The organism is Pseudoalteromonas sp. SG43-7 (assembly GCF_014164295.1).
In the GTDB taxonomy this organism is placed as follows: domain Bacteria; phylum Pseudomonadota; class Gammaproteobacteria; order Enterobacterales; family Alteromonadaceae; genus Pseudoalteromonas; species Pseudoalteromonas rhizosphaerae.
Genome location: NZ_JACJEY010000019.1, coordinates 1 through 57,671 on the forward strand (window position 1 = coordinate 1; position 57,671 = coordinate 57,671).

General features: G+C 40.4%; 39 protein-coding genes and 3 pseudogenes (1 of these 42 running past the window's edge). 20 read left to right on the plus strand and 22 right to left on the minus strand.

Annotation, left to right across the window (positions count from 1 at the left end; genetic code table 11):
- The 7 genes and pseudogenes from H5200_RS10545 to H5200_RS10575 all read left to right on the plus strand — a co-directional run.
- A pseudogene (locus H5200_RS10545) lies at positions 1–125 on the plus strand (DUF1543 domain-containing protein); the annotation flags it as partial.
- A 135-nt stretch (positions 126–260) separates the two neighbouring features.
- Entirely contained in the window at positions 261–1,661 is a 1,401-nt protein-coding gene (locus tag H5200_RS10550; RefSeq protein WP_182761461.1) for a TolC family protein, read from the plus strand.
- 2 nt (positions 1,662–1,663) lie between these two features.
- Positions 1,664–2,965, plus strand: coding sequence for an efflux RND transporter periplasmic adaptor subunit (locus H5200_RS10555; protein WP_182761462.1), 1,302 nt, complete (start codon positions 1,664–1,666; stop codon positions 2,963–2,965).
- Positions 2,962–6,045: an efflux RND transporter permease subunit gene (locus H5200_RS10560; RefSeq protein ID WP_182761463.1), complete on the plus strand. Its 3,084-nt coding sequence runs from the start codon at positions 2,962–2,964 to the stop codon at positions 6,043–6,045. The genes H5200_RS10555 and H5200_RS10560 overlap by 4 nt, the downstream gene beginning before the upstream one ends.
- Positions 6,046–6,159: 114 nt before the next feature.
- Positions 6,160–7,512 (plus strand): magnesium transporter, encoded by a 1,353-nt coding sequence (locus tag H5200_RS10565; protein WP_182732439.1) that lies wholly within the window; start codon positions 6,160–6,162, stop codon positions 7,510–7,512.
- Between the two features lie 173 nt (positions 7,513–7,685).
- Positions 7,686–7,823, plus strand: a complete 138-nt coding sequence (locus H5200_RS10570) for a hypothetical protein (RefSeq protein WP_169020715.1) — start codon at positions 7,686–7,688, stop codon at positions 7,821–7,823.
- A gap of 237 nt (positions 7,824–8,060) precedes the next feature.
- Complete coding sequence (locus H5200_RS10575; protein WP_182761464.1) at positions 8,061–8,978, plus strand: tetratricopeptide repeat protein; 918 nt, start codon at positions 8,061–8,063, stop codon at positions 8,976–8,978.
- Between the two features lie 65 nt (positions 8,979–9,043).
- Here H5200_RS10575 and H5200_RS10580 read toward each other — a convergent pair whose 3' ends face one another.
- From H5200_RS10580 to H5200_RS10595, 4 genes are all read right to left on the minus strand, one after another.
- Positions 9,044–11,566: a TonB-dependent siderophore receptor gene (locus H5200_RS10580; protein WP_182717024.1), complete on the minus strand. Its 2,523-nt coding sequence runs from the start codon at positions 11,564–11,566 to the stop codon at positions 9,044–9,046.
- A 225-nt stretch (positions 11,567–11,791) separates the two neighbouring features.
- Positions 11,792–12,727, minus strand: coding sequence for a sensor domain-containing diguanylate cyclase (locus tag H5200_RS10585; RefSeq protein ID WP_310737046.1), 936 nt, complete (start codon positions 12,725–12,727; stop codon positions 11,792–11,794).
- A gap of 236 nt (positions 12,728–12,963) precedes the next feature.
- Positions 12,964–13,359 carry a DP-EP family protein gene (locus H5200_RS10590; protein ID WP_182761466.1) on the minus strand — a complete coding sequence of 132 codons (396 nt, stop codon included), beginning with the start codon at positions 13,357–13,359 and terminating at the stop codon, positions 12,964–12,966.
- 19 nt (positions 13,360–13,378) lie between these two features.
- A complete protein-coding gene (locus H5200_RS10595) occupies positions 13,379–16,627 on the minus strand; it encodes a winged helix-turn-helix domain-containing protein (RefSeq protein WP_182761467.1) in 3,249 nt (1,082 codons plus the stop codon).
- 232 nt (positions 16,628–16,859) lie between these two features.
- Here H5200_RS10595 and H5200_RS10600 point away from each other — a divergent pair, with 232 nt between their 5' ends.
- Entirely contained in the window at positions 16,860–17,294 is a 435-nt protein-coding gene (locus H5200_RS10600; protein ID WP_182761468.1) for a hypothetical protein, read from the plus strand.
- Positions 17,291–17,488 (plus strand): helix-turn-helix transcriptional regulator, encoded by a 198-nt coding sequence (locus H5200_RS10605; RefSeq protein WP_182761469.1) that lies wholly within the window; start codon positions 17,291–17,293, stop codon positions 17,486–17,488. Before H5200_RS10600 ends, H5200_RS10605 begins: the two co-directional genes overlap by 4 nt.
- A gap of 44 nt (positions 17,489–17,532) precedes the next feature.
- On the opposite strand, the gene H5200_RS10610 is transcribed toward H5200_RS10605, so the two are convergent.
- The gene (locus H5200_RS10610; protein WP_182761470.1) at positions 17,533–18,735 is read right to left on the minus strand and encodes an MFS transporter; all 1,203 of its coding nucleotides are present in this window, start codon (positions 18,733–18,735) and stop codon (positions 17,533–17,535) included.
- A gap of 447 nt (positions 18,736–19,182) precedes the next feature.
- On the opposite strand from H5200_RS10610, the gene H5200_RS10615 reads away from it, so the two are divergent.
- The gene (locus tag H5200_RS10615) at positions 19,183–21,333 is read left to right on the plus strand and encodes a TonB-dependent receptor (protein ID WP_182761471.1); all 2,151 of its coding nucleotides are present in this window, start codon (positions 19,183–19,185) and stop codon (positions 21,331–21,333) included.
- A 42-nt stretch (positions 21,334–21,375) separates the two neighbouring features.
- Here H5200_RS10615 and H5200_RS10620 read toward each other — a convergent pair whose 3' ends face one another.
- Positions 21,376–22,254, minus strand: coding sequence for a LysR family transcriptional regulator (locus H5200_RS10620; protein WP_182717031.1), 879 nt, complete (start codon positions 22,252–22,254; stop codon positions 21,376–21,378).
- 111 nt (positions 22,255–22,365) lie between these two features.
- Between H5200_RS10620 and H5200_RS10625 the strand changes: the two genes are divergently transcribed.
- Entirely contained in the window at positions 22,366–23,334 is a 969-nt protein-coding gene (locus tag H5200_RS10625; RefSeq protein WP_182761472.1) for a TDT family transporter, read from the plus strand.
- A gap of 64 nt (positions 23,335–23,398) precedes the next feature.
- On the opposite strand, the gene H5200_RS10630 is transcribed toward H5200_RS10625, so the two are convergent.
- The 3 genes from H5200_RS10630 to H5200_RS10640 all read right to left on the minus strand — a co-directional run bounded on the left by H5200_RS10630 (position 23,399) and on the right by H5200_RS10640 (position 26,513).
- Positions 23,399–24,214: a GyrI-like domain-containing protein gene (locus H5200_RS10630; protein ID WP_220497016.1), complete on the minus strand. Its 816-nt coding sequence runs from the start codon at positions 24,212–24,214 to the stop codon at positions 23,399–23,401.
- Between the two features lie 430 nt (positions 24,215–24,644).
- Positions 24,645–26,045, minus strand: a complete 1,401-nt coding sequence (locus tag H5200_RS10635; protein ID WP_182761473.1) for a pre-peptidase C-terminal domain-containing protein — start codon at positions 26,043–26,045, stop codon at positions 24,645–24,647.
- 297 nt (positions 26,046–26,342) lie between these two features.
- Positions 26,343–26,513, minus strand: a complete 171-nt coding sequence (locus H5200_RS10640) for a DUF2986 domain-containing protein (RefSeq protein WP_182761474.1) — start codon at positions 26,511–26,513, stop codon at positions 26,343–26,345.
- 471 nt (positions 26,514–26,984) lie between these two features.
- On the opposite strand from H5200_RS10640, the pseudogene H5200_RS24360 reads away from it, so the two are divergent.
- From H5200_RS24360 to H5200_RS10670, 6 genes and pseudogenes are all read left to right on the plus strand, one after another.
- A pseudogene (locus H5200_RS24360) lies at positions 26,985–28,214 on the plus strand (methyl-accepting chemotaxis protein); the annotation flags it as partial.
- 144 nt (positions 28,215–28,358) lie between these two features.
- Complete coding sequence (locus H5200_RS10650; RefSeq protein ID WP_182739393.1) at positions 28,359–29,849, plus strand: dipeptidase; 1,491 nt, start codon at positions 28,359–28,361, stop codon at positions 29,847–29,849.
- 217 nt (positions 29,850–30,066) lie between these two features.
- Positions 30,067–30,690, plus strand: a complete 624-nt coding sequence (locus H5200_RS10655) for a YqiJ family protein (protein WP_257325469.1) — start codon at positions 30,067–30,069, stop codon at positions 30,688–30,690.
- Positions 30,691–30,752: 62 nt separating this feature from the next.
- Complete coding sequence (locus H5200_RS10660; protein ID WP_149980859.1) at positions 30,753–32,855, plus strand: flotillin family protein; 2,103 nt, start codon at positions 30,753–30,755, stop codon at positions 32,853–32,855.
- A gap of 81 nt (positions 32,856–32,936) precedes the next feature.
- On the plus strand, positions 32,937–38,258 hold the full coding sequence (locus H5200_RS10665) for a DNA repair ATPase (protein ID WP_182761475.1): 5,322 nt from the start codon (positions 32,937–32,939) through the stop codon (positions 38,256–38,258).
- Positions 38,259–38,286: 28 nt separating this feature from the next.
- Positions 38,287–38,550, plus strand: coding sequence for a biotin/lipoyl-containing protein (locus H5200_RS10670; protein ID WP_149980857.1), 264 nt, complete (start codon positions 38,287–38,289; stop codon positions 38,548–38,550).
- An 80-nt stretch (positions 38,551–38,630) separates the two neighbouring features.
- On the opposite strand, the gene H5200_RS10675 is transcribed toward H5200_RS10670, so the two are convergent.
- The 6 genes and pseudogenes from H5200_RS10675 to H5200_RS10700 form a co-directional block, all read right to left on the minus strand.
- Positions 38,631–39,773 carry a N(5)-(carboxyethyl)ornithine synthase gene (locus tag H5200_RS10675; protein ID WP_182761476.1) on the minus strand — a complete coding sequence of 381 codons (1,143 nt, stop codon included), beginning with the start codon at positions 39,771–39,773 and terminating at the stop codon, positions 38,631–38,633.
- A 377-nt stretch (positions 39,774–40,150) separates the two neighbouring features.
- Positions 40,151–40,705: a zf-TFIIB domain-containing protein gene (locus H5200_RS10680; RefSeq protein WP_182761477.1), complete on the minus strand. Its 555-nt coding sequence runs from the start codon at positions 40,703–40,705 to the stop codon at positions 40,151–40,153.
- A 103-nt stretch (positions 40,706–40,808) separates the two neighbouring features.
- On the minus strand, positions 40,809–40,961 hold the full coding sequence (locus H5200_RS10685) for a DUF2256 domain-containing protein (protein WP_182731067.1): 153 nt from the start codon (positions 40,959–40,961) through the stop codon (positions 40,809–40,811).
- A pseudogene (locus H5200_RS10690) lies at positions 40,951–42,466 on the minus strand (deoxyribodipyrimidine photo-lyase/cryptochrome family protein). The gene H5200_RS10685 and the pseudogene H5200_RS10690 overlap by 11 nt, the downstream one beginning before the upstream one ends.
- Positions 42,467–42,635: 169 nt before the next feature.
- Positions 42,636–43,601 (minus strand): carbohydrate kinase, encoded by a 966-nt coding sequence (locus tag H5200_RS10695; RefSeq protein WP_182761478.1) that lies wholly within the window; start codon positions 43,599–43,601, stop codon positions 42,636–42,638.
- Between the two features lie 335 nt (positions 43,602–43,936).
- Complete coding sequence (locus tag H5200_RS10700; protein WP_220497017.1) at positions 43,937–45,094, minus strand: ROK family transcriptional regulator; 1,158 nt, start codon at positions 45,092–45,094, stop codon at positions 43,937–43,939.
- 287 nt (positions 45,095–45,381) lie between these two features.
- On the opposite strand from H5200_RS10700, the gene fucP reads away from it, so the two are divergent.
- The gene (gene fucP / locus H5200_RS10705) at positions 45,382–46,686 is read left to right on the plus strand and encodes an L-fucose:H+ symporter permease (RefSeq protein WP_182761479.1); all 1,305 of its coding nucleotides are present in this window, start codon (positions 45,382–45,384) and stop codon (positions 46,684–46,686) included.
- Positions 46,687–46,767: 81 nt separating this feature from the next.
- On the opposite strand, the gene H5200_RS10710 is transcribed toward fucP, so the two are convergent.
- Entirely contained in the window at positions 46,768–48,081 is a 1,314-nt protein-coding gene (locus H5200_RS10710) for a DASH family cryptochrome (protein WP_182761480.1), read from the minus strand.
- Positions 48,082–48,173: 92 nt separating this feature from the next.
- On the opposite strand from H5200_RS10710, the gene H5200_RS10715 reads away from it, so the two are divergent.
- Positions 48,174–48,788 carry a flavin reductase family protein gene (locus H5200_RS10715; protein ID WP_182761489.1) on the plus strand — a complete coding sequence of 205 codons (615 nt, stop codon included), beginning with the start codon at positions 48,174–48,176 and terminating at the stop codon, positions 48,786–48,788.
- A gap of 103 nt (positions 48,789–48,891) precedes the next feature.
- Here the strand turns inward: H5200_RS10715 and H5200_RS10720 are convergent, their stop codons facing one another.
- Together H5200_RS10720 and H5200_RS10725 are read right to left on the minus strand one after the other, a co-directional pair.
- Entirely contained in the window at positions 48,892–49,320 is a 429-nt protein-coding gene (locus H5200_RS10720) for an OsmC family protein (RefSeq protein WP_182717042.1), read from the minus strand.
- A 219-nt stretch (positions 49,321–49,539) separates the two neighbouring features.
- On the minus strand, positions 49,540–50,139 hold the full coding sequence (locus tag H5200_RS10725) for an FMN-dependent NADH-azoreductase (protein ID WP_182717043.1): 600 nt from the start codon (positions 50,137–50,139) through the stop codon (positions 49,540–49,542).
- A 361-nt stretch (positions 50,140–50,500) separates the two neighbouring features.
- On the opposite strand from H5200_RS10725, the gene H5200_RS10730 reads away from it, so the two are divergent.
- Complete coding sequence (locus H5200_RS10730) at positions 50,501–51,004, plus strand: DUF6622 family protein (RefSeq protein WP_182761481.1); 504 nt, start codon at positions 50,501–50,503, stop codon at positions 51,002–51,004.
- 44 nt (positions 51,005–51,048) lie between these two features.
- On the opposite strand, the gene yghU is transcribed toward H5200_RS10730, so the two are convergent.
- The 4 genes from yghU to H5200_RS10750 all read right to left on the minus strand — a co-directional run.
- Complete coding sequence (gene yghU, locus H5200_RS10735) at positions 51,049–51,888, minus strand: glutathione-dependent disulfide-bond oxidoreductase (protein ID WP_149980847.1); 840 nt, start codon at positions 51,886–51,888, stop codon at positions 51,049–51,051.
- A 512-nt stretch (positions 51,889–52,400) separates the two neighbouring features.
- Positions 52,401–55,694 (minus strand): ligand-binding sensor domain-containing diguanylate cyclase, encoded by a 3,294-nt coding sequence (locus H5200_RS10740; protein ID WP_259399201.1) that lies wholly within the window; start codon positions 55,692–55,694, stop codon positions 52,401–52,403.
- A gap of 790 nt (positions 55,695–56,484) precedes the next feature.
- Positions 56,485–57,081, minus strand: coding sequence for a rhomboid family intramembrane serine protease (locus tag H5200_RS10745; protein WP_145237407.1), 597 nt, complete (start codon positions 57,079–57,081; stop codon positions 56,485–56,487).
- A gap of 104 nt (positions 57,082–57,185) precedes the next feature.
- Positions 57,186–57,671, minus strand: the 3' portion of a protein-coding gene (locus H5200_RS10750) for a type 1 glutamine amidotransferase domain-containing protein (protein WP_149980845.1). Its footprint extends 198 nt past the window's final position; only the last 486 of its 684 coding nucleotides appear in the window; its start codon lies off the right edge, out of view; it ends in the stop codon at positions 57,186–57,188.

Below are 57,671 nucleotides of genomic sequence, written 5' to 3' on the forward strand. Positions count from 1 at the left end.
AGCAGTTATACTTTGTAAATTTAGGAGCGTATCGTGCTGATAGCTTAGCTGAGCAGCATGACTTTGCGTTATATGTAGCAAGTAGTAGCGACGAAGCTAAACAAAGAGCAAAAGAGGATTTACTAAACCTTTAATCCCACAAAACCTGCGCTTCACCGCTGTTTCCTTTAAGCATGTGTAATGTTATGTAAAGTCAGTTGAGCTATTGCTGCACTGGTGCTTGAATTACACTCATAAATAGCAGTAATTCAGGTTTTTATATGATTTGGCAACTTAAGCCGAGTTTAGTGGCGGTGAGTGTGTTGCTGCTCAGTGCATGCAGCAATCAGCTCAATCCTACTGAACGTGCGCAAGATATCGCAAATACCCCAGAGCTTTGGCAACAAGCGACTACGTCTGCATTAAAGGTTGAAGATAATTGGCTGCAGCAGCTAGAAAACCCACAAGTTTTTTTTCTAGTTGAACAGGCATTAGCAAATAACCAGCAAATTTTGCAGTCCGGTTATGATGTTGCTATTAAACAGCAGCAGCTAATTGCCACAGGCGCCGCGTTGTGGCCGAGCTTGGATTTATCTTCGCGGACGAATCGCAGCAAAGATAATCGCCCAGTTAGTTACAATAATGCCAGTTCGGCAAATTTAACCCTCAGCTACGAAATTGATCTATGGGGTAAGTTATCTGATGCGCAGCGTCAAGCTAACCTTGAATTTTTAGCAGAGCAAGCCAATTTTGAGCAAAGTAAACAGCGCTTAGTAGGCGATGTAGTCAGCGGCTGGTTTAATGTCATCAGTGCGCAAAAGCTATTGGCACTGTATCAACAGCGTGAAAAAAACGCTGAGCAAAATTTGGCAATTATTGAATCGGGTTATCGCCAAGGTTTAAATGCTGCGTTAGATGTGTATTTAACGCGTAATGAACTAAATACTGAACGCTCGCGAATTGCCGGGCAAAAAGCGACATTAAATCAAGCTATTCGAACACTTGAACGGCTAACTGGAGATTATCCCAAAGGCGCCTTAACTGTCGAGGCCGAGCTCCCATTATTAGATAAGCCTATTCCATTAGGTTTACCGTCAGAATTGATCACCCGTAAACCAAGTTTAATGGCCAGTTGGTATCAACTGTTAAGTACCGATGCTAATTTGGCCTATGCCCATAAACAACGTTTTCCCAGCTTAGATTTATCAGCAACGTTAGGTGATAGCACAGACCGAGTAAGCGACTTGTTTTCTCCGTCAAGCCTGGCATGGTCGTTGGTTGGTAGCATTTCTATGCCACTGTTTGATGCCGGTAGGCTAAAAGCAAACGAGGAAGCTGCACGATTAGCAGTACTTAGCCAAGAGCAAAACTATTTAGCGAGTTTGTATGATGCTTTTAACGATGTTGAACAAGCTATTTCGCAAGAGCAATCATTGCAGCAACGCTACCAGGCTACGCTTAAAGCGCAAGAAAATGCTATTGCAGCAGAGCAATTATCATTTGAGCAATATCAAAGTGGTTTAGTCACTTACACCACCGTATTAGATGCACAAGACCGCTCTTTTGATGCACAAAGCTCTGTCATCGAAATTAAAAACCAACTTATTATTAACCGTATAAATCTTCATATTGCCCTTGGTGGCGATTTTTCACAGCCAACCAACGCATCAACAGAGCAATAACTATGAACTTAAAAACCAGAAAAATATTGATCCCAGCCGTAGTGATTGCAGCAACCGCAGCAATCGTTATGTTTATTCAAGGTAACCCGCCGCAAGCTAATCGTTTTGCAGCGCCACCTAAAGCACAAATTAGTGTGGCAGTGCAGTTACTAACACCGCAATCATACCAAGTGATGATTGATAGTTTTGGCACCGTAAAACCACGCACGCAAAGTGGCTTAGTTGCTCAAGCATCGGGGCAAATCATTGCGGTTAGTGAGCAGTTTCGCGAAGGGGGCTTTTTTGAAAAAGGGGATGTGTTACTGCAACTTGATGATAGGGATCACCGCGCTGAAGTAAAAGCCGCACAAGCAAACTTATTAACTGCGCAACAGGGCTTACAAGAAGAGCAAGCGCGTGGACGTCAAGCTTTGGTTGACTGGCAGCGTTTAGGTAATGGTGCACAAGCGAGTAACTTAGTGTTGCGCGAACCACAATTAGCTGCAGCGCAAGCACAAGTGTTGTCAGCTCAAGCGCAACTTGAAAAAGCTGAACTTGATTTAGAGCGTACTAAAATTACAGCTCCTTATGCCGGTCGTGTACTCAGTCGCAGTGTTGATCTAGGCCAAGTAGTGTCTAATAATACTCAGCTTGCAACGATTTATGCCATTGATAGTGTGGAAATTCGTCTGCCAATCAAAAATAAAGATTTGCCATTTATAAACTTACCAGAGCAATATCGTGATGGGAAAAAAAATGCACTCGGATCTGCGGTGCATTTCACTTCAGACTTAGTCGGCAAGCAAAGTTGGCTTGGGCAAATTTCGCGTACCGAAGGAGCTATTGATGAAAGCGCCCAACAACTGTACGTGGTGGCACAAATTAATGATCCATACAAAGCAACGGCGCAAAACCAATATCCAATTAAGATAGGGCAATATATTAAAGCGCAGATCAGCGGCAAACAGGTAAACGATGTATTGGTTATTCCTAACAGCACCATTTATCAAGGCAGCTATGTGTATGTTGTTGAGCAAGGCGTACTTAAGCGTAAAGAGATTCGCTTAGCATGGCAAAACGCGACGCAAGGAATTATTGCCAGTGGTTTAACGGCTGGTGAACAGTTGGTACTCACACCGCTTGGTCAGGTGAGCTCAGGTACGCGAGTTAAAGTAATGGGTGAACCTGCAACCTCGACAGAACCTGTGAAAAAACAGCGCCCAAGTCGTGAGCAGCTCGAAGAGATGGCTAAAAAACAAGGTATTACTGTTGAGCAGTTAGTTGAAAAACGCCGTGCAGCAAGATCGCAAGGAGATAAACCATGATAGCTTGGTTTACCAAAAATCATGTTGCAGCTAATTTATTGCTGATCAGCATTGTATTTGCGGGTTTATTTAGTTTAACCACGCAAATACCGCTTGAAGTATTTCCTTCATTTGAAACCGATCGCATTAGCGTTAGCGTATCATTACGTGGCTCAACACCTGAAGATGTGGAGCAAGGGGTGACCATCCGTATTGAAGAATCAGTGCAAGATTTAGAAGGGATCAAACAGATCTCAAGTCGCTCCTCTGAAGGCTCCGCCTCGGTTAGTATTGAAGTTGAAAGTGGCTATGATCCGCGAGAGTTATTAGCTGATATAAAAAGCCGGGTCGATGCGATCAATACCTTTCCTGTTGATGCCGAAAAGCCCGTTGTAGCCCTTGCAGAGCGCAAGCGTGAAGTCATCGCGGTCACCGTTGCTAGTGATTATGGTGAAAAAGAAACCCGTGAATACGCCGAACAAGTTCGAGACCAATTACTGCGTTTACCAAGTGTTACGCAGGTTGAGTTAAGTGGCGTGCGCGATTACGAGTTAGCCATTGAAGTCAGCCAAGATACGTTACGCCAATATAGTTTAAGTTTAAGTGATATTTCGCGGGCCATTAGCAATTCTAGCTCTGACATCTCCGCAGGGAATTTAAAAACCGAAGGCGGCGACGTACTCATTCGCTCTAAAGGGCAAGCTTATCGCAAAGACGAATTTGCCCAAGTAGTGGTAAAGCATCAAAGCGATGGCACTATTATTCGTTTAGGCGATATTGCTAAAATCAGCGATGACTTTGAAGAAACGCCAGTGCGTACCCGCTTTAACGGTAAGCAAGCTGCGTTTATTGACGTATACCGAATTGGCCCGCAAAGCGCTATTACTGTGGCAGATGAAGTAAAAGAGTTCATTGAAAACCAGCAAACAAATCTGCCGATGGGGTTTGAGCTGAGTTACTGGGATGATGATTCAGAACTGGTTAAAAGTCGTATTGCCACGCTTACCACTAATGCCTTACAAGGCGGCATTTTAGTGTTGGCTTTACTGACGTTATTTTTACGACCGGCCATCGCATTCTGGGTGTTCATTGGTATTCCAGTATCGTTTATGGGCGCTTTTTTAGCCATGCCATTGTTTGGTGTAACACTGAACATTATGAGTTTATTTGGTTTTATTTTAGTTCTGGGAATTGTTGTTGATGATGCCATTGTTACTGGTGAAAATGTTTATACCCATTTAAAAACGGCGGAATCAGGTGAACAAGCGGCTATTCGCGGTACTCAAGAAGTGGCAACGCCGGTAACGTTTGGCGTATTAACGACAGTTGCGGCCTTTTTACCTTTGGCGTTTATTGAAGGTGGCCGTGGCGCGTTATTTGCGCAAATTCCAGTGGTGGTGATCCCCGTGCTATTATTCTCGTTAATTGAGTCTAAGTTCGTGTTACCCGCGCATTTAAAATACATAAAATTACGTCATCAAAAAGGCGAGCCCTCAAAATTTGATAAGTTCCAACAACGTTTTGCCGATGGTTTTGAGCATGCAATCTTAAAATACTATCAGCCCATTTTAAACCTCGCTTTACGCCATAAACTTGCAACGGTGAGTTTGTTTGTTGGTATTTTCTTGATCATTTTAACTATGATCACCAGTGGCTGGACTAAGTTTATTTTCTTCCCACGTATTCCAAGTGAAACAGTGCGGGTTAACTTAACCTTACCAACGGGTACGCCGTTTGAAGTGACTAATAAATATGTCATTGATATGTCGGATAAAGCTCGCCAATTACAAGATAAGTACCGCGATGAAGAGACGGGTGAAAGTGTTATTTTAAATATACTTGCTACTACCGGCGGGCGCGGTGGCGCGTCTAACTCTGGCAGTGTTCGTTTTGAAATAACACCCGCTGAAAGCCGCGACTCAGATATTGGCTCGCGCGAGCTTGCCAGCGAATGGCGCGATTTAATTGGTATTATACCTGGCGCTGAAAGCTTAACTTTTAGAGCCGAAATTGGCCGTAGTTCCGATCCGATTGACGTACAGTTAACGGCAACCTCACTGACAACATTGCAAGAAGTGGCTGATCATGTCAAAGCGCGGTTAGCGACATACCCAACGGTATTTGATATTGCTGATAGTATGTCTGATGGCAAAGAAGAGCTACAAATAGAGCTAACAGAGCAAGGCCTAGCACTGGGGTTGAATCGTGTTGATGTATCGCAACAAGTGCGTAATTCATTTTTTGGAGCGCAAGCTCAGCGTATTCAACGTGGCCGCGATGATGTGCGAGTAATGGTGCGTTTACCAATCGAAGAGCGCCGCTCAGTGGCGGATCTAAAAGATATTTTAATCAATCTACCCGATGGCGGCACTGTGCCTTTATCGCATGTAGCTAAGCTGGTGCCAGGGCAAAGTCCTTCGTCGATAAATCGCATTGATCGCTACCGTACTTTGAATGTTACCGCTGATATTGAAAAAGAAAACACCAATATGACGGTGCTCCAAGCTGACTTAAAAATTTACCTAGATGAGCTTGTACAGCAATACCCTGGTGTAAGTCACTCACTCGAAGGCGAAGCCAAAGAGCAGCGAGAGTCATTTGGTTCACTTGCATGGGCATTGGTTTTTGTGTTTTTTATTATCTACGGCTTATTAGCAATCCCATTTAAATCCTACTTGCAGCCATTGATCGTTATGAGTGTGATCCCATTTGGCATGATAGGCGCGGTAATAGGGCATTGGATCATGGGCATGGAACTGACCATTATGAGCTTACTCGGCATGCTAGCCTTAATTGGTGTAGTGGTGAACGATTCACTCGTTTTGGTTGATTTTATTAATAAAAAACGCAGTGAAGGGGGGGATTTACTGGAGGCGGTAAAAATGGCGGGCGCATCACGTTTTCGTCCTGTGATGTTAACCAGCTTAACGACCTTTATAGGCTTAATGCCGCTACTGTTTGAGAAGGCAACACAAGCGCAATTTTTGATCCCGATGGCGGTGAGTCTTGGTTTTGGAATTATTTTTGCGACCTTTATTACCTTGTTGCTAGTGCCAGTTAACTACTTGTTGATGGAGCGCCTGCAAGGCTGGTTTAAATAAAAAGTTATTCCCCACAATCTATTAGGTTGTGGGGAATACACGCAAAATTTCTCAAACTATTTTTTCAAGCTGAGGTAAACTAATCACAAAGTAGTTAAATTCAAAGGCTTCAACATGATTGAATACCCGATTGATCAACTCCCACAGCTTATTGACGAGCTTTTACAATGTGATACCACAGAACGTAAAAATAAGCTGTTAGCTGACGCCAAAGAAATACTCTCGACAGAACATTTATCGTTATTATTTGAAGCCTTACCAAAAGATCAGCGTATTGATATTTGGCAATTATTAGATGAAGACACCCAGCACGAAATATTCATTAATTTAGGCGCCGATAGCTGTCGTTGGCTATTACAAACACTCGATGAAGATGACGGTTTTAAATTACTTGATGAAGTAAGCGTTGCTGAGTTACTTGAACTTGAAGAAGTGATCCCTGAGCGCTTTGTTGAATACGCTCGCCGTCAACTTGATGAAGTACAAACCAAGCAATATGAATTAGCGCAGCAGTATCTGCCAGAGCAACTTGGTCACTGGCTTGATTTTGATTCACTTAAGGTTTCAGACAAACTTACGGTCGGTGGCGCACGAAAAATCCTGCAAAAAGGCTTACCGCAATATACCGAGGTTATTTATTTAGTAAGCCGCAAAGGCACGCTAATTGGTGAGGTATCGGTTAACACGTTATTTAAAGCTAAGGATTCAGATACCTTATTAAGTTTTGCTGATCACGATATCACCTCACTGCATGCTGACGATGACCTATACGAAGCCGCGGAAGTGGTGATCCACAGTGAAAAAATGGCAATGCCCGTTGTCAATGTCGATAACAAGTTACTGGGGCGATTAAAAGTTACCTCAGCTTATGAATTACGCCAAGAGGTCACCGATGAAGCAGCGGCAAAAGCGGGTGGTTTACGCGAAGACGAAGATCTATTTGCCAGCGTACGAAAAAGTGCGAAAAACCGTGGTATTTGGTTAGGCATTAATTTAGCAACCGCATTTTTAGCATCCTGGTTTATTGGCTTATTTGGCGCAACCATTGAGCAAGTAGTTGCATTGGCAGTATTAATGCCGGTAGTTGCATCAATGGGCGGTATTGCCGGTAGTCAAACACTTACCGTAATCGTGCGCGGTTTAGCGCTTGGTCAGGTAACCGACTCAAACCGTAAGGCGTTACTTAAAAAAGAGCTTAGGGTAGGGGCTGTAAATGGCTGTGTGTGGGCTATGGTAATTGGTGTGCTTACCTATTTCTGGTTTAGTGATGTGATGCTCAGTATCACTATTACAGTGGCTATTTTGCTTAATTTAATTGCAGCCTCTTTGTCTGGCGTGGTGATCCCTTCGATTTTAGATAAAATGAAAATCGACCCGGCACTGTCAGGTTCAGTAATCTTGACAACAGTGACCGATATCGTTGGCTTTGTCACTTTCTTAGGGTTAGGTAGTTTATTACTACTTTAGTATTTTAGTGTACGCAGTATGATAACTTTTACAGGTATTTGATTAATTTCAGTTTTATTTCTGTTGTGTGAACCTTTAGTGAAGAACTGGTTGGCGCGTATCATCTGGTTCTTTTTTATCATAAAGTACAACTCTCGCAGTAGCGAGCTACATAATTAAAAAGGAAATACTCAATGTCAAAGAAACCAGCTAAAGCAATCAGTAAAGAAGTAAAATCGATTAAAAAAGAAATCAGCGCTCGTAAAGATAAAGTCGCAAAACAAAAAGCCAAAATAGGTAAGCTTAAAAAAGCGCTGAAAAAAGCAGCTTAATTTAGCATACAAAAATACTGCTGTGCGACCAGTTATTCAGCGCCATCAGTAAAGGTATATATACCTTTCAAATGCTTAGGCAATTATAAAATATTTTTGTAATTGCCTAAGCCAGTTTATTATCCCCACTCTTAGTACGTAACGATCTGTTTTTGTATAATATTTGTTAATAATTTTATGCAAATATGTTTTAATCTATGTATATCCTTTACAGCATTAAGCGTTTACTTAAACTTTATGATAAAAAATCACTTCATAGTCGCTATTTTTATCTTTATTTTCTCTACGCTAGCTAATGCGTCTGAACACTTTAGTGATCACGAACAATTCTGCTTACAGCAGCCAGAGAAAGACTGCTTAGTTTATATTAATGAACGTATAGAGAAATCAGAGCTAGATTCTTCTCGGTGGTACAAAGCCAAGTCTTACTTATTTGATTATTATTACGATAAAAGTGATTATGAAACCTTAAAAATCATTGTTGAGCCATTCGCAGAACGAGATGATCTACCTGAAGTATTTAAAGTCCAAGTTTACTTTTATTATGCCAAAGCCTTACGTTACTCTGAGGATGATGAGCTTGCAGAAATCTATGCTAATAAGGCTCTTACAGATATACAGTTGATGTACGACGCGTTTGCAGATCCAATGCGAATGCTTGAGTTAGCCAATTTGCAGTATGTTTTTGGTAATAAAGAATCCGCTTTTCAAATGCTACTCGAAACCGAACGAAAGTTTGGCAAGAGTAAAGACCCAATTTTTAATTTTGAATTACATTCCAATAAAGCAAATATTTATCATGCTTTTGGCGATTTAGAAAATGCCAGAGATAGTAGAAAAAAAGCACTCGATTGGATACTTCCAACTCAGCATCAAGGCAAAATTATTGTTGCACAAGGGAATTTAGCGCGTACATATCAATTGCTCGGACAGTATGACCTTGCCATTAAGTATTATGTTGACTCGTTAAGTTATATGGTCGATGGCAGCGATGATATTACCAAAGCTTCGCATACATTAAGGCTGGCAGAAATATGCTGGCAAGCAAAAGATAATCAGCAGGCCATTAAGTGGTTTAAAGCGGTTAAAGTGAGTGACTTAAATCGTAACCATAAAATAGTCTATGAACAATTAGCTAAAGCCTTAACTTTGTAGCGATTGTAACTATGCACCCTCGATAAGACGGCCCATATTTATATGGGCCGTAGTTATTTGTTTAATTAAAAGCTAAACGCTACATTCGCATAAACAAAGCGGCCATCTAAACTATATGGCGTGAACCCGCTGTAAGTGAAAATTTGGTTAAAATCACTATAACCAATATTACTTACCGTATCTTGCGGGTACTGATCAAATAGATTATTAGCACCTAAAGCAAGTTTCCATTGCTCAGTTGGACGATACGCTACTTCAATATCGGTGAGCCACTTTGCTTTTAGAAGCTCATCACCCTCAGCACTACTTGAGGTATCAACTACTTCACCATAGCGTGTTGCACGAAGCGTGGTTTGAATATTTTCATAATCCCATGTTGCAGACAGGTTCCATTTATCTGCTGGTGTGCCTTTTTCGAATCGAGAAATTTCACGTCGTGCAAAGTATTGATATTCATCACCTAACGCTTCCAGTTCCGGTGGATTGTCTTTCACATGAGTAACTTCTGTATCGTTAAAGTTTACAGCGGCACTTAAGCGTAAGTCACCATAGTCAGCTAAACCAAGTAAATAGGTGGCAACAATATCTACCCCTTGAGTACGCGAATCGATAGCATTGGTAAAGTAGCGCACACTTTGGGTATTAAGCTCAGCGGCTTGTTGTAAAATAGCTTCAACAGCAGGGCCTTCTAAGTTTTCAGAAAGCACAATGCGATCATCAATATCGATACGATAAGCATCAAGCGTGAAGCTAAAATTACCTTCTGTGAAGATAAAACCAGCGGTCATATTGACAGACTCTTCAGCGTCTAAATCTTTTGCGCCAAGCGCTTTGGCAGCAGGCTCACTACTTGGAAATAATCCGACTTCTCTAGGTACGCCATTTTCAAATACAGTGCTGACTGATTTATAAGACGTTTGTGCAAGAGACGGTGCTCTAAAACCACTACTGATAGCACCACGTAACGATAATGAAGGAGTAATGCTATAGCGGCTGGCAAGTTTCGCTGTAAAAGTACTGCCAAAGTCACTATAGTCTTCAAATCGACCTGCTAGCACAGCATTCCAATTTTCAGTGAGGTAGGTATCAAATTCAGCAAATAGAGCAATGTTATGGCGGCTTTTATCAGTTGCACTATCCGGTGAAAAACCTGATAAAACTTGTGCACCACCGGCGGCAACAGGTACGCCTTGTGCATCAAGTACCGTTAAATACGAAGCTTGTTCACCGGCTTTGATTTGGTAGTTTTCATGGCGATATTCAGTACCAATGGTAACAAACACGTCATCAGGTAAGCCTAAGTCAAAGCTATTGCTGGCATCCATGTTAACAAGGAATTGTTCATACACTAATGCGCCATTATCAAACTCTGTCGGACTGTTAGCACCCATAGAGGTATTGATGCTATTGCTAACACCTAAGGCAAAATCATTGCGACCATAATTAGTGCTGATATCCCATGTCCAATCATTACTAACCCCATTTAAACCGATAGCAAACGAATAGTCGTCAACATCAGTGTCAATGTTTGGTAAAAACCCATCTGGATAAACGCTTGGCAAATTACGGTTGTCTTTGGCACGACGATAGAAACCGCCTGAGTTACCTTTACGATTTGAATAACTGGCAAAAGAGTAAAGTGATAAGTCATCACTAAAGTCGTAGCCAAGATTATAAAATAGCGCGATATCTTCAACATCGGCTTTACCAAAGCGGTGATTATAACGGTCAAACGTCAGCTCTTTTGGATCAAGCGCGCCGTTTTCATCACGATTATATTGTTCTCGCTCATCAATACCTGAGCGGTTAGTTGGCTCGTTGTTACGGGTTTCAATTGAGATATTGATAAAGCCATTCTCGCTAAGCGAAAAGCCCGCATTGGCACTTGCAGTTCGGGTAATACCATCGTTTACTTTACGGTCTTCGCCTTTGGCAAAGCTTAAATTACCTTGCGCATCAGCACTGGTGCTGAGTAACTGAGGAGAGCCCGCCATTTGTGTGTCGTACTCACCATAGGTGTAGCTTACACTACCGCCTTCATCGGCATCTTTGAGTACAATATTAATCACACCAGCAATGGCATCTGAGCCATATTGCGCAGCTGCACCATCACGCAGTACTTCAACACGTTTAATTGCAGAGGTTGGAATATTATTTAAATCAACGGCAGTAGAGCCGCGGCCAACGGTGCCGCCTAAGTTTAATAAAGCACCAGAATGACGGCGTTTACCATTGACAAGTACTAAGGTGTGATCGGGAGCTAGGCCTCTTAATACTGCAGGTTTTGCATGGTCAGTACCATCAGCGAGGGTTGCACTTGGGTAGTTAAAGCTAGGTAATTGGGCTGCAAGCACTTGGCTTATTTCTAGTTGGCCTGTGGTTGCTAGATCACGACTGGTTAGCAAGTCTACAGGAACTGTACTTTCCGACAGGCTGCGTAAACTACGACGTGTGCCGGTGACCGAAATAACTTCAATATCTTTTACTTCGTTTTCGCTAGTTGGTTGCTCTGCTGCAATGGCACTTACTTGAAAAGCAAATGTACTGCATATTGCTAAATGTAGGGGCAGTTTTTTTAAGTTAGCCATATAGTAATCCCTTGAGTATGTTGATTTTAACCAACAACATTTTACTAATAAAATGTTTACTCAACAAAGAATAGATCAGAATACCATAGTAGCAATGTACCTTAATTGTTAATATTTTGCGTCTTATGTAACTGTTAGTGTGTTTTATTTACAAGTTGCAGTTCTATCTGCAAAAAGTAATAGCGAGCTGTAACTGATAGACAAATTATTTACCGTTATAGCGTATTAAGCACTAATACTAATTTTATTTCTGCCGTCAGATTTTGCTCTATATAAAGCCGTATCAGCGGCACATATTAGCGCTTCGCAGGTGCGGTATTGGTTATCAAATTCGCAGGCAATACCTTGGCTCACACTTACTTTAACTTCTGGCGGTAGGCCAATATCAGTAAATGACATCGCATTAATTTGTTGTTGAATATGTCTGGCAACAACGGCGGCACTATCACGGTTGCAACGTGGCAGAATAACAGCAAATTCTTCACCGCCATAGCGAGCGGCTAAACAATCTCTTGATGGTATACATTGCAAAATAACCTTGGCTATTTTTTGTAAGCACTTATCGCCTTTAATATGGCCGTAGGTATCGTTGAACCTCTTAAAATGATCGACATCAATTAATATACTAGTTAATGGCTGGTGGCTTTGAATACTTTCTTGCCAGTATTGTTTTAATGATTCATCTAGCGTGAAGCGATTAGCAAGCCCAGTTAAATGATCTGTTGATGCTTGTACTTTTAATTTATTATATATTGCTTTGTGAATACTTAAATCATGTAATATGCATACATAAAGTTTTTGCGCTGACGCAATGCTTGAAGGCATATTAGAAATAGATAAGTCGGCCTCAATTATATTGCCATCCGCTTTATTTATTTTTACTTCATTAGGACCAAAGTTAAGGCGAGTATCTTTTATATCTAACCAGTTTAGTAACGTATACATGTATTTATCACGATCAGTTTCGTGTAAAAATTGTAGCAAGCTTTGCCCAATCAGCGACTGCTGAGAGTCACCTAAAAGCTGCGCCGCCATCGGGTTAACAAACTCAAACGTGCCTTGCTCATCGATAACAAAAATGCCTTCGGCGGTACCATTAAACAGTTCAATCAAGGCACCAAACTGTAAGTGAGAAAGACAGGCAGAAAGGGTTTTGCCAATAGCAGCTGATTGCTTATTTGCATTAAGTGTATGGTTGTTAGTATTTGTTTGCTTAGACACGTTTGATCCCTACGCTTTGCTATACGTTTTTGGTGTCTATAAATTTACTTAAAAAAGTGCAAATAAACCTTCTGGTAATCTTCTGGTTTTAACATGTTGATTTTTATTGTTTTGTTTTTAAATTTGCACAGGTTTTAACTAACCTGTGCAAAGTATTCAGGCATTATTAGCTTGTTTTAGTTAGGTTTTCTATCGTTTTCTACTTGCGGGTCTGGGCTTTTATAAGTTTTACCGTCACGTTCTACTACAAAACGCATGCAAGTACGGCCAGTATTTTCATTTGAATCATAAACACAAATGGCTCTCCCCCCTTTTATTAATGCGCCTGCAAAGTCTTCTTTAGCGCAAGACTCTTCAAAGCCTTCAACTTCAGAGAACTCTACATCAAAAAACGTGATGCCTTCATTGCTAGGATGATTTTTAATAATATAAAGGCCAATTGAGTTGGCATCTACAACGCTGCCACCACCGCTCACTACTTTGTCATTTTCATAGTAAGTTATTATGGCTTCGTCATTATCGTTTATAGTAATGTCTACGTTAAATATATATGGCGTTAAAGTTGGAAGCATGTTTTTTCCTTTTCGATTGTTATAGTTCAAAGTTACTGATGCCCAAATTAATTAGGCTGTTTTTTAATTCTGTAATCTCGGCTTCTTTATTTAAGCAAATATGCGCTTGAATAAGAGGGAAGGTATGATATATGCTTTTATTTTTTTTATCTCCCAAAGCAATGAGTGCATTTTGGCAATATATTTTTCTTTCTTCTTTATTTGAGGTTAGTTTAGCATTAATTAAATTTACTATTGCTAAAATTGACCCCGAATCATTTTCATTAAGTCGATTTACTTGCTCTTTATAATCGTCACTTTGTTCAAGTGCTATTAACAGTGTTTTAGCTTTTTCGTAAAAGCCTCGTTGTAAAAAATACTCAATCAAGCTTATTTGGGTATTAATTATTACTGTATTGTTAAACTTCTCTTGAGCTATAAAACTCAGTATTTCGTCTATTTTACTATTGATTTTTTTGTCATCAGATAACGCTAATTGCAAAGCTAAAAAGCGAAAATAGGAACGTTGAAATTGGTTGTTTTCTGGGTCTTGTAAACGAGCAAGGTTAATCGTGTTTGTTGCTTGCTCGGCTTTTTTATAAGCTGCGCTTTTGTCAGTAAAGTAACTTAACAAATAACTTTGTTGTATGTAATTTGACGCAAGCCCCTTATATAAACTAGCGTCATTAGGGTACTTACTCAGCATGGTACTTAGTTCGTTCGCTGCACTATTAAACATAGTAAGCGTATCATTAAAGTTTCCTAATTTTTCCTCTGTACTGGCAAGCCAACTAAGAGTATCGGCCCTATCGCGTAGCAAATTTTTATTGTTGGGTTTCAGTTCAAGGGCTTTATTTTTTAGAGCTAGCGACTGTGTAAAATTTTGCTTTGCGGCTTGGTAGTTAAATTGATTTAAATACAGGGAGCCTAATGAGTTATGTGAATACGATAGCTCCATAATGGAGTTAAAGTCATTGGGTGCTAATGAATACATTGTTTCACTATAAGCGTGGTATTTTTTAAACATTGGCTCTGTGGCAGCGTAATCACTTTTATCATAATGAAGCTGGCCTAACCAAAAAGCATTTGCGCCCGCAAGCGTTAATAGTTCTAAATTATCTGGTTGTATTTTTAAGAGTGCTTCAAGGCGAGTGCGGGCGTTTTCAAACGCGGTATAGGCCTCACTGGTTTTGCCGCGGGAATAGGCGACTTCCCCCATTGCCTCAAGGGTTTGTGCATATTGAAAGCGGTTGTTAAATTCTTTTTTTTGGTCGTTAAAACTAAAAAGAGAGCTGGGCTCTTCTGCTTGATTGGTAAAGTACTCCAGCGCTTTATTGCTAATACCATCGAGCAAATCCATACGTTTAACGCTACGCAGTTTATCGGCAAATTCACCCACCATAAAGCCAAGTAGGCTTTCGGCTTCTAAGCGTTTTTGCTGCGCGACTTGCTCAGCGTGGTAGCTGCGTACGCTCATAAAGGTGGCTATAAAACTGAGTAAAATAAGGGCAACCGCGGTGGCTTGTAACACTCTTTTTTTACGTTTTGCCCTGCGGTTTGATGCTTTAATTAAACTTAGTTCAGCAGCGCTGAGGCTAAACATAACGTTATTTATCAGGCTTTGTGCTTCTTGTAATGGCTTGCCCTGCGCTAATAAAAAGTCGGCATGTTTTTGCTCGTTTAACCAGCGCTCGGTGGCGATTTGCAAGCGACTTTTAATGGCTAAGCTTTGTTGGTGTTGGTTTATCCAGTCTATGGCACGTTGCCACTGACGTAGTAGCGCTTCGTGTGCCAAACTAAAACAGGCTTGCTCGTTTTTAAGGTGCGACACAAATAAGCGGCTATCGACCATCGCTTGTGCAAGTTGTGTTTGTGCTGGGGTGGTGAGTTCATCCCAACGGGCTGCGCGGCTGGTGAGGGTTTCGCCATCAGCGTGCAGGGTAATGAGTTTTGATAATACCAAGCTCAGCTGGGATTGTTGTTGCTTGGGCAGTTGTGTAAAAACGTGCTCGGCTTTTTTACCAATCGCGCCTTCAATACCGCCCAATGCTTGATATTCAGAGACTAATAGCTCATCGTTTTCGCTGCGCTGTAAGTACAGTTGTTGCAAAGTGTATTGCAGCATTGGCAGGGCATCGGGGTTATTGGCGGTGTCGTTACAGAGCATTTCATCCAGTGGTGTTTGGTGCTCAGGGTCAAGCTGCCAACTAAGCCCTGCGGCTAAAGCTGGCAGGCGGATCATCTGTTTTAATTCAGCGCGAGTTGGCGGCAGTAAGTCAAAATGGGCGCCATTGGCTTTGCCTGCCATTAAGCTAGGTTGATTAACCACTTGCGGATAAAAGTCATTTCGACAGGCGCTAAATATAATCATGCAGTTACTGGTGGCCAGTAACTCTATAATTGTTAAAAACTGGCTGCGCTCTTGCTCGCTAAATACTGGCGACGACAGTAATACTTCAAGGCGGTCGATAAATAAAAATAAATACGGTTTTATATGGGCTGTTTGGCTTTGCTTTACAGCCATTTGGCAACCCTCAATAACTTGCTCGGGCGCGTTTTGTAATAACTCGCTCAAGGTGTCGGCACTCATATCACTAAGCACCGGGGCGTCGTTGATTTCTAAATCAAGTAGGGTAGAGGCTAAATCGAGAAATAACCGATCTTTAGTTATATCAGCAAAATCAAGTTGGCAGTATGACTCAACCCGAAAGCCATCAAAGCCTGATTCACTCATTAATGCCGGTAATATACCTGCATTGACTAAAGATGATTTACCTGAGCCACTAGAGCCGAGCAATAAGCTAAAAGCACGGCCAAAACTTATTTGTGCCGATACCCGTTGTAATAGTGTGTTTATTTGCTTGCTGCGGCCAAAAAAAACATCGGCTTCATTGGGAGTAAACGCGCTTAAGCCAACAAAGGGTGAGCTGCCTTGCCATTTTATATGGCTGGCTTTTTGTTCTTCATCGAGAGGCAGCTCTATTTTGGCGATAACGCGGTAGCCGCGCTTGCGGATTGTCTCTATGTATTGCGGATCACTGGCTTTGTCGTCAAATGCTTTACGTAATTGCGTGATAACTTTGTGCAATGGATTATCGCCCACCGCAACAGTGCGCCAACAATGGTTAATGATCTCGTCACTGCTAACTAATTCTCCTTGTTTTTCGCATAATAACAATAAAACATCCATCGCTTTGGGCTCAAGTTGTTTGACTTGCGCACCTCGTCGTAAGCTATTGGTGGCAGGTGTTACTTGCCATTCACCGACAAAGAAAACAGATTTACGCATGCAGGGCTCATCATTGTTATTTTTAAAATTGAGGTTGCTTTAAACAGCTTTGTTTTATCCTACTGCAAGCAATAAGTTAATACAATATTCTGAGTTAAACGTTAAAAAGCTTTATTAAACAGTTACAGTTCAAGTGATGTCTATCTTACATTACTTTATGTAAAGCCTGCTTGACTTTTCTGTGAGCCTCAACAATACTTAGTCAAGTTTACTTGACTAAAAAGGCGAGAGCATGAAACAACAAACAGGATTAACATTCAAACAACGCAACAAACTAAACACTGTTTATTTAGCAAAGTGGACTCTGGCATGGGTTTTAACTTTGGCGCTTGCGTCATTCGGGCCATTATTGCTGTGGGGCGAGCAGAACACGCTACTTAGTATAGTGGCAATTATGGTCAATGTTTGCGCAGGTATTATGATGATTATGGCAAATAAACGCCATTTAGCTGGCTTAGATGAATTGCAGCAACGGTTACATTTAAATGCAATGGCGATTACCTTAGGAGGGAGTTTAGTATTTGGTTTAGCATACTCGGTATTACAAACGAGCGGGGTAATTTCGTTTCGACAAGGGATTTCTCATTTAGTGATGTTTATGGGGATAACTTATTTAGTGTCTGTCGTAGTGATAAATAAACAACTTGGCGCTGAGGACGAAGAATGAAAAACCGCCTTAAAGTATTGCGCGCGGAGCATGACCTTACTCAGGCAAAATTAGCAGAGCTACTTGATGTATCAAGGCAAACGGTGAATGCTATCGAAAAAGGCAAGTTCGATCCTAGTTTACCGTTAGCGTTTAAAGCAGCTCGTTTATTTAAATTAAAAATTGAAGATATCTTTCAAGATGAAGAGATATAAATTCTACACTCTGCGTACTTTAAGTACGCAGAGTGTAGCGCTGTTTATGGGGCAACTAGTTGCGGTTTTTGTTTACCCATTTGCAATGCACTCAGTAACCACATGATAAATCCACCAGCAAATAACACTGCGGCGACATAGCCGGTTTGATTAGGTTGCGCGCCTTGTGCAATTGCTAAGCCGCCAACCCAAGGACCAATTGCATTTGCAGTATTGAATGCGCATTGTACAAGTGCGCCAATCATTGCGTGCCCATGGGGAGATACATCCATCAACATAGTTTGGATAACTGTGCCAAGTCCGACACTAAAGCCAATAAAAAATATAACCGCATAAAGTAACCAAATGTTATGGCTTGCCATTACATAAGTTGTAGCAAAAACGATTGCGCCAACAAGTGCTATACCAGTGGTTTTAAGGGGCGAATGATCAGCTGCCTTACCTAAAATATAGTTGCCCAGCGTGCAACCAATACCGAACATAACCATTGCAATTGATATAGTGTAGGCTGGTGTGTGAGTGACCACTAAAATTGTATCGGCAATATAAGTATAAATGCAAAACACCCCGCCAAAGCCAACAATAATGATCCCTAAAATTGACCAAACCAGCTTATTTTTCAGTACGCTCAACTCGCTTAATAACGACGAAGGGGCTGAATTTTTTGTGTTTGGTATGAACTTTACAATTAGAATTAACGCAACAAGTGCCAGCACTGCGGTGCCCGCTAAACAATAACGCCAACTAAAATTTTGACCGACTAAAGTAACCATAGGCACGCCAACAATCGTTGCTATGGTAAGGCCCATAAATACTTTAGACATAAAGCTGGCGCGTTTATTGGTAGGTGCTATATCTGCGGCTAATAAAATGGCAACAGCAAAATAAGCTCCGTGGGGTAAACCACTTAAAAAGCGAAATAATATAAGCTGCTCTAACGAATTAGCAAATGCGCTTAAGCCGTTAAATATAAACATCATCGACACAAATAATAGCAAAGCATTACGCTTGCGCATGTTTGCTGTGGTGATCATAAAAAACGGTGCGCCGATCACTACGCCAATCGCATAGGCGCTAATGGTATAACCGCTTTGTGCTGGTGTTGAGGCAAATGTTTCGCTAAACAATGGCAGCATCGGCATCATCGAAAATTCCGATAATCCTAAAATAAAAGTACCCAGTGCAAGTACTAACAAAATAGCGGTAGTGCTTAGCGTATTGTTCACGACGCTAGGTTCAGGTGACATAGATAACCCTTGTAAAAAGACTGACGACAAAATATGAATGATTTATTTAATAAAAAGCAGGAAACTGCAATTTTGAAGAACCAATTAAACCGCGATTGTATGATAAAAATAAGTCAGCGTCTTGCACTAAAAACAGTGTATTTAGAGCAGAAAATACGATTTTAGATTGCAGTGTTTTTGGCTGAATAGGAACGTTCTAATTTTCAATGACTTGATATATTCACCTTGGTTATTAAGCGGCATGCTGATGAAAAATAAATTTTCAGTGGTTGTGGCTATTTTATGTTTTTAGTGTTCTAACAGCCTTTTAAAAGTTATTAGCGTGTTTAAAATAAGAACAATAAACATCGAGTCAGAGCTTGGGGTGCGACAATTTGTCGCGTGTTCAGTGTTGTCGTCAAGTTATATACTTTGCTTATCTTAAACCTGCTGTAATTAAAGAATAAAATGAGCAACCACAATCCACCTATCAATTCACGTTATGCACTTTCTCCGTTAGCACTTTGCATTGCGAGTTTAGTCTCTCCTTATGTACTGGCTGATGATTCAATTGAAGTGATTGAAGTACAGGGCCAAAACGTTAACAGCCATGCAAATTTAGGTTCTGCTGAACAGCTTTTAACTGAGTTGGGGGTGGATTTCTCTGCGGCAGGTGGCATTTCTAGTTTACCTATATTAAATGGCATGATGGGCGATAGAGTTAAAGTACTGGTCGATGGCGCAGATATTACTGCGGCCTGTGGCAATCAGATGAACCCACCATTATCTTATATTTCGGCTAATCAGCTATCGTCTTATCAAGTGATTGCAGGTATTTCGCCAGTAAGCGCTGGTGGCGATAACATTGCCGGCGTTATTGTAGTAAACACCATTGCTCCGCAATATGGTGAGAGTGATATGTTAGTGTGGCATTCAGGTTATGTGTCGGCGCAGTATCGCAGTGTAAATAATGCGCAAGCGGTTGGTGTTGGCGCACGACTTGCCAGTGACAGCTTTAGTTTAAATTATCAAGGTGCCTTTGAAGACGCTGATAGTTATGACGATGGTAATGGTGATTTAGTATTAGATACTCTATATCGCGTGCAAAATCATGCATTAACAGCAGCGCTGCGAGATGAAAAACAACAGCTAGTGGTTAAATTAACGCATCAAAAAATACCCTTTCAGGGCTTTGCTAATCAATATATGGATATGACGGATAACACCAGTTATGGCATAGTCACTCAGTATAAACGCCAGCTTGAAAGTGGTGAGTTTCGAGCGCAAATAAACTTTAATGATGTAAAGCACGAAATGGGTTTTTTCAGCGCTGAAAAAACCGGCATGATGCCGATGAATACCGACGCGCAAGATATCAGTTATCAACTTAATTGGCGTTTAGACTTTGATGCTGACACTGTATTACTGCTCGGCCAAGAATACTATGGTTACCGCATTGATGATTGGTGGCCTGCGATTGAAGGCTCAATGATGATGGGGCCTAACGACTATGTAAATATTAATGACGGTGAACGTGACCGCTACACCGGTTTTGCTGAGCTGCAAAAGCAGCTAAATAACAAGTGGTGGGTCTCTGCTGGTACGCGTATTGAATATGTGCAAACGGATACCGGTGAAGTGCAGCCATATTCAGACATGGGTGATGGCATGAATGGAATGTCAGGTATGGGAAGTATGCCAGCAATGAATATGGCAGATCCAAATAAAGATGCTGCAAAAGAGTTTAATGCCATGGATCGCGCGCGCAGTGACACGCTTGTGGATGCCAGCCTATTGTTACGCTACCAAATTACGAATGAAGATGAACTACAATTTGGCTTAGCACGTAAAAATCGTGCGCCTAATTTATATGAACGTTATAGCTGGGGTGTCAGCACAATGTCGACCAGTATGATTGGTTGGTTTGGTGATGGTAATGGTTATATTGGTAACCCAGACTTAGCAGCCGAAACCGCGCATACCATCAGCACCAGTTACACTAAATCGGCAAAAGGTGGTCAGTGGCAAATAACAGCTAACGCTTGGTATACCCAAGTAAATGATTATATTGATGTTACTGTTGTTGGCAGTACTAACCGCACAGATAAGGCATTAACTGTGCGTAATACCCTGCAATTTACCAATTTAGACGCCACACTTTATGGCACTAAGCTTGAAGGTATTATTCGTGTTGTTGATAGTAAAAATGCAGGCACATGGGATTTAACCGCCGCGCTTACTAGCACCCATGGCGAGCGTGATGACAGTGATGAGCCGTTATATCAAATAATGCCACTGCACAGCAAAATAGCCCTTGAGCAACAACTCGGTAAATGGCAAAACTCATTAAGCTGGGAGTGGGTAGATAGTAAAACGCGTGTAGATCCGCGTCGTATTGAAAATCTATCAGCCAACTATAGCTTAGTGAATTTAGCAACCAAGGCGACATGGGATAAGCTAACAGTTAAGTTGGCAATTACTAATTTACTTGACGAATACTACCAGCAGCCTTTAGGCGGAGTCAGTATTGCCCATTTTAATGTGGATCAAGGCCAAGGCTTTAGCCAATTAGCAGGACAAGGTCGCTCGGTTAATGCCGGTATCAGCTACGCATTTTAAGTAAACTACCTAAATGTAGCCATGATGTTTAGCATGGCTACATTATAGCTGATCACAAAAATCTATAAACTGCGTTAGCAACGGGTTTTTATATTTGTCTTTATGCATTACTAACCAAAATTGCCTTTGCATAGGGTGATTTAAATTAAGTTTTGTAACGCGGCCATCTTGTAAAGCGTATTGTGCCGCGAGTGACGATAAACATCCCAGCCCTAACCCTTCAGCAACGCTGTTGATCAATGCCTCTGTGGTATTGAGCTCAAAACTTTGGCTCCAATTATCGATATGTGTAGCGAGGTTTTGTAAAAAGAATGAGCGTGAACCAGAGCCGGCTTCCCTTAATACCCATTCGCTGTTTGCTAAGTCATTAAAACTAAGCTGTGGTTTTTTAGCTAAAGGGTGGGACAGCGGCGCAATAATACACATAGTGTCTTTACTAAACACGGTTGAGACTAAGTCGCTTTGCTGGGCTTGGCCCTCTATTAGTGCAATGTCGAGTTCAAAATCGCGCAGTTTTTGACAAATAAGCTCAGAATTTGAAATAAAAACTTGCTGTGAATAATGCAGCTGTTGTTGGCGAAATCCACTAAGTATAGAGGGTAACACATGATTACCAATGGTATCGCTGGCACCTATTTTTAAGGTGCCGCTGGCTTTTGCGTGGGACGAAAAAAGCGTATTAATATCATTTGCTCTGTGCAGTAATTCATCGGCTAAGGGCAGTAATTTTTGCCCTTCTTGATTTAAAATTAAGCGATGATTTACTCGGTCAAACAGTGGGTGACCTAACTGCTTTTCAAGCTCGCTAAGCGCCATGCTCACCGCCGCTTTAGACAAGTAAAGCCGCTCAGAGGCTGCGGTAAGTGTTGCATGCTGAGTAATACCTACAAACACTTTAAGTTGTTTAAGAGAAATATTCATGAGCTTGGTGTTTAATTTTTATGAACATGTGTTCTATATAATTAGATTTAACTAAACAAAATGCAAGGTTAAACTTCTTTATAAGATAAACAGTGAGTGTGGAGTATAAACATGTTTAATTATATAAAAGCCAAAGTAATAACCGCACCTACCCCAATGGGTGGATTAGCATTAGGCATAGCCAGCCTTGGTTGGGCTTGGGAAAATATGTTTAATGTAAATGGCGCAGCGCAATACACTGGGGCGGCAATTGCGAGCGCATTATTATTAATACTTGGCTTAAAATTTTTACTGTACCCACACTTATTAAAGGCCGATTTAGCGCACCCTGTTGTAGGTAGCGTTGTGCCTACTTTTGCTATGGCAACGTTGGTGGTATCTAATTCGATAGGGCATGTTAACTCTGTAGCTGGCGATGTGCTTTGGGTAGGCGCATTTTTATTGCACTTGGGATTTTTATTGAGCTTTATTATTCATCGTGTTCGTGAGTTTAAAATTGAGCACATGGTGCCAAGTTGGTTTGTACCACCGGTGGGTATTATTGTTGCCGATGTCGCGTTCTCGGGTAACCCAGCACTGTTGTTTTTAGCACAAGCAGCACTTTATTTTGGCATGTTAATGTACGCAGTTATGTTGCCGTTAATGATTTACCGGATAATATTTGCTGAGCAAATTCCTGATGCTGCACAGCCCACATTAGCTATATTAGCGGCGCCGGCAAGCTTATCGTTGGCGGGGTATTTCACTGTAGTGACCCAGCCGTCGCCAGTGATAATTGGAGGGTTATTTGGTATTGCCATACTAATGACATTAATTATTTATACGGCATTTTTTAAATTACTACGCCGTAGGTTTTGCCCTGGGTTTGCTGCATTTACCTTTCCCATGGTCATTGGTGCTACGGCGTTATTTAAACTCGCGGATTGGATGCTAACTATGAATGTTGATGTACAGTTTATAAACCAAATACATCATTTAGCGGTAGTTGAATTGCTAGTAGCAAGCGCTGTGGTTGGCTATGTAGCGATCCGTTATACGCATTATTTTAGTTCCTTGGCTTTAAACGGCTTGAAGGTGTGAAATTGTAATAGTATGAATACAGAACGAAGAGGCAATAATGAGATTTTGCCTCTGCGGTTAATTATTATTTTAGCGGCAAGTAAATATCAGTTATTAAATCACACTCATCTACTTCATGAATGAGATTTAAGTAATGAAAGAAGCACGGAAAATCTCTAACTTCTTCAGTGCTGTTTGGTAACCATTGACGATATAGATAATAAACAGTGTCGCTGATAGTGTCATGACTGCCAAAGTGCTTGACTAAAGCGCAGCGACCTGCCGGGATCTCACCATTCCTTACGCCATATTGATTATCGCTAATTGGTTGCTTGACGCTGCCGGCGAAGTCAAAGCGAAAATCGTTGTCGTCAGTCACCGCAGGATCGCTATAAGGGATGCCATAAGTATCACTGGTTTTTACCGGTGATAAGCCTGACTCTTTTCGCCATTTAATAAACTGTGCGGCTGTTTCCATAAGCTTAGTGGCCGAACCGTTGTGGGTAAGCAACGCAACAGCTTGCGGTGCAAAGTGAACAATTTCTACTTTCATATTACTAACCTTTAATTCAGGTATTTTAAAGTCAAACTGCGCATGCCAATGTGGCCAGTTTGGTGTGCTTCTGAATTGAGTTGGGGATTGAGCAAAAACACGTTTGAAAGCACGACTAAAAGCTTCAGGACTTTCAAAACTTGCCTCTAATGCAATATCAATAATGCGTTTGTGATGCTCAAAAGCAAGCCGATAAGAGGCGCGCTTTAAGCGAGCAAATTGCGTGTACTTAGTAACGCTTACCCCCATTATTGAGATAAATAAACGATGAAAATGAAATTTAGAACAATAGGCAACGGCACTTAAACTATCTAATGTAAGTGGCTCATCAATATGGTTTATACCCAAGCCACCTCAAGATGCAGAATTCAGCGTTTCACAGGTGCTTAATATCAAGGCGTTACTTTGCAAGAATGGCAGTCCCTTTTAAGAAGTAACAACGATGAGAGTATGTGCCTGTGAAACGCCCAACGGGTTGGTTTAAAAGCGATTTATACTGCGTTATTAATTTTAATAATAGAACCACTATTACTTGCAATCAATGCCTTGCCTAAATCGCTTTTAATTCCAACTGAAACTTGCATCTTGAGGTGGTTTGGGTATACGTAACCACAGACATGATGGATGCGCTGTAGGTGCGTGTTTTTCATAGTTACTCGTTATACTTTTATTCAGAAGTGGCGTCAGTGTGACAAAGTAAGAGAATGCCTGCCTGATTGAAATTGCTCAAGTTGCTTTTTAAATAAAAAAGAGCCCAAAGGGCTCTTAACTGGGGGAATTAATAAGGATTGATAGGGGAGTAGAAGTTATTGTTATTACCATTAATGCTCACGTCTAGTTGCATACCATTATGAGCGTGGCTAACCACATTGTAATTATCACCAGGTAGTAGCTTTACTCTATTAATATTTTGATAGTTAACTGCACTGCCACATTGCAATGTCACTCTTTGTGTATTAGCCGTTTCTTTAAAGATGTAAACTTCATTGCTGCCGTCAACAACACCTGTACCAGAGGCATCGATGAGCAGTGAGGTTGCCTCACTGGCTGCAATAGAAAAATACTGATTGCTGTGATGGCCTAAAGACACGATGGCGCGCCCCATTCTGTCACGTTCTTGGAAGTGCGTATCGGTTAAGCTGTTGTTTAATACAGGCACATCAATAAATCGACTGCTGAAGTTAAGTGTTTCGTGGCAAAAGTCAGTGACTACTTCATCTGATACTGCGCCAGCAACGCCATCAGGGTCGTACACACTGTTTGCCATTAACGCCATGCCTGCAGACGTTCCGCCAACGACACCGCCTTTATCAAAAACGTGTTGCACAGCGGTTTGTACTTTTGTACCTTGCCATTGATTAAGATAATCAGATTGGTCACCGCCTGCAATCCATACAAATTCGGCGCTGCGGATAGCCCAGTCAACATAGTCATCATTCGCTTTGTTGCGAGTATCAATGATCAGTGTTTCTACTGAGTCGGCATTCATTAAGTTCAGTAAATAATCGTTATAAGCGTCAGTACCAGAGGTTCTAAGCACAACAACATCGGCACCGCTGCCAACATGGTTAGCAACGCGATTACTAAATGCTTGATCAACATCGCTGCCACCGCCCATCAGTAATACAGCACCTTGATCAGCTGTTAATGTGTTGCATGAATCAGCACTGCCACCTTGTAAATATGCTTGTAATGAACCTGGCTTTGCAGGGCGAGAGCTATAGCCACAATCACCGCTGCCACTTCCGCCACCGGTGTTACTACCTTCACCAAAATTGACCGTTAAATCGTACCAACCTGTACCGGAGTAACGCGTTACTTTTACATAATAAGTACCCGTTGATTGTGCACTATAACTGCCTGTTTCTGGTACATTGCTAGTTGCCCCTTCGGCAACAGCAGATCCTGTTTCTTGGTATAATGCCCAGTCAAAATCATCGTTAGTGTTGTGCTCAAGGCTGACCTCAATAGGCCCGACTTGAGTTACTTCAAAGCTAAACCAATCAGTATCATTGCGGCTCAACGAGCCTGCAACGGTGGTATTACTACAAAGTTGGGTATTTGCATTGCTTTCAGTGTCGTTTGATTCAACTTCGTTTGTTAAGCAAGCATTGCTTGCAAACGAAAAAAACATGCACGCGGCTAGTGATCCATTAAGAATTGAGAGTTTTCTTTTCATTATTGTTACCTGAATTTTAATTACATAGAAGCCTTCCTACTGCGAGGCATTATTGCTTTTAAATTATTCAGGTTTTTTTATTCGTCGAACCATTCACTTAAATGATAGTTGACAGAACATTCTTGAGGAGCACTAGGAGCGATAATAAATAGTTTGTTCATTTATGCCTCCTAAGTGATTATTGGTGTGTTTCAGCATTGTTGCTGAATATTCAATATTACAGTTAGATGTGCAATTTGCAACTATTTATTAACTTTTGTTTTACTTAAATCTCAAGTTTATGTTTTTATTGGTTTATCAATTCGCTTCATCATTTACTAAAGCAACTGGTTGTTCCTCAACAAGTAAAGCCAATCTTTCACGTTCAGCTTTAGACACATAAGCAGGCTTATTACTTTTATGTAATTTTGCATTTGCGCGCTTATCTTTGTTATTAAACTTTGTAACGATTTTCTTTCTGCGATTCATGATCGACCCCATAATTTTAAGATGCGCATTATACTTCGTTGTATGCAAATATGACTAATAAATTTATAAAATGTTTGTTATGTGGGCATTTTAAATGCTCTAACACATTAAAAATTTAGTTGCTCAAAAGTAACAAGATTTACTGATAGCTCATTTATTTTAGAAACTCAACTATCCCTATAATATTATCGTTTATATCTCCTGCGTTTTCTGTAATACCCCTTACTAATTTGATGACTAATCTTGCTCTTTTTAAAATTCTCAACTATTAGATATTATTGATTTTTGTTACTAAATGGTAGTGAATAGTAGTCACAATTAAAGTGTGGCTGTTAAAGAGTAGTGTTGTTAATTCTATGATTTAAATAGCTAATAAGAATGATACAGTCAAAGGATAAAATGATGTTTTTTAAGTCAAAGAATGCTGTTTTAGATAAACATAAACAAACTGACCCAATGACCTCTCAGGCTCAAAAAGAGCTAAATGCAATTAAATCTAATATAGCTTTTATTAGTTTTACAGTGGATGGCATCATTGTTGATGCTAATAAACATTTTTTAGATGTAATGGGGTTTAAGCTTAGTGAGATTGTTGGCCAACATCATAAAATATTTTGTGATTCAGACTATGTAAATTCTGAGGACTATCGCCATTTCTGGCAAGATTTAAGTGCGGGTAAATCATTTGGTGGTACTTTTTTACGTTTTACAAAAACTAAGGTTCCTATTTATTTAGAAGCAAATTATTTTCCAGTTGTAGAAGATGATGGCAGCGTAAGTAAAGTTATTAAAATTGCCAATGACATCACGACTATAAATAATGTGTTGAAGAACAAAGATGCAATTCTTAATGCGCTAGATCTATCGTTAGCAGTCATTGAGTTTGATACACAAGGAAATATTTTAGATGCTAATGAAAACTTTTTATCAACCGTTCATTATTCACTTGAAGAAGTAAAAGGAAAACATCATAAAATATTTTGTGATAAAGAGTTTTATCTTAAAAATCCAGAGTTTTGGCAGAGCCTTAGTAAGGGACGATTTAATTCAGGTCGTTTTAAGAGATTTAGCAAAGATGGTCGCATTTTGTGGCTTGAGGCAACTTACAATCCAATCTTTGATGAAAACGGTAAGGTATATAAAGTTATTAAGTTTGCATCAGACATAACAGAGCGCGTTAACTTAGCATTTAACACGATTGATCAAGCTGCGACTATTTCAGAGGAAACCAGTCAAGTAACTTCCAATGCAGTAAATATTTTAGGCTTAGCTGTTGAAACATCAAAAAACATTGCTGAACGAGTTAATAATGCAACGGCAACAGGGAAAGAGCTTAAAATACAGTCTAAAAGTATAGTTGATATTGTGGTTACTATTCGATCTATTGCAGATCAAACAAACTTACTTGCACTTAATGCTGCAATTGAAGCTGCTCGAGCTGGTGAAGCTGGACGTGGCTTTGCTGTCGTTGCTGATGAGGTGCGCACACTTGCAAGTAATACCGCAGAATCGACCGCAGAGATAGGCCGTGTCGTTGAGCAAACTCAAGCGTTGATAAGTCAAATGGATGAACTATTAGGATCTGTCGCTGGTATTGCAAACGAAGGGCAAGAAAGTATTTTAGAAGTATCTCAAGGGTTAAGTGAAATTACGCAAGGGGTTAAACGTTTTGTTGAAATGGTTGATCAGATGAAACCTTAAGTTTCTTACAGCCTATTATTTACCTAGCTGCTTTGCTCTATGTTTTATTAATAATAAGTTGTCGGTCTATCGCAAAGCATTGTTCGTTATTAAGCCAGAGCGTTATAATTGTGATTCTTAGTTGTTAATTGAATGGGACTTGTTTTGAAAAAATTAGCTTTAGCTAGTATCGCTTTATTGGCCTTTAACGCACATGCAAAATTAAATAAGATTAATGACAGCGTTGCTGATTATGCTGTAAATACCTACCAAAGTGCGCAAATTCATACCTTAGCTAATTTAGTATCATTCCCGACGGTTAATAAAGACGGCATCAATACTCCTGATAATCCCGACTTTATTGGCTTTAAAGCTTTGTTAAAAATGAAAGCTGCTGAACTTGGTTTTGATTACCAAGATTTAGGTTACACCGTACTTATTGGTATGGGGCAACAAACTGAAAAGGTAACCATAGTAACCCATGGCGATGTGCAACCTGCCAACGCAAGTAAGTGGAAAAAAAGCCCGTTTGAAATAGATAGTACCTCAGAGCCAGGTAAATTAATTGCGCGTGGAACAGAAGATGATAAAGGTGCTATCGCGACCGCTTTATATGCAATGAAAGCTATAAAAGATCAACAGATCACACTTAATAATCGTATTGAGTTGATGATTTACTTAGCTGAAGAATCTGATTGGGGTCCGCTTGAAGAGTTTATGAAAAGCTATCAGCAGCCTAAATATGCGGTTACTATTGATGCGTCATACCCGGTGGTTGTCGCGGAAAAAGGTTGGAGCTTAATTGCACCAACGTTTAATGCTACCTCAGCACAAACAGGAGTGTATGTAAGTGAACTTACTGGCGGCGCTTTTAAAAGCCAAATACCAGAAGATGCGAGTGTGGTGTTACATAACGCCGATACTGCGTTAGTCAGCAAACTTAAACATGCAGCGAGTGCGCTTAACGCTGTGGAATTTAACTTTAGCGAGCAAGCTGATAGTGTTGTTATCAGCGTAAAAGGGTTGTCTGCTCATTCATCAGAGCCAGAATCTGGGGTTAACGCCATTGCTTACTTAGCAGAAGTTTTTAAAGGTGTTGAGCTTGAGAATAACAGTGATGGCCAAGTAATTGCGTTTATTAATCAGCTAATTGGTCTTGATATACATGGCAAACAGTTTGGTGATATTGCTTATAAACATGACTTTATGGGACCTATGACAGTAGCACCAACGCTTATTGAACGTAATGGTAATGAACTCACACTCGCTGTGAATTTACGTCGCCCAATGGGTAAAGATGAAGCGGTATTGCGTACGCAAATTGATACCGCACTGAGTAATTGGCAAGTGAGAAATAACGTAAAGTTATCTGGTGTTGATGTGGTGATTGGCACGCCAATGTTGCTCGACAGCGCACCTCATGCACAAGCATTATTAGATATTTTTAAACACTTTACCGGTGATCAAGAGGCTGGATTTGTATCTATTGGTGGCGGTACCAATGCCAAGTTATTTGATAATGCAGTATCGTTTGGGCCATCAATGCCAGGCAAGCGCTACACCGGTCACTCAGAGCATGAGTTTATTACAGTTGAACAACTTAAGCTCAATCTTAAAATGTATACAGCAATGATGATAAAGCTGGGTAATATGTAACTTAGGTCGTCATACACACAAAGTAAAACGCCGCTAAATTGCGGCGTTTTTTTACTTCTAAGTCGTTAATTAAGCTAAGTTAACGTTTCAAAGTAGTCGTTCATTTACAATTTTTTATATTAACAACGTTGATTTTCCATAAAACACTTAACATTTACGCGACTAAATGATAAAAAGTTTTATCGCCTACTGCGTTTAAAATAAATGGATAGTTGTAATGATGGAATTTTTAAACTTAGCGCTTACTTTCCCCACCGTTATTTTTTCAGCCCTGTTGTTAGTTGTGATGTTGTTTTGGCTAATAACCCTTATTGGCTTTGCTGATATTGACATGTTTGAATCAGATCTAGAAATTGAAGCCGATGCGTCGCAAAGCTCAGGCTTGAGTTCATGGTTTAGCATGGGGTTTGGTGGCATACCAATTACTGTATCTATTAGTCTCGTAGTGATGAGTAGCTGGTTGATCAGCATCTATGCCCATAAGTTTTTTGCCTACCTGTTAGGCGATGGTATGTGGTTTTATATTTTTGGCGTGCTAATGCTGGGCGTTTGTTTGCTGATTGCTATGCCAATTGCGGCCATTATTTCTCGGCCATTACAGCGCTTTTTTAGCAGCGCACAAACCTCGCAAAGTTCAGATTTACTGGGTTTAGAATGTGTTGTTGTTACTGGCAAAGTAACAAATACATTTGGCCAAGCACGGGTTAAATTTCAAGGTACTGAGCAGTTACTTGAAGTTAGAGCTGAAAATGACGAGCAATTTACATCAGGTGACACAGCGGTGTTGCTTGAACACCTCAAAGAGCAACACTGTTACATTATTACCGCCAAACCTTGGTAATACCCTAGTTTATTTAGGGGTAAGTAACACATAATAAATCGATAATCACGTTAGGACATAACATGGAATTTTTAGATAATCTCATACCTATATTGACATTTGTAGGTATAGCAATCGCTGTTATTTTTGCTATTTTGCTAATTATCGGCAAGTTTTATCGCAAGGTAGAGCAAGGCCAAGCACTGATCATTAATAAAATGAAGAACGAGCCCGATGTCACCACTACGGGCGGAATTGTTTATCCTGTGATCCATAAAATGGAAGTGATGGACATTTCAACCAAGCGCATGGTGCTTGAGCGTAAAGATAAAGGCGGTTTGATCTGTAAAGATAATATTCGCGCCGATATCGCCATTACTTTTTATATTCGTGTTAACGAAAACAAAGAAGATATTTTACGCGTTGCTAAGCAAGTCGGTTGCGCCCGTGCATCAGAGCACGCCACATTGCAAGAATTGTTTGAAGCGAAATTCTCAGAAGCACTTAAAACTGTTGGTAAGCGAATGGATTTTGTTGAGTTATTTACTCACCGAAATGAATTTCGCGATAATATTAAAGAAGTGATTGGCCAAGATTTATCGGGTTATTCACTTGAAGATGTTGCTATTGATTACCTTGAACAAACGTCAATTGATAAGCTCGATCCGCAAAATATTCTCGATGCCGAAGGTATTCGCCGCATCACTGAAATGACCGCAGTACAAAATGTATCTACCAATCAATTGAAGTGTGATGAACGCGCTAAAATTGAGATCCAAAATCAAGAAGCTACCGAAAAGTCACTGGAAATTGAGCGCCAAAAGCAAGATGCCATGTCACGTCAAGTGCGCGAAATTGAAACTGTAAAAGCCCGCGAATATTCCGAAGCTGAAAAAGTACGCCAAGAAGAGCGCTTAAAATCAGAGCAAGCCCGCATTCAAACAGAAGAAGCGATTGGCATTAGCGAGCAAAATAAGCAACGTGAGCTTGATATTGCCGAACAAAACCGATTACGCGTTTTGGGTATTGAAGAAGAGAAAGTTGCTCGTTCACGTGAAATTGAAGTGATCGAACGTGAAAGAGAAACCGAAATCCTGCGCATCAATAAAGAAAAAGCACTGGAAGTAGAACGTAAAGAAATTGCCGATGTAGTGCGTGATCGCGTGATTGTTGAAAAATCAGTGGCTGAAGAAGAAGAGCGCATTAAAGATGTGAAAGTACTCGCAGGTGCAGAGCGCGAGAAGAGTGCGATGATCATTCGTGCCAAAGCCGAAGCCGAACAGTCATTAGTAAAAGATATCGAAGCTGCAAAAGCGCAAGAGCAAGCCGCAGAATATAAAGCTCGTGAGCTTGAAACAATGGCCAATGCAGAGCTTAGAATTGCTAATCAACAAGCTGAATCGAAAAAGATTTTGGCGCATGCGCAACAAGTTGAAACAGCTGCTAAAGGGCTTGCTGAAGCGGATGTTATTAAAGCGAAGGCGCAAGCAAATGCAATTCAAGGTGAAACTGATGCTAAAGTAATGCGTCAAAAACTTGAAGCTGAAGCACAAGGTAACCGTGAAATTGGTTTATCTCAGGCGCAAGTACAAACAGCCATGGCTGATGCGAATGAGAAACAAGGTGAAGTGGAAGCGATTAACCTAGAGCGTAAGATGCGCGCCGAAGCAAAAGGCCTTGAAGAGAAGCTACAAGCCTTGAATGCGATGGATCAAGATGCTCGCGATTACGAAAGCTTTACGCTGCAGCTTAACCAACAAAAAGAGCTAGTATTGGCAAAAATTTCAGCCAGCAAAGATATTGCCGAGCATCAAGCACACATTATGGCGAAAGCCTTAGGTAATGCTGATATTAATATTATGGGCGGCGATGGTCAGTTCTTTAATCAATTTATGAGTGCAATCAGTTTAGGCAAATCAATTGATGGCTTAGTTGATGAAAGTAAAACCGTACAAACCGTATTTAAAGATCACTTAAATGGTGATCGTAATTTAATTGAAGACCTAAAAGGGGTGTTAGCTGGGGCGAATGGCTCAGCCGAAACACTTAAAAACTTCAACATGAGTAAGTTATTAAAGCAGTTAAGTAATACCTCTGCGGCTGAAAAAAGCCAATTACTAAGCATGTTAGGCGGTAACTTAGGTGGTGGGTTAGATGAGAAAATTAAACTAGATCCAAAAGACTAGCTTAATTTCTAAGTTCTCTCGTTGTAGCCGCAATAGTTTAACTATTGCGGCTAACTTCTATTAAATTTCAGGATAGGTTTCATGACGGACGCAACTCAACAAGCGCTAGAACAAGGCTCGTACGATTTAATTAAACGCCGCTTAAATAATTTTGGTGCTAGTTTAAAAACGCAAATAGATGATGTAAATACACAGCGTATTAACGAGTTTGGTAGCACTGATCTACAAGTAAAAGGGCGTGTTCGCGTTCGTACGGAGCAAAATTGTACCCCGCGCGATATCGTGATTATTGGCGATAAAGTTATTTTTGCTTACAACGTATTTCTGGGATTAAAAAAAGAAACCGCAATCAGTGATGTATTTAGTGTACAAAAGCTGGTGGAGCAAGACGACCATTACGAAATTGAGCCTTACCCAGAGACAACGCGTTTTTTAACCGATAGTCGTTTTATTCGTGATTTTGAAGAACTGTATACCTACTACAAACAAACCAGCCTACAGCATTTATATCAACAAAATGGCAAGCTATTTGCGCTATTCCAAATCGGTGACAAGTTATCGGATGTGCGGGTTTTTCGCTGGGAAATTCACCCAGACAACACCATTAATTATATCGATAACCGCGGTGAGCGTGATATTCAACACGCACATGACTATGATTTTGAATGGCTCAAAACTGACCGAAGTAACCACATAGAAGGGCGCCACGCTCATATCAACATCGCCGACCAAGTGTTTGTTGAAACCATTGGCGGTTCACTGACCATTAAAATAGAAAACAGCACTGACACCGGTGAAGGGATTTATCAAGAGGCTGTTGATGATAAAAACCAATCCCTTGCTGACAGCGAAGTTGAGTACGCGCTGGTAGGCGACTTAGTGCTGCTAAAAATTCTCCCATACCGCGAAAAAACATGGCGTTACTTTATTTATAACACTCGCACTCAGCAGGTCATGCGCCAAGATGCAATCGGCAGTGCATGTGTAACTTTACCTGAAGATCACGGCATTATTTTTCCTGGTGGTTACTACTTACAATCAGGGCAAGCACGCTCGTTTGAAGAGCAAATAGAAGATTTAGAATTTCACCGACATATAAAGTCACCGAACGGCGAAGATGTTTTATACGTGTTTTACGAGCCAAGTGAAGGCCGTTACGCGCTATTTGCCTATAATATTATTGATAAAAACCTGCAAAATCCAATTTATTGTCACGGTTATGCTATTTACAACGATGGTATAACGCTGACTTTTAAAGCCGATAAAGACCAAGCGGAGCGAGTACACCCGATTCAAATTTGGCAAAGCCCGTTTGTATCGGCTGAATTTGCAGCCAATGCACCGCCACTTACTAGCTTTTTTGGTAAAATAGGTAACCCCGATTTAGTTCGCGGTATTTCTGATTTATACAGTGTCTGTAAAGCCATTAGCGAGCAAAGCCCGACTTTATTTCATTACGAAGATTTAATTGCCCTTAGCCGGAATATCTTTGACCGTTACCATTGGCTTAACGAAAGCGAATTTGCGGAAATCGCACAAAACCTGCACAGCATCAATGAAACCGCTGAGCAAGTACTTGATGAGTTTGAAAAAGTCACCGAGATTCAAAACAAAGCCAAGCAAGCCTTGGTGGATATTAATAAGCAATACACTGATGTAACCCGAGAAGTACGTCCTGATAGCTTTAAAGTCGCACCGCAATTTGTGCAAGGTATTGATGCATTAAAAATGCTCAAAGGGCAAGTAATAAGCCTTGAAGATATTAAATATATAGATATTGCTGCACTGAATAACTTACAAAGTGAAATTGATACACGGCTGGTGGAAGTAAGCCAAGCAACTGCCGCGTTTTTACAACAAGACAGCGCGCTGGCGCCGTACCACGAAAAACTTAAAGAGCTTGAAGAGCTAAGCAGTAAAAGCGAAAGCGTTAGCGAGCTGAAGACCTATATCGCACAGTTAGATGCGCAAAGTGTAGAGCTGGATTTACTTAACCACACTATGCTTGATTTAGACATCGACGACAGCCGTGTGCGCACGCAAATCCTCGAAGATATCAGTGCTGTTTATGCGTTGGTTAATCGTGCTAAAGCGAGCATTGAAATCCGTCAAAAGAGCCTTGGCAGTGTTGAAGCTAAAGCTGAATTTGCCGCACGCTTTAAGCTTTTTTCGCAAAGTATTACCAACGCACTAAATAATGCTAAAACCCCAGAGGCGTGTGACGAGCAACTTTCACGTTTGCTTATTCAGCTTGAAGAGCTGGAATCGCAATTTAGTGATTTTGACGAATACCTGACAGAGATCATTGCCAAACGTGATGACGTATACGAAAGCTTTGAAGCGCATAAACAAAGCTTAATTGATACCCGTCAGCGCCGCGCATTGAATTTAGCCAATGCCGCCGAGCGTATATTGCAAGGCGTTAACCGCCGTGCGCAAAACTTTACTGAGCTTGATGCATTAAATACTTATTTTGCCGCTGATCCTATGATCAGCAAGCTTCGTGCATTGACTAGTGAGCTTAAAGAGTTAGGCGATGAAATTCGTGCCGATGATATCCAATCAAAGCTAAAAGCCAGTAAAGATCAGGGCATACGTTCGTTACGTGATAAACAAGATATTTTCACTGACGGCGGCAATACAGTCAGTATTGGTAAGCACGCTTTTAGTGTTAATAAGCAATTACTCGATTTAACCTTATTGCCGCGTGACGAGCAGCTGATGCTGCACTTAACGGGTACTGATTATTTTGAGCCAATAACAGATGAGAAAAGCTTACAAACGTTACAGCAAAGCCGTCATTTGTGGCAACAAACATTAGTTTCGGAAAGTGAGGTGGTTTATCGTGGTGAGTATTTAGCTGCGCAAATATTACTCGCTTGTGAAAACAGTGAGCATTCGCTGACTTTTGCACAATTAGAGCAGGCACAGCGAGATAAACAATTATTGCAGCTGGTGCAAAAATTTGCTGAACCGCGCTATCAAGAAGGCTATGAAAAAGGCATTCATGACCACGATGCATGGGCAATTATTGACACCTTATTGACGCAAAAAAATAGTCTGGACTTACTTATTTATCCGGCTAGTTGTCGTATTATTGCGCAGTTATTTAGTGCGCAATTGTCATCTGCACAACTGAACGAATATTTCCATCAAGCGAGCAATGCTATTTTGATGGATAAACACTTTGCTGCGACCAATTTTATCGGCACGTTAACTGCGCAGTTAAGTGAACAGATCAATGTCTTTTTAACTCAAGTTAGCAAATTATCTGCACGTTTTGCTGATTTATCCAGTGACTTGGCCGCAGCTTATTTAGTGCAACAATTAGCGCAACAAAAAACGGCAGAGCAACAGCTATTTATCGTTTCTCAGCAAGCTAAAAATTTAGCTGAACAGTTTAGTAGTGACGCTAAAGCCAAAGGTTATAGCAACGAGCTTGCTCAGGCCTGTGAAAACGTAAAGCAAACTGATGAGCGGGCATTATTATTTTTAAGTTGGCTTAATGCGTACTGCATGCAAAATCCTAAAGTGTCGGCGATGGTGCAGGCGGAAGCGGCTAACTACTTGCATCTCAGTGCCACCACAACATTAAAATACACTGTGTTGGACGTCACCCCAAACACCCAAGTTGAGCGTTTAATGGGACAGCATAAACGAGTGCAAGAGCAAACTTTACATGTTGATTATGCAGAGTTTTATGCCAGAACTCGTAAATACATCACTGAGCAAGTACCGGCTTTTGAGCAGTATCATGCACTGCGCAGTGATATTTTAGCGGCGCAAAAAGAACGTCTGCAACTTGAGGAATTTAAAGCCAGGCCACTTAGCTCGTTTGTACGTAATCAGCTGATCAATAAAGTGTACTTCCCAATTATTGGTGATAACTTAGCAAAACAAATTGGCTCAGCAGGTAAAAACAAACGCACTGATTTAATGGGCATGCTATTACTGATCTCGCCGCCAGGTTACGGTAAAACCACCTTAGTTGAATACGTTGCTAACCGTTTAGGGCTGACTTTTGTAAAAGTAAATTGCCCGTCGATAGGGCACGATCAGGTGTCACTCGATCCTGCTCAAGCCATTAATGCTACTGCTGAAAAAGAGATTGCAAAAATCAATCAGAGCTTTGAAATGGGCAATAACGTGATGCTGTATTTAGATGATATTCAGCATACTAACCCTGAGTTTTTACAAAAGTTTATTTCTTTGTGTGATGGCTCAAGACGTATTGACGGGGTGTGGAACGGTAAAAGTAAAACCTATGATTTACGCGGTAAAAAGTTTGCCGTAGTGATGGCAGGTAACCCGTATACAGAATCTGGTGAGAGCTTTAAAATTCCTGATATGTTGGCAAACCGCGCCGATATTTATAATCTTGGCGATACCTTAGCCGGGTGTGAGCAAGAGTTTGCCATGAGCTTTATAGAAAATGCGCTAACATCTAATGCAGTATTAGCGCCATTGGCTAACCGTAACATGGAAGATTTATATAAGTTAGTGCGGATGTGTCAAGGCGAAGATATTTCATTAAATGAGCTTGAACACGGCTATTCACAAGCGGAAGTTAACGAAATTAAAGCGGTACTCAGCCGATTAATCACTATTCGTAATACCGTACTAAAAGTGAACGCCCAGTATATTGCCTCAGCCGCGCAAGATAATAATTATCGCACAGAGCCGCCATTTAAATTGCAAGGCAGCTACCGTAATATGAATAAAATGGCAGAAAAAGTCGTTGCTGCCATGAATGACGAAGAGCTAGAAAACTTAATTTGTGACCATTATCGTGGTGAAGCGCAAACACTCAGTAAAGGCTCTGAAGAGAACTTACTTAAACTCGGTGAACTGCGTGGCACCTTAAGCGCAGAGCAGCAGCAGCGCTTTAGTCAAATTAAAGGTGACTTTGTACGTTTAAATAAACTTGATGGCGCAGGCAGCCCGGTGATGATGGCGGTGGAGCAAATGGGCTATTTGCATCAATCACTGGAAGAGATTGCCGGTAAACTCAGTAAAAACAACCTAAGCCACGATTACAGCCAGTTATTACAAAGTGTTGGTGTGAATATTCAAGGTTTAGATAATAAACAAGCAATTAGTAGCATAGCGCAATCGCTTGATAATGGTTTTGTACAAACGCCTTATATGGCAAGTTTAGAGCAATTAAGCCGTGCTATAGCTGGTAATAACTGTCAGCCACACTTGCAGGCGTTAATTGAGCAACTTGCAGCCCTTGATAATAAAGAGGCTGTGAATGCGCTAACTGCAGCGGTTACCAGTAACAATAACCAAACGTCATTTACTGAGCTTGTTAATGCAATTAACCAACAAACTCAAGGTATCAATAATAACAATGTGCAGGCTCAGTTTGAAAAATTGATTGCTGCATGGGGCGCGAAATAGCATTTAAATTAACTACTAAGGAAGCAATATGGATATCAAAGTACCTGAACTACAAGGAATGATGGGTAAGGCTACGATTTCGGCAATTTACGTTAATGAGGGGGATGCCGTAGTACGAGACCAAACTTTATTTGATGTTGATTTTGATAAAGTGGTGTTGGAAGTGGTTGCTACCACTGCCGGGGTTGTTCATAGCTTTAGTGCCAAGCAAGGAGATTTAGCTATATCAGATCAAGTGGTGATGCAACTGAGAGAAAAAGTCGCTGGTGAGCAAACAACATCAGAACAATGACTCTTACAGTTGAACTCGTCGAGCAGGATTAACTGCTCGGCGTGTTTATTGATGTTTGAAAAACTAATTATGTTTATTAACTAAAGTGCATTATAAGGCGGGTTTAATTGGCGCTTTTGAAACGCTAGAATCGCAGTATTTTTGATTATACCGTCTTCAATATTAATCGCGCGACGGATGGTTTCATCTTTTTGCCATTGTGCCTTGCCTGCTAATACTGTAGGTAAGTATACAATCATGGCGGCTGAGATTGAACGTGTTGCGCTTTCCCATAAATAACTAGGTGTATGATCAACCGCGTAATAATCAACGGTTTTATAGCGAAACATCGGATTTGCAAATGTGGTAGGTTTAGCAAAAAAGAACCCCATACCTTCGTCACAGCTTATATCTATAATTAAACTATTTGCTTTTAGGCAGTCCGCTTCAGATTCAATAACAAAATTAACTGGGTTTGCAGTTTCTTGAAAAGTGCCATTGACGATAATATCGGCTTCGCTAATGAGCTCCGTTAGTGGCCGTTGCGTACCATCGTGTTCAACCACCATCATCCGTGCTTCATCGTGTTGGCCTTGGCGAACTTTAACGTAATGGCAGTCGAGGATCTCTTCGCGTACTTCGTGATCGGGGCGCTGGATGCAAATCGTAATATCTCTAAAACCATGGGCTTTGAGTGCATAAATTGCACCGCGACTAACAGCACCAAAACTAAAGATGATGGTTTTACGCTGATCACCATAATGTCCATCAATACCTTTGAGCTGCAGTGCGTGTAACACCGCACAGTAGCCGGCCATTTCGTTATTTTTATAAAAAGTATGACGGCCAACATTGCCTTGTGGCGACCATACAAACATATCTTCAAACGCAATGAGAGTGAGCTTTCTATCAACTGCAGCTTGGGTTATTTCGCGTTGTTGTACGCAATGTACGTAGCCCCAAAGGGTGCCACCTTCACGTAGTTCTTGTAAATCAGCAAGCACCGGTTTGGCGATGATCACGCTGCCTATTTTGGTTAAAATATCACTGCGACTCGCAACACCACCGGTTAATGCGGCTATTTGCGCATCGCTCACATTAAAAGCTTTGCCGTAGCCTTGTTCAAAGATCAGTTGTTTTCTAAGTTGTTCTGGAATGCGCTTAAGGTGGTCTGGGTGGATGGGGTAACGTCGCTCATCTGTCTTACGTGACGTACCAATTACGCCAATAGTTAATTCACTCATGCTATCGCCTTGTTTAAAGTATGCTGAGTTCATAAACGAATGATGCTACTTCGCCAACAAACTGTGGGCTGTTTTACAGGCAAGCGCAACACTTGACTGTAAACAATGGTGCTCAGTAAAGGGTTTTGTTATTTACTAAATTAGTGTTTTTAATATAAAGCAGTTTTAAATCAGGTGGTTAACTTGCATAGAATGACAAGTTGAAAGTAAATATGGCATAGCCGCGATTGGCTTCTGCGTATTAGCGTTTGAGTATAACAGTAAAACAGTGGCGTATGCGCTTAACACAGCAATAAGAAAATTAAACAACTACAAAGACACAGGGGTATTGTGTAATAAAAGGACTCGATACAGCGAGTCCCACTTTTTTTAGCAGCTTACTTTTCAGCAGAATATGGGTCTTCAGCCATTAGGTAGGCTCTCAAATCTGCTTTTTGCGGTTGGGCATTAAGCCATGTTCTGAGCTCTTTTACTTTTGCATAAGTGTCTGCGCCGAATTTATCAGCATAAATGTCACTAAAGTTTTGCTTGGTACTTTGCTCTCTAATTTGGTTTTGCCATTGCTGGGTTACTACCGCATTCAATGTACCAGCTAAGCCTTCTTCTTTGAGTAATTCCCACTCACCTGCATCTAACCAGATCCCACCTACTGGTGCGCTGTAATCAATACGGTGGTCAGTTGCTGATGAAATACGGAATTTACGCATAATGACCCCCGATACCGGGCAAATTAATGCTTTTTTCGTGTCTGTAGCGTCGGCTTCGAATGAGATATTGTCAGCAAATGCAAAGTTTGGGTTACGCTCTTTCCAAGCTGCAAAGTCTTCGATTAGTATCCAGTGGCCATTACAGTGCGTGCATGTGTGCGAACGAAATTGACCTTCAATAAAACTCGGTTTAAGTAACCCTTTACCACAACTTGTACAATTCATAGTATCCCTTAATTATTGCTATTTATTATTAATAATAACAATGATGTTACCGTATTTTTAGAATCAATAACAAAGCTTTGTTCTGTTTAACTGCAAATTTTAGCTAGCGCGTTGACTCTTCGTTTTTACTGCGTTTACAGCGCTGCGAGCAGTAAATAACGTTATCCCAGTCGCGCTGCCATTTTTTACGCCAAGCAAAATCACGTTTGCAAGTGGGGCAGGTTTTTTGCGGTAAAGTTAGTTTTTTATGAGCCATTGTGATGGTTTGTCTTGGTACTTTTTGAGCTAGGGGCGATGCTTACATGCTTTTTTAAAATCGCAGGAATAGCGCGCTTAACCTCAATACGTTCACGATATTGCCAAAGCCGTTCTCTCGCTTCTTTAGACGCTTTGGTTAAATCAAGCATCGGCTCTGGGTAGTCTTCACCTAGTTTAAAGTCGTTAAATAGTGCTTCCATGGGCGTTTGCTCCCAAGGTTGATGTAGATATTCAATGGGGAGCTTTTCAAGCTCTGGGCACCATTTTTTTATAAACACTCCGGTTGGGTCTTGATCCTCCGATTGCTTAATTGGGTTGTAATGTCTAATAGTATTAATGCCCGTAACCGAAGCTTGCATTTGAATTTGCGGGTAATGAATCCCCGGTTCAAAGTCTAAAAAATAGTTAGCCAGCGGCAGGCTTGCTTGTTGCCAGCTGATGTTTAAATGATGGGTAACAAAACTCACTAACATAGCGCGCATTCTAAAATTAATATAACCGGTGGCTTTTAAACAGCGCATACAGGCATCAATAATAGGAATGCCGGTTTGCCCCTGCGCCCAGCGTTGAATATCGCTTGTAACCTGTGCGTCATCACGATATGGAAATGCATGGTAACCCGGATTTAATGCTTTAAATTCCATGCTGCATTCGCTTTCAAACTTTTGCATAAAATGGCAATGCCAATGCAGCCGAGATACAAATGCAGCAAGGGGGCGTTTCCAACCTTTTTTATCAGCATGAGTGCTATGGTATGCGTCAATCGCCATTTGATACACTTGCCTAAGGCTGATATTTCCCCATGCTAAATAGGGCGATAGCCTAGAGCAATGAGTACGGCTTAAACTTGGGCTGGATATGCTTTTTTGATAACCCTTGCCACGCTCAGCAAAAAAAGCTTTGCATTACTTCACGGGCAAGTCGTGGGCCACCTTGTTGAAAAAGTTCATTATCTTGCGTATAGGCACTCGGCAGTTTAGGTGTTTTATAGTCAGTAAGGGTAAGTGGCTTTATTTGCTTCCAATTAGGTATAGCAATAGGTGCTTGCATGGTTCGTTGCCAGCGTTCGTTCCAATTATTGCGATTTTTTTTACCGCGTATCACAGCACCTGTTGGTGACTCCAGCCAGTTGATATGGTTATGTTGGCACCATGCTTTAATGGTTTTATCACGTTCAAAAGTGTTGTTTAGCCCTATTTCTTGATGGCTAAAGATGTTTGTGATTGCAAACTGCGAGTGAAGCGATTCAAGCAGGGTTTGCATGTCTTCATTAAATATATACACGCGGCTATTAAAGCGAGCTAGTTGGGTATTTAAATCAACAATTGATTGATAGACAAAGCGCCAATGCCGCTCGTTGTAATGCCCATCTTCAAGCAGTAAAGGTTCAAAGTTATAAATTAATAGTGTGGGCAGGCCATTACTAAACGCATTTTTTAAAGGCAGATGATCGCTTAGGCGTAGGTCACGTTTAAACCAGACTATGTTTATTTTTTCTTTCATACTGGTGATATCAAAACCGTATCGTTTATAAATAATTAGGCATAAATGGTTTTATACGTATTAAATGTAAAAGTAGTTTAAAAGCGATTTTGTTAGACGACTAAAACTAAAAATATGAGTTTTAGTCGTTAGTATAGAGGTTACAAATAGGCTGGTTGATTGTAAGTGCTCAGGCAGACAGGTCTTGCTGCGTTGGTAAAGCGTCGAATGCACCAAACTTTGCGACAGTTGAGGCGCCACACTTAGTTGCAAAGTTGATTGCTGTTAATACGTTTTCAAAATTATTGGCCCAATCGGTAAATTCGTTTTTATCACTTACTAGCGAAGCTACTTGGTATAAAAAACCGCCTACAAAAGCATCACCGGCAGCTGTGGTATCTACGACATTCGCTGGTGGACAAGGATATGTACCACTAAATGAGCATGAGGAAAATGTAATTGGCTCGCCACCATCAGTCATTAAAACCAATGACACGCCATTGTCTACCCAGCTTTTTATTGTGGTTTCAATATGCTCAATGCCATACAGGGCTATTAGCTCATCTTTACTTGCTTTAATAACATCAACCGTTTTAGCTATATCATTAATAATGGATGGGGCTGTAAGTGGTTCATCCCAAAAGGCAGGTCGAAAATTAATATCAAAGCATGTAACCGAGTCTGCTTCTTTAAAGTGTTTTAGTGCATTTAACGTAGTATTTAATACGTTAGCCTTAGCTAAAGAGCCTGAGCAAAAGCTCACTATTTTAGGGGCTGCAAATAAAGAGGGGGTTAAATCGGAAATCTGCAAATCATAATGCGCGGCGTCTTTATCGTAAAAATCAAATGTACGTTCACCGCTTTCATCTAATGAGACAAAGGCTAGTGCAGTTTTACCCTTTTTAGAAAAGCTAACATGTGATGTTTTAACATTATGTGTATCGAGTGCCTTTATTAAAAAACGACCAAACGGATCATTGCCTACCTTACCAAGCAATGAGCTCAAACCGCCTAACTTTGCTACGGCGACAGCTACATTTGCGGGCGCACCTCCTGCAAATTGAGTGAATCCTAGCTCGCTGCTTAATACTGTTTTATCTATACAATCATTTGAGAGTAAATCAATTAAGACTTCACCAATTGCAACTACTTCCATTACGTTATTCCTATAAAAATTGTCAGGGTATCGTCTCGTTTTAAACGATACCTTTGGTTAAATCTAAGCCTTGACCACCAAGACAGTTATTGATTTTGGTGTCAAAAAATACGTCGCTTTATGTATCTTTTGTACCTTTTAGAATCAACCCATCTCACCAGTGTTATCAAATTTGTAAATTGAATGTAGAGAACTTAAAATAATAAATCAACTATTATTATTTATTATTTTTTGTACAATTTTTGTGATTGTTCAGGGATATTTTTTTACCTTACATTTAAAAAATAAAAAAGCAGCCATAGTTATTACGGGCTGCTTGTTAAATTTAAAACTTATTAGTTGTGTGAAATACTCGTATTATCTTGAGAAAAGTTGATAAGTAACGGGAGGTTAGCGCAACCTATTGATTGAGCTTTAGCACCAATAGAGCCGCTTTGTACGGCACAGCGATAAATGCCACGATGATCGGCTTGGCTTAATTTTAACTTTGTTGCTAATACTATTTTTTCTCTTACATTGATAGGGATTGCACCATCAATCACAATGGCTTCAAAATCAAAAATAGCCAGTGAGCACAGTGCTGCATAGGCAAGGCCATCTGCAACTTGATCTATCCATTTATCTAAAACAGGGCCTAAATCTCCCCAATATTCTTTTGAACTCCACACTATGTCGGTATTGTAACCATCATCTTTAAGCATTTTTTCAAGTATATACAGCGAAGACTGCATGATCAGCTGTTGCGATGTTAGTTGGCCTTCACTATTGAGTACAGGCCTTGGTAATGAGCCAATAGCTCCCGCATTACCTTTTTTACCAGTAAATAAGGTTTCATTTATAACGACTCCACCACCAATAAAAGTGCCAATAAAAATGTATAAAAAATCAGTAAAGCGAGCTGGGTTGCCAAAACTCAGCTCTGCTGAGCATGCTGCGGTATCATCATTACATACATAGACAGGAAGAGAGATGATCTGATTGATTCTTTGTTTAAAATCGAAAGACTTCCACTCATTCATTACTTTCTTTGGTGCGCCAGCTTCTTCAGTCCAATTCCAAATTTCAAAAGGAGTTGCAACACCAATACCTAGAATACGCTCGGCTAACTCGTCACTTAAGCTCATTTTAAGTACGCTGATACCTTTTTCTAGAAAAGTGAGCAGACTATTTACAGTAGGGTAGGCACAGTATTCATTTAAGGTTGCGCGTATATTTCCGACCAAGTCAATCAAGGTTAAATCATAACTTCGGCGACCAACTTTTAAGCCGATGCCAAAAGCACCATCAGGATTTAAGGCGAACGGAATCGTGGGTTGGCCAACACGGCCACGCTGTGGCTCTTTTCTTATTAATAACGACTCGGCTTCTAAGCTATTGATAATAACTGTAACGGCTTGTGCAGAAAGACCCGTTTTTTGTGCTATCTCGGCTTTTGGCGCACTCCCTTGTTGACGAATTAAAGACATAATTCGACGTTCATTGTGAGCACGCAAGCCAGATTGGCTTCGGCCTTCTTGTGAGACGAGTCGAGGGTTTTTAGCTTTGATAATGATTCCTGTCTAATCTGTTATTGTCTTGAATAACTTAACTAATTGTACACTGAGCGTGTGTAATTGGCGACTGTGTTGGCTTTATTACTAGGCTCATTTTTATTATTAAATTTTCGATAGAGTACAATTGAATTAGCTGATAAATAATAAGTAACTATAGTTGATTTATTGACGAGGTGGTATTTACCTGTTTAAATGCTTTACTCAAAGTTAACAACTGAGACACGGCAATGACCACACACACACAAAAAACACCTCTTGTCTCCAAGGAGATGGTGGTTCCCTTTATTTTGCTCGTTCTATGCTTTGCAGCATGGGGGGCGGCGGCAAATATGACTGATCCGCTAGTAAAAGTGTTTAGTAAAATTTTTACAATGTCGTCAGTGCAATCTGCACTGGTACAGTTTAGTTACTATGGTGCTTATTTTTGCTTAGCTATTCCGGCTGCGTATATCAATAAACGCTTTTCCTATAAAACGGGTGTGTTAACCGGTTTGGGTATGGCTGCAATGGGAGCATTTATGTTTTACCCAGCCAGCCAAGCAATGACTTATGGCTTTTTTTTAGCGGCTTTGTTTGTGTTAGCCGGTGGTCTATCTATTTTAGAAACGTCAGCAAACCCCTATGTGATGGGGATGGGCAGTCAACAAAGTGCCACTCGCAGATTAAACTTAGCGCAATCGTTTAACCCTGTTGGTACTAATATTGGTGTGTTTTTAGCTGCAACCCTTATTTTACCAAGCCTTAATATCGCAACGTCAGACGAGCGCGCTAAGATGAGTAGCGAGCAATTAACTAGCGTTATAAGCGCTGAGCTTGATGCGGTTATGGTGCCATATGTTGGTATGGCCTGCGTGCTGGTGCTTATTTGGTTAGCAATTGCGTTTACTAAAACAGCTAACTTTTGTAAGCAAAAAAAAGTGTCTAAGCATGTCGATTTTCGTGCAACCTTTAAACGTTTATTTAAAAACACCCATTACCGCTTTGGCGTTATTGCTCAGTTTTTTAATGTTGCGGCACAAACTTGTGTATGGACCTTTACCATTCAATACGTTATGGAAGCACTTGATACAAATGAAGTGACTGGCGGAGTGTTTTTACAATACAGTATGCTCACCTTTTTAGCTTCTCGGTTCGTAATGACTTGGCTTATGGGATTTATTCGCCCAGCTAAACTTTTAATGGCAACGTCTATTGTTGCAACGTTGTTGTGTTTATATATGGTGCAAATGCCAAATATAAGCGGTGTATGGGCGTTAGTGAGTATATCGGCTTGTTTGTCGTTAATGTTTCCTACTATATACGCGATTTCACTACACGGCTTAGGCGATGATGCAAAGTTAGGTGCTGCCGGTTTGGTAATGGCTATTTTAGGTGGAGCGATAGTTCCTGTGTTGCAGGCGGTGTTTATCGATACCTATAGTGTCGCTTTTTCTTATATTGTGCCAGCAGGCTGCTTTATTATTGTGGCTGGCTATGCGGCGTTTGATTTAAAAACAAAAATTAGAACATTTAATAATGTTGCACCTTGCTAAAATGGTACAAAACCGAGCCTTAATGGCTCGGTTTTGTGTGCCACCACTTTTGTTCTCACCACCGCTATTCTTTAAGCATTATTAACTGCTTAACGGCCAATCTGCGGCATCTAACGAGTCTATGGCGTGTACCTCATCACCTTGCCAGTAATTAATAAATTCATTATTAGCATCGTAGGTTTGGGTTTGCTTTATTAAATTGAAATGCCTACCCGAGCGAGGATCCGCGCCAACACCTGCAAGGTATTGCCAATTTCCCCAATTAGATGCCACGTCGTAATCAATCAGTTGTTGCTCAAAATAAGCAGCGCCAAAGCGCCAATCTAGCTTGAGCTCGTTTACCAAGCAGCTGGCGACTAATTGCCGGCCACGGTTTGACATATAGCCGGTTTGATTCAGCTGTTTCATACATGCATTGACAATGGGATACGGTGTTGTGCCTGTACACCATTGTTTAAATCGCTGTGGGTAAAAACTGGTTAGTGGCTTACGCTTGGTAATTCCAGCAAAAGAAAATAACTTATTGCCATAACACTGGCTGTACAGTTGAAAGTATTCGCGCCATAGTAATTCAAAATAAATCCAGTATGTTGAGTCGTTTGCGCCGTGTATGCGCTCATAATTACGCAAAGCATTAACTATTTGCCGGGCACTAATGCAGCCATTAGCAAGCCAAGGAGAGAATTTGCTTGAGTTTGCAATGCCCGCTAAGGCGTTGCGAGTTTCTTTGTAGGTAGACGGACTCGCACTTGAAAAGTAATTAACGAGGTGCTTAGTAGCACTTTGTTCACCACCTGCGAATAACGCTCGTTCTTTACTGACATTAGGCAATGTAGTTGGCCAAGGCATTGCAGCAAGCAAAGGTCTGGCTATGTGCGTTGGAGGCTCTAAAAGCGAATTTATAACGGGCGCTGTTTGCTCTATTAGCTTTCTGAATTGACTAAATGTTGTTGGCAATTCATTAACAGCAAAAGGAAGTTGCTGGTTGTCATATAAGGTAAATGTATTGGCTTGTTTAATAACAAGATCACCATGATTTTTCGCTACATTGAGTAGCGTTTGCTGCTCATTGTAACCAATTTGTTCACTGCAATATAGAGTACGCACGTTGTGATGGTGATAATAATGTTCAATCATCTCATGAGCAGCTTGATGGTAGATCACTAAATGTTGCCCATAGTCTTTCAGAGTATTGTTTAACTGTTGTAAAGATTGCGCTAAAAACTGCCAGCGATGTTGTCCCATTGATTGGCAATCATGGCGGTTGTTTTTAAACCACTGAGGGTCAACACAATATACCAAGCTAAGTGCGGTATCTTGCTTTGCAGCCAATGTGATTAGTGCGTTATCACTTAGTCGTAAATCGTTGGTAAACCAGTACAAAGAGTGTGTCATAGTTTTAAAGCGTTTTTTATTTACTTTGTTTTTAATACGTAACAAAGTGACAAGGCGTTTAGTTTAATGAGTTTAAATTTAATGAGGTGATGATGTATTTTGATTTAACCGATCCTGACGAGCAAAAAGGGGCGTACAGTAAATTGGTTGGTGGGATCACGCCAAGGCCTATCGCGTGGGTAAGTACGTTAAGCGCTGACGGCGTGGCGAATATTGCTCCGTATTCATTTTTTACCGTGGCCAGTGTTAATCCACCGGTGTTGAGTGTGACTCAGGTAAATCCAGCTGAGAATCAAAACAAGGATACCTTAAACAATTTACTGGCCACAAAAGAGTGCGTTATCAATGTGGTCAGTCATAATCTGGTGGAGCAAATGAATCAAAGCTGCGGTAATTTTTCTTCGCAAACTAGTGAATTTACGGCTGTGGGGATCGCATCATGTGCAAGTCAATCAGTAACTCCATTGGGGGCGGCAGCAGCTAAGGTTCGTTATGAATGTAGCTTACGTGACGTGGTCACTATTTCTGAACAAGCAGGTGGCGGGCAAATGATGTTATTAAATGTAGTTGGTATTTATATTGATGAAAGTGTACTTGTTAACGGCTATATTGACCCAAGAGCTTTAAATACCGTTGGTAAAATGGGCGGAGATTACTTTACGACAACGCATGATTTATTTAGCTTGGCTAGGCCAGAGATTAACTGAAATTTTACGTTATTTTATGTTTATACCTTTTACGTATAGTAAAAAACGTGCAGTAAAAAGCCAAGTAATAATTACTTGGCTTATATACGGTTAATTTTTTAGCTTAGTTGAGTGCCATAGTGAGAGATATCTCAGCATTCATTAATTTTGAGATAGGACAGCCTTGTTTGGTTTGCTCGCACAGTTTTTTAAATTCTGATTCAGCAATACCGGCAATTTTTGCCTCTACACTTAAGGCTATATGACTAACCTCAAAGCCATCCTCCACTTCATCTAAACTAACCACTGCACTGGTGGTGATATCATCAGCAACGTAATTTGCTTCAGTTAACGCAAGTGATAGCGCCATACTAAAGCAAGCACTGTGCGCCGCAGCTATTAGTTCTTCTGGGTTAGTGCCCGCTTTATCTTCAAAGCGCGTATTAAAACCATAGGGCTGATTATTTAAAGCGCCGCTTTCGGTGCTAATTTGACCTTTACCAGATTTAATATCGCCAGACCAATGTGATTGTGCAGATTTCTTAATCGTCATACTCATCTCCTTTGTAATAATTTCGCTAACTGTGAAAAGATTTCACCTTTGCATAGCGAAATGGGCGGTTTATAGAGAGTGTTGCAACATAAGCACCAAGTTTACAAAAGTATTGAATGTTGAGTTACACGGATCCACTGACGATAAGAATGTGTAATAAATGAAATCAGCATGGCTAACTAAAAAGCGGTCCTTACTGACCGCTTGTTTATCAAAAAATTAAAGTGCCGATACGTAATCTGAAATTTCTTTACTAGCGGCGTTTTTGCTGTCATCACCACCTGGCATATTTAGGCCTTCAGCATAAATAAAGTCCACATCTTTGATGCCTAAAAATGCAAAAAAGTCTTTTAGATACTTAGTTTGCGTGTCCATATCAGTACCTAAGTACATACCGCCACGAGCAGCAAGAATAACTACTTTAGTATTTTCAACTAACCCAACTGGGCCTGTTTCAGTGTATTTAAACGTAATGCCAGCGCGAGCAACACGATCGATCCACGCTTTTAATGTAGATGGAATACCAAAGTTATACATAGGGATGCCCATCACGATGAGTTTATTATTTTGCAGCTCAGTGACCAACTCATCAGAAATAGCAGCCAGTTTGTTTTGCTCATCGCTACGCTCTGAAGGCTCTGTCATCCATGCGCCCATTTCAGCTTGAGTTAGGTGTGGTAATGGGTTTTCGGCAACATCACGACGAGTCACTGCAATGTCAGTTTTTTGTGTAAGCTCAGCAATGAACTGTTCACTAAGCTGATGTGAATTACCGTTTTCACCGTTGAGTGATGAGTTGATTAATAATACGTTCTTCATAGCCGTTCCTTTAATTGTAAATTACTAATAAGAGCATATCCTTTTATATTACAAATTAACAATGCAATTTAATGGCTTAACCATTCGATTTAAGAGAATGTTTTAGTTTGCTGCTGAGTGGTTTTTGGTTATCAAATTGCGCTGTTGTTTTGCTACGACTGAAATGATGGCGATTACACTCTGCGATATTTGTTTGTCGTCGCCTTTTACTATTCTCTAAGTTAGCATCGAGATGGCCCATTAAGCTTGCTACGTATATAAAGGTTAAAAAAATGTAATTGTAACTTTATTAATTATTTAAATAAGATTAAGCTCAAGGCGCTAATACAATAAGCAATAACAACAATAAAAAGGAAGTTTAGTGATTGATATAATTAAACATACACCGCTGTGGGTGTTCGCGTTATTTGCCGGCCTGATTGTGCTTGGTGTCAAACAAACCCGAGCAAGAGAGGTCACGTTACGCAGTGTTTGTGTGTTACCTGTCGCAATGGCTGGCCTGTCAGTTTTTGGGGTGTACTCCGCATTTTCTGGTGTAATTGCATTAGCAGTTTGGTTTGTGTGTTTAGTACTTGGTTGGGGAGTCGCTCGTCAATTCGGTTTGCCAAAGGGAGTGCGCTACATAAGTGAGCAGCATGTGTTTCATATACCTGGTAGCAAAGTACCATTTATACTAATAATGGCCATTTTCTTTACTAAATATTGTGTTGGAGTGATGTTGGCAATACAACTAGCAGTTACGCAAAGTACAGAATTTATGGTTATTGTCAGCGCGATTTACGGTATTTCAAGTGGCATATTCTTAGCTCGCGGCTTACAGATCCTGCAGGCGCGAGATAACCAAATAGATTTACAGCCAGCATAAGTAACAGCGCGGTTAGTCATACTAATCGCGCTGTTAGGTTTTCGTTAAAAGTCGCTTTTACTGTGGCGCTCGGCGAGTTGCTCATCTTCTGGGCCCCAAGTCCGGTTAACTCTGCGACCACGCTTTACTGCAGGGCGGCGTTCAATCTGTTTTGCCCAGCGCATCACGTGGGTATATGATTCAACATCTAAAAACTCGGCGGCGTCGTATAAATATCCCAATACCAGCGAGCCATACCATGGCCAAATAGCAATATCTGCGATTGAATAGTCACTACCAGCCATGTAATCATGATCACTTAAATGGCGGTTTAATACATCTAGCTGGCGTTTAACTTCCATCGTAAATCGGTCAATAGGATATTGCATTTTGTGTGGTGCATAGGCATAGAAATGACCAAAACCACCGCCTAAATAAGGTGCTGATCCCATTTGCCAAAATAACCAGTTACGGCATTCGGTTTTACTGGTGTGGTCGCTTGGCACTAGCGCATCAAACTTCTCTGCTAAGTATTGTAAAATAGCACCTGACTCAAACACTCGCGTTATAGGGGTCGTACTGTGATCCATCAGCGCTGGAATTTTTGAATTAGGGTTAACACCCACAAAGCCTGAGCCAAATTGATCGCCATCGCCGATTTTAATTAAAAACGCATCATATTCGGCTTCAGTGATACCAAGCTCTAACAGTTCTTCAAGCATGATGGTGACTTTTTGGCCATTAGGGGTTGCCAGTGAGTAAAGCTGAAGAGGGTGCTCACCAACGGGTAAATCTTGCTGGTGCGTAGCGCCTGCAATTGGTCGATTTATTTTTGCCCAGTCACCGCCACTTTCCGCGTCCCACTGCCATACTTTAGGCGGGGTATAGTTTTCGCTGTTACTCATCAAAACTCCTTAAACGTTGGTTACTTTAATTAAGGTTACGAACAACCCATCCTAGTTGATCATTTAGAGCAAGGGAAGCAAAGATAACTTTCATGAGTAATATGAAGATCATTTAGATGATGCAATGTTTATGTTGTCTCCGTTACTCAGCTTTAAATTACGACATTTAATCTTTGAGCCACTGAATACTTTCTATGAATTTGAACGACAATTGCGTTACCACATATCAATGAGTAATGTTATTAAATATGAGCTAAGCAGAGCTGCAGAGCTCATTCGTACAACTACGACCATCCCTTGATTGAGCATGACCACCAAAGCACTGATCACGCCGTTGTATTAGTGACAATGACGCTGAGATCATAAGGTATAATATAAACTGCCACGCCACGTAATAAGCATATCGTGTGTTTATTGGTTTACATCGCGGCTATTTTTTAAGTGTTTTTTGTATAATTAGAAGATAAACCTGCAACTACTTAACTCTATTTAATGGAGTAAACAAAAGTGTATTAATGCCACTTTATTTTATCCGGTTTAAGAATTGAAGACTCTACTTTTATTTGCTCGAGGTTGATCAATTGCTGCGTTTTTTCAGTGATGGCTACAAATAAATTATCATCGTAACAATCAATGTCGCTTAGTCCTACCCAAGCATTTCTTGTTGATTCTTTCGCTGCATACAAACAGTGATCGGCAATATCTACAACTCGTTCCCAATTTAAACTTTCGGGATTATTTATTGAAAAAGGAAAACTAGCATAGCCAATTGAGCATGTTTTTTTGATAATAGTTCCGTCATCTATGACAAAATTATGCATTTCAAACGATGCTCTTAATCTTTCCGCAAGTAGCGGTGCATTTTTTCGGTCGGTAAAGCGGGCAACTACTAAAAACTCTTCACCTCCCCACCTCACAAGATAGTCGGTATTTCTAAAAACGTGTTTTAAAATAGGTTTAATTTGCATTAATACGCTATCACCTGCGGCATGACCATAAAGATCATTTATTTGTTTAAAGTGATCTAGGTCGATTATAAAAAAGATTAAGTCTGATTCACTATGATTTTCAATATCATTATTTTGATCATGAGTGCGATATTTTCGTAGCACTAAGTCAATGTCTGTTTGCAAATTATTAGCGACGAATCGTCTGTTATTTAATCCTGTGAGTTCGTCGGTTACAGTAATTTTAGCTAATTCGTCATTCGCTTTTTGTAAACCTAGTGTCCGTTCAGCCACTTTAATTTCTAATTGCTCATTTAGCTTCTTTATAAATATGACTTTTTTGCGTTGTGCGCGCACAAATAACCAAATAATGAACAGGAGTAACGTGCAATAAAATGAGTATGCCCACCATGATAGCCATGGCGGTGGTAATACAGTGACTTTAAGGGCTACTCCTTTTTCGTTCCAAATGCCATATGGATTGCTGGCTTTAACGCGTAAAATATAATTGCCGGTTGGTAAATTGGTATATGTTGCGCGGCGGTTTTTATAAGTAGTTGTGATCCACTTTTCATTAAAACCTTCCATTTTATAGGCATATTGATTCTTTTTGGGATTGGAAAAATGCAGTGTACTAAATTCAAATGTTACAAGGTTTTGTTGATGAGTTAAGGTGATTGCAGAAGTGGAGTGAATTGGTTTTTCTAAAGAATAGCTACTATTAGGCGTGTTTTTAATTATGTCTGATTTTTTATCTAATGGCACTACATTGCTGATAGGTACGGATTGGTTAGATAGTAACATATCAGTAATAACAACCTTTGGTTGTTGGGTATCACTGATTATTTTATCGGGGAAAAAACGATTAAAACCATTGATCCCGCCAAAAAATAATTCACCGCGTTTATTTTTAAATGATGCATCAGCATTAAACTCGTTACTTTGTAATCCATCATCCATATTGTAATTTTTAAATGTTTTTGTATTAAAATCAAAGTTAGATAAACCAAGATTTGTGCTCAGCCAAAGACTGCCTTTATTGTCTTCTTCAATCCTATAAATAACGTTATTAGGTAGGCCATCTTTTTTCAGAAAACGAGTGAATTTACCGGTAGTTTTGTTGAATAAGTTAAGGCCACTGGCGGTACCTATCCAAATATTTCCCTTTCGATCTTCGGTAATCGCGTAGACAGTGTCATTACTTAAGCTGCTAGGATCTGTTGGCTGATGTTTGTAATTAATAAATTTTTCGGTGTTTGGATTAAAAACATTAAGGCCCTTCCAAGTCCCTAGCAAAAGATCACCTTGTTGATCTTCAGTGATCACCCGAATACTGTCATTACTTATACTATTAGGGTTATCTGCTTGATAGCGATAATGAGTAAATTGCTCCGTAATTGGATTAAAGCGATTAAGACCTTTCCACGTGGCAAACCAAAGATCGCCATGCTGGTCTTCAGTAATGGCACTAACCGCATTATCACTTAGGCTGTTAGCATTGCTAGGATCATGACGATAGTGAGTAAATTCCCCTGTCATTGGATTAAAACGATTAAGGGCATTACCATCAGTGCCTATCCAAAGATTATTTTGGCGATCTTCAGTGATGGCATAGACTTTATCGTCGCTCAAACTGTTGGGATCATCTTCATTATAACGGTAATGAGAGAACTGCTCGGTGACGGAATCAAAGCGATTCAAACCGCCTCCCCAAGTTCCTACCCACAGTATGCCTCGACTGTCTTCGGTAATAGCGCGTATTATATTATTACTTAAACTGTTGGGTTTATTAGCTTGATGATGGTAGTGAGCAAATTGTTTAGTAAGTGAGTTTAAGCGATTAAGTCCGCCGCCATCGGTTCCTATCCAAAGATTACCCTGTTGGTCATAAGTGATGGCTCGAATATTGTCATTACTTAAACTATTTAGGTTTGTTGTCTGATTGCGATAGTGGGTAAATTTTTGGGTTTTTAAGTTGAGATAATTGAGTCCACCACCTAAAGTTCCTAACCAAAGGTTACCTTCTTGATCTGCGGTAATGGCTGCTATTTCATTATGGCTCAGACTCTTGGGCACAGTTGCATTATGGATATAGCGAGTAAATTTATCGTAAGTGATATTAAAATAATTAAGGCCGCCACCCTTTGTTCCTACCCATAGGTTACCTTGTTTATCTTCAAGAATGGCACTGACAGCATTATTACTTATACTATTAGGGTTTGTTGCTTGGTGTTTGTAATGAGTAAATTGTTCAGTGATAGGATTAAAACGATTTAAGCCGCCACTCCACGTGCCTACCCATAGGTTTCCTTGTTGATCTTCAGTAATAACACTAACAGCATCATCACTTAAGCTTGCAGAGTTTGCTTGCTGATGACGATAATGAGTAAATTGTTCGGTGACAGGATTAAAACGGTTAAGGCCTCCACCGTCTGTCCCCACCCAAATATTTCCCTGTTTATCTTGCGTAACAGCATGCACGGTATCATTACTTAAACTGTTTAGATTTGTTGCTTGATGGCGATAATGCGTAAATTGTTCAGTTGTAGAGCTAAAGCGATTTAGGCCACCACCTCTGGTGCCGATCCAAAGATCGCTCTGTTGATCTTCAAAAAGAACAGTTACATAATTATTTGAGAGTGAGTGGAGATTATCTAAACTATTTTTGAAAACTTTAAACTCATAACCATCATAACGGGCCAAACCTTCTTCAGTACCAACCCATAAAAACCCTTTACGATCTTGTAACACCGCTTTCGCGCTGCTTTGAGGTAAGCCATCTTTGATAGATAGACGTTCAAAATGAACTGATGGCGCGTTAGCAAAAGCAAATGACATTGCAAATATGAGTGCTAACAAAACTATGCTCAGGTGTTTAATTATCTTTGTCAAAAATAGGACTCCGATCTACTATGTTTTATGGCTAAATAATTCTTAAAAAGAGTAATAATCAGCTAATAGCTACTCTTGATTGTAGTTATTTACCTGTTGAGCCATCGTTTACGCTAGGAAAATAGCAGCTTCGATTCATAATCATACTTTGAGAGTTATACACGAAGAAATAGTTTCTTGTTAAGGTATTGCTTTAATTATAGGTTCTATAACCGAGTGTAGTTAGTTATTAAGTAAATTTAAGTAGCTTAATCATTAAAAAGGCTCAACATTATTGGCAAAGTATAATAATTTAGCAGTATCAATATCTGATTAATAGCTAGCAAAATGCTGAAATCACTAATACAAGATTGCGGTTTCAGACTCTGGATAAAACAAACCTGCAGCTAAAGTTGGTTCCATATCGATTGATCGCCCCTAATTTACTCGAAGTTTGTTACCTGCTCAGCAATAATTATGGTTATTTTGCTGTACCGCCCACGATTATAGTTATTGCCAAGATGGTACGTATGAGCAAAGGCATATTGTTGATAATGGACTTCGTGAATGTGTAGCTGAAGTAAGCGAGGCGTAAATAGCACAACTCATGCTCGCGGTGTGCGTGTTGGCGGTAGTCCATATTCTCCAACAACATTTAGATGGGGTTATGGTTGGCCTTATCCTTTTGGATATAAAGCGCTAACCGAAATTGAGAAAGCGCAAATTGAATTAATCCGAGATAATGACGGTTAATATTTTATCTTTAACCTTGCTAACTTTAAAGCTTGTAACTTGCGCTTTTCTTATCTTGTTTTGCTAAATAATAGCCAATAAGAATACCAGCGAGTGCGCCAAACAGGTGGCTTTCAAATGACACATGGGGACGCTGTGGCAAAACGCCCCAAATTAAACCACTATATAAAAATACCACCGCGACACTAATAGCAATGGCCTTAAATGACCGATGCATAATGCCGTAGCAAATTAAAAAGCCCCACAAGCCATAAAGTACACCGCTCAGGCCAACGTGAATATTAGCGCGACCAAATAGCCAAACCAGTAATCCTCCAACCACAGCCGTAAAGATAAATACAGCCCAAAACCGTTTGACGCTATATTGGCAGACTAGCCAGCCAAGCACTGCAAATGGGATTAAGTTACTAAGTAAATGTGCCCAGCCGCCATGTAAAAAAGGCGCGAAAAAAATACCCGTTAAGCCACTTAGACTGCGAGGGTAAATACCTAATCCATTTAAGTTAACGCCTGGTAAGCTATTAATAATTTGCAGTAAAACACACAATAAAATAATACCAATAAGCGTAAAGCGTTTACTGACTAGAGGGGGAATGCTCAAAGAGCTTTTTGGGTTTGCCATACATCACTTAATTTTTAAATATGTTTGACTGAGTATACCTATCCTGATGCTTAATTGAAAAGCCTTGCTGGGTTAAGCAAGGCTTTAGTTACAATATTAAAGAATTAGCCTAATTGGGTCAGCAGTTTTTGCGCTGCAAGCTCAGAGCTGGCAGGATTTTGACCGGTGATCAATAAGCCATCGACTAATGCGAGCACACCCCAATCATCCGTTTTTTGGTAATCACCGCCTTTTTTGATCAGCTCATCTTCTACCAACAATGGAACAATGTCAGTAAGTTGCACTGCGGCTTCTTCACTGTTGCTAAAGCCAGTTACTTTCTTACCTGCAACCAATGCACTGCCATCTGAATTTTTAGCATTTAAAAACACGGCACTTGCGTGGCAAACAGCTGCAACCGGTTTTTCTGTTTTGATAAAGTCTTCAATCAATGAAATTGAGTCTGTATTGTCAACTAAGTCCCATAATGGGCCATGACCGCCTGGGTAAAATACGGCGTCAAAGTCGCTGGCATTTACATCACCAAGCGCTTTTGTATTGGCCATCAATGTTTGTGCTGCACTGTCGTTATCAAAACGTTTTGTAGCATC

Bases quoted from the DNA above. Each gene is read 5' to 3' on its own strand.
- H5200_RS10550 (WP_182761461.1), top strand. From the start codon at position 261: ATGATTTGGCAACTTAAGCCGAGTTTAGTGGCGGTGAGTGTGTTGCTG.
- H5200_RS10555 (WP_182761462.1), top strand. From the start codon at position 1,664: ATGAACTTAAAAACCAGAAAAATATTGATCCCAGCCGTAGTGATTGCA.
- H5200_RS10560 (WP_182761463.1), top strand. From the start codon at position 2,962: ATGATAGCTTGGTTTACCAAAAATCATGTTGCAGCTAATTTATTGCTG.
- H5200_RS10565 (WP_182732439.1), top strand. From the start codon at position 6,160: ATGATTGAATACCCGATTGATCAACTCCCACAGCTTATTGACGAGCTT.
- H5200_RS10570 (WP_169020715.1), top strand. From the start codon at position 7,686: ATGTCAAAGAAACCAGCTAAAGCAATCAGTAAAGAAGTAAAATCGATT.
- H5200_RS10575 (WP_182761464.1), top strand. From the start codon at position 8,061: ATGATAAAAAATCACTTCATAGTCGCTATTTTTATCTTTATTTTCTCT.
- H5200_RS10580 (WP_182717024.1), bottom strand. From the start codon at position 11,566: ATGGCTAACTTAAAAAAACTGCCCCTACATTTAGCAATATGCAGTACA.
- H5200_RS10590 (WP_182761466.1), bottom strand. From the start codon at position 13,359: ATGCTTCCAACTTTAACGCCATATATATTTAACGTAGACATTACTATA.
- H5200_RS10595 (WP_182761467.1), bottom strand. From the start codon at position 16,627: ATGCGTAAATCTGTTTTCTTTGTCGGTGAATGGCAAGTAACACCTGCC.
- H5200_RS10600 (WP_182761468.1), top strand. From the start codon at position 16,860: ATGAAACAACAAACAGGATTAACATTCAAACAACGCAACAAACTAAAC.
- H5200_RS10605 (WP_182761469.1), top strand. From the start codon at position 17,291: ATGAAAAACCGCCTTAAAGTATTGCGCGCGGAGCATGACCTTACTCAG.
- H5200_RS10610 (WP_182761470.1), bottom strand. From the start codon at position 18,735: ATGTCACCTGAACCTAGCGTCGTGAACAATACGCTAAGCACTACCGCT.
- H5200_RS10615 (WP_182761471.1), top strand. From the start codon at position 19,183: ATGAGCAACCACAATCCACCTATCAATTCACGTTATGCACTTTCTCCG.
- H5200_RS10620 (WP_182717031.1), bottom strand. From the start codon at position 22,254: ATGAATATTTCTCTTAAACAACTTAAAGTGTTTGTAGGTATTACTCAG.
- H5200_RS10625 (WP_182761472.1), top strand. From the start codon at position 22,366: ATGTTTAATTATATAAAAGCCAAAGTAATAACCGCACCTACCCCAATG.
- H5200_RS10635 (WP_182761473.1), bottom strand. From the start codon at position 26,045: ATGAAAAGAAAACTCTCAATTCTTAATGGATCACTAGCCGCGTGCATG.
- H5200_RS10640 (WP_182761474.1), bottom strand. From the start codon at position 26,513: ATGAATCGCAGAAAGAAAATCGTTACAAAGTTTAATAACAAAGATAAG.
- H5200_RS10655 (WP_257325469.1), top strand. From the start codon at position 30,067: ATGATGGAATTTTTAAACTTAGCGCTTACTTTCCCCACCGTTATTTTT.
- H5200_RS10660 (WP_149980859.1), top strand. From the start codon at position 30,753: ATGGAATTTTTAGATAATCTCATACCTATATTGACATTTGTAGGTATA.
- H5200_RS10665 (WP_182761475.1), top strand. From the start codon at position 32,937: ATGACGGACGCAACTCAACAAGCGCTAGAACAAGGCTCGTACGATTTA.
- H5200_RS10670 (WP_149980857.1), top strand. From the start codon at position 38,287: ATGGATATCAAAGTACCTGAACTACAAGGAATGATGGGTAAGGCTACG.
- H5200_RS10675 (WP_182761476.1), bottom strand. From the start codon at position 39,773: ATGAGTGAATTAACTATTGGCGTAATTGGTACGTCACGTAAGACAGAT.
- H5200_RS10680 (WP_182761477.1), bottom strand. From the start codon at position 40,705: ATGAATTGTACAAGTTGTGGTAAAGGGTTACTTAAACCGAGTTTTATT.
- H5200_RS10685 (WP_182731067.1), bottom strand. From the start codon at position 40,961: ATGGCTCATAAAAAACTAACTTTACCGCAAAAAACCTGCCCCACTTGC.
- H5200_RS10695 (WP_182761478.1), bottom strand. From the start codon at position 43,601: ATGGAAGTAGTTGCAATTGGTGAAGTCTTAATTGATTTACTCTCAAAT.
- fucP (WP_182761479.1), top strand. From the start codon at position 45,382: ATGACCACACACACACAAAAAACACCTCTTGTCTCCAAGGAGATGGTG.
- H5200_RS10710 (WP_182761480.1), bottom strand. From the start codon at position 48,081: ATGACACACTCTTTGTACTGGTTTACCAACGATTTACGACTAAGTGAT.
- H5200_RS10715 (WP_182761489.1), top strand. From the start codon at position 48,174: ATGTATTTTGATTTAACCGATCCTGACGAGCAAAAAGGGGCGTACAGT.
- H5200_RS10720 (WP_182717042.1), bottom strand. From the start codon at position 49,320: ATGACGATTAAGAAATCTGCACAATCACATTGGTCTGGCGATATTAAA.
- H5200_RS10725 (WP_182717043.1), bottom strand. From the start codon at position 50,139: ATGAAGAACGTATTATTAATCAACTCATCACTCAACGGTGAAAACGGT.
- yghU (WP_149980847.1), bottom strand. From the start codon at position 51,888: ATGAGTAACAGCGAAAACTATACCCCGCCTAAAGTATGGCAGTGGGAC.
- H5200_RS10745 (WP_145237407.1), bottom strand. From the start codon at position 57,081: ATGGCAAACCCAAAAAGCTCTTTGAGCATTCCCCCTCTAGTCAGTAAA.